This is a genomic window from Agromyces sp. NPDC058126, from assembly GCF_042884595.1.
Classification (GTDB): Bacteria; Actinomycetota; Actinomycetes; order Actinomycetales; family Microbacteriaceae; genus Agromyces.
In genome coordinates, this window is record NZ_JBHVTS010000001.1 from 1,005,468 (window position 1) to 1,061,761 (window position 56,294).

Here is a 56,294-nt window from a genome sequence, read left to right on the forward strand (position 1 = left end):
ACCCTGACGGCGAAGCCGGCGAAGGGCTACGTGTTCGAGGGCGGCAAGTCGGAGGTCGTGTTCGGCCCGTGGACGCTCAACCAGACGCCGTGCGACGAGAAGATCGCCGCTCCGGTCGCCACGTTCACGGATGAATGCGGTGTCGACAACTACGTGCTGAGCTACGACAAGGCGCTCACCGGCGTCGAATGGTCGGAGTCGCTCGTCGACGGCAAGATCACCCTGACCGCGACGCCGGCGGAGGGCTACGCCTTCGAGAACGGCGAGTCCGAGGTCGTGTTCGGCCCGTGGACGCTCAACCAGACGCCGTGCGACGTCCTGATCCCGGTGCCGACCCAGGCCTCCTTCGCCGACGCGTGCGGCGTCGACAACGAGTCGGTCGCCTACGACGAGACGCTCCCGGGCGTCGTGTGGTCGGAGTCGGTCGCCGACGGCAAGCTCACGCTGACCGCGAAGCCTGCGAAGGGCTACGTGTTCGAGGGCGGCAAGTCGGAGGTCGTGTTCGGCCCGTGGACCCTCGATGACGAGCCCTGCATCGCGCCGGTGCTCGACGGCTCGGTCGCGACCGGCGTCTGCGAAGCGGACGCGCCGTGGATCTCGTACAAGGTCACGCTGACGGATCCTGACGACCAGGCGACCAGCCGCGACGTCTCGCTCGTCCTGAGCGATGGGGAGCACACCGAGACGATCGCCCTCGGAACGCTGAACGACGAGGGCGTGCTCGAGGACCGCGTCCTCTGGCCCGGCGCCTCCGTCGACGACGAGGGCAACGCGACCGGATGGCCGGGCTGGAAGCAGCTCGGCGATGGCACGTGGGTCCAGACCGACGACAACTTCGCCTGGACCCGCGACCTCACGAGCGCGACGTTCATCGTGAACCCCGAGCTCTCGATCGCGCTGAGCTACCCGCCGGCCACGCCCGACTGCATCGCGGCGCCGCCCGCGCCCGAGACCCCGGGTGAGCCCGGCGGCGACGGAGCGGCACCCGCCGGCGACGGCCTCGCGGACACCGGCTTCGCCGGCACGACGATCGCGATCGTCGCGGGCGTCGTGGTCCTGGCAGGCATCGCGTTCCTCGTGATCGCTCGCCTGCGCCGCAAGCAGTCCTGACGCAGCACACGAAGGGGGTCCGGTTCGCCGGGCCCCCTTCGTCGTCCGCGCCGTCGGGTCGCCGCGATGACCGGGCGCGCGCGACGAAGGGCGCGCCGCGACGCCGTCCGCCTCGCGTGGGCGGCCCGGGCGCGGGGCATCCGGATCAGACGCGAACGGCCGCGAGCACCCGCTCGGCCGGCAACGAGGCACCGCTCGCCTCGACCTCGTGCACGAGCGCAGTGAGCGCGCGACTGACGGGGGCATCGAGCCCGGCGAGCGCGGCCTCGCGCACGACGGCGCCGTTCAGGAAGTCGATCTCCGTGGGCTGGCCGCGGCGCAGGCTCTGCTGCGTCGAGCCGAGGTTCGGCACCCGGCCCATCCGCACGCCCATGAGCCAGGGGAGTGCCTGACCGAGCGCGAGCGGCAGCCGTGCGAAGAGCCGCAGCCGCCGATCGCCGAGGCCCTGCAGGGCACCGAAACGCACCCCGCGCGCGATGCCGGTGCGCACGGCCTCGCGCATCGACGCGGCCACGACGAGACGCAGCCGGCGGTCCCCGATGACGTCCTGCACGCTCCGGCCGACGATCGCGGGCACGGCGTTCAGCATGTTCACGATGAGCTTCGTCCACTGGGCGCCGCGGAACCCGGCGATCGCGACGACGGGCACGGCCTCGGAGAGGATCGTCGCGAGGCGGATCGACTCGGCGTCGGGGGCGCCGTCGCCGCGGCCGAGATAGCTCGTCGCCGGCGTCGTCACCCGCACGACGCCGGGCTCGGTGTAGTTCGCCGCGATGATCGAGAGCAGTCCGACGGCGGTCGACCCCGGCAGGACGCGCTCGGCCGTCGCGACGCCGTCGAGCCCGTTCTGCACGATGACGAGCGGCACTCCGTCGAGGAGCGAGGCGTTCGCGGTGAGCGCCGCCTCGGCGTCCTGCGCCTTCGTGCAGACGAGCGCGAGCTCGGGGTGGACCGTGAGCAACTCGCTCGCCGCGACCCTGACGTGGGCATCGCCGTAGCCGCCGCTCAGGCGGATCCCGTCCGCCCTGATCGCCTCGAGTCCCGCGCCGCGCGCGGTCACCTCGATCTCGTGCCCCGCGCGCGCCAGCAGCGCCGCGAATGTTCCGCCCAGCGCTCCGGCGCCGATGATGCCGATCCTCACCGCTCCAGCGTAGGGCCGCGTCGGGCCGCACCGGTCCGGGTCCCGGCGACTGTTAGCCTGTACCGCGTGAACAGCGGCATCCTCCTCGTCGACAAGCCGCAGGGGATCACGAGCCACGACGTCGTCGCCCGCATGCGGCGCCTCGCCGGGACGCGCAAGATCGGCCATGCCGGCACGCTCGATCCGATGGCGACGGGGCTGCTCGTGCTCGGCGTCGGCAACGCCACGCGTCTCCTGCATTACCTCGTCGGGCTCGACAAGGAGTACTTCGCGACGATCCGGCTCGGGTGGGGCACCACGACCGACGACGCCGAGGGCGAGGCGCTGCCCGCCACTGCCCAGATGACGGCGGCCGCGCTCGCCCAGGACGAGTCGTCGCTGCGTGAGGCCATGCTCGCCTTCACGGGCGAGATCGATCAGGTGCCGAGCGCGGTGAGCGCGGTGAAGATCGACGGCAAGCGGGCGTACCAGCGGGTGCGCGACGGCGAGGCCGTCGAGATCGCGCCCCGCCGGGTCACCGTCTCGGCCTACGAGCTGCTCGCGGTTCGGCCCGGCGAGGGATGCCTCGACCTCGACGTGCGCGTCGAGTGCTCCTCCGGCACGTACATCCGGGCACTCGCGCGCGATCTCGGCGCCGCGCTCAGCACGGGCGGTCACCTGACGGCACTCCGCCGCAGCCGCATCGGCCGATTCGGCGTCGACGAAGCCGCAGCGCTCGAGGGCTTCGACGTCGCTTCGGCCATGATGAGCCCGACCGCCGCGGCGCGACGGGCGCTGCCGGTCGTCGAGTTCTCCGAGGCGGAGGCGATCGACCTCGGGCACGGCAAGCGCGTGCCGGTCAGCGGCGCCGGCGACGAGGCATCCGCCGATCGCCGCGGCGAGCCCTTCGCGGCCGTCGCGCCCGGCGAACGCCTCATCGCGATCGTCGAGCGCCGCGGAGGGCAGTGGAAGGTCGTCACGGGGTTCCCGCAGGAGGTCGGCGCATGATCGAGTGGTTCGCCTGGGTGCAGCTCGCGGTCGCCGTCGCGGCCGGCCTGCTCTGCCTCGTGCTCGGCTTCGCCGGCCGCGTGCCGAGCGACCTCACGCTCGGGGCGCTCGCCGTCGTCGAGCTCCTCATCCTCGTGCAGATCGTGGTCGCGATCGCCGCGCCCGCGTTCGGCAACTCGCCGACGGGCAGCGCGCTCGAGTTCTGGGTCTACCTCGTCTCGGCGGCGCTGCTGCCGCCGGCCGCCGCGTTCTGGGCGCTGCTCGAACGCAACCGCTGGTCGACCGTCGTGCTCGGCGTCGCCGCGCTCTCGGTCGGCGTGATGGTGTACCGGATGCTGCAGATCTGGACCGTGCAGTCGGTCTGAGCGCCGCACTTCTGAGAGAATCGAAAGACATGGAAAGCCTGCAGAGCGCCCCGGCGGAGACCCGTACGCCGACGAAGATGAGCGGCATCGGGCGCGTACTGGTCGCCGTCTACGGCGTGCTGGCCCTCGCGGCCCTGGGTCGCTCCTTCGTGCAGATCGTCTCGAAGTACGACGAGGCGCCGCTCGCGTACGCGCTGTCGGCGCTCGCCGCCGTCGTCTACGTCGTGGCGACGATCGCGCTCGTGCGGCCCGGAGTGGTCTGGTACCGCGTCGCCTGGGCGACGATCGCGTTCGAGTTCACCGGCGTGCTCGTCGTGGGCACGCTGAGCATCGTCGACCCGGCGCTGTTCCCGCACGACACGGTGTGGTCGTGGTTCGGCCGCGGGTACCTGTTCATCCCGCTCGTGCTGCCCGTGCTCGGCATGTGGTGGCTCGCGAAGCACCGGCCGACGGCGGGCGCCGAGTGAAGACGTACAAGGGGCTCGGCGCCGTCCCCGAGGGCTTCGGCCCCTCGGCGGTCACGATCGGCAAGTTCGACGGCGTGCACCGCGGGCACCGCGAAGTCATCGCCCGCCTCCGCGGGATCGCCGAGGCCGAGCATCTCGCCACGACGGTCGTGACGTTCGACCGCAATCCGCTCGCGCTGCTCGCGCCCGAGAAGTGCCCCGAGTCGCTCGTGAGCGTGCGCCAGAAGCTCGAGCTGCTCGCGACGACCGGGCTGGATGCCACGGTGCTGCTGCCGTTCGATCGTGCACTCGCCTCGGTGCCGGCGACGGAGTTCGTCGAACGGGTGCTCGTCGACACGCTGCAGGCGAAGGCCGTGCTCGTCGGCGGCGACTTCCGCTACGGCGCCCGCGGCGCCGGGGACGTGCCGCTGCTCATCGACCTCGGCGCGCGCTTCGGCTTCACCGTCGAGGTGGTCGACGACGTCGCCCCCGAGGGGGAGCGGCGGGTGTCGTCGACCTGGGTGCGCGAGCTCCTCGCCGACGGCGACGTGCGGCGCGCCACCGAGATGCTCGGCCACACGCCGACCGTGTCGGGCATCGTCGTGCACGGTGCGGCCCGCGGGCGCGAGCTCGGATTCCCGACCGCGAACCTGACGCCCGAGTCCGAGGGGCTGATCCCCGCCGACGGCGTGTACGCGGGCTGGCTCACCGACGCTGGCACGCGATACCCGGCGGCGATCTCGGTCGGCGACAACCCGACCTTCGAGGGCGTGCCGAAGAAGCAGGTCGAGGCCTACGTGCTCGACCGCGAGCTCGATCTCTACGACCACGTCGTCGACGTCGAGTTCGTCGACCGCATCCGGGGCATGGTGGCCTTCACCTCGATCCCCGCGCTCATCGACACGATCCGCGACGACGTCGAGCGAACCCGGGGCATCCTCGACCTGTGAGCGGCGCGTCCCGCGGGCCGACCTAGACTCGTGGGAGTGACCCGACCGCCGTCTCGACCGTTGTGGGCGGGCCGATCGCTCGCGCTCGTCGGCATCGTGCTCGTCGCGTTCAACCTGCGGACCGCGGTCGCCTCCCTCTCGCCGATCCTGGCGCGGCTGCAGGAGGACATCGCGCTCGGGCCGGCGGTCGTCGGCCTGCTCGGCATGCTGCCGCCGCTCTGCTACGCCGTGTTCGGCATCGCGACGCCGCGGCTGGCGAGACGGATCGGGCTCGAGCCGATGCTCGTCGGCGCACTCGTGGTGCTCGGCGTCGGCCTCGCCTGGCGCGGACTCGCGGGCTCGGCGGTCGCCCTCGTGCTGGCGAGTGCGCTCGCTTTCGCCGCGATCGGCGTGGGCAACGTGCTGCTGCCCCCGCTCGTGAAGCGGTACTTCCCCGACCGCATCGGGCTCATGACGACGATCTACGTGACCGCGATGTCGGTGAGCACGTTCATCCCGCCGCTCGTCGCCGTGCCGGTCGCAGAGGCATCGGGGTGGCGCGTCTCGCTCGGCGAGTGGGCGGTCGTGGCGGCGCTGTCGCTCGTGCCGTGGATCGCGCTGCTCGTACGGTCGAAGCGGGGGCGGCAGGCCGCCGCGCCCGCGACCGAGCCCGAGGAGGCGGGTCCGGGCGGGTTCGCGCAGATGGCGCGCTCGCCGCTCGCGTGGGCGCTCACCGTGGTGTTCACGGTCTCGGGCTTCAACGCCTACGCCGCGTTCGCCTGGTTGCCGCAGATGCTGCACGACATCGCCGGGACGACGCCGGCCGAGGCGGGGGCGCTGCTCGCGCTCTATGCGGCGATGGGCTTGCCCGCAGGGCTCGTCGTGCCGATCATCGCCGCGCGGTACGGGCGGATCCGGCTGCTCGTCGGCGTCTCGGTCGCGTCGTTCGTCGTGGGTTACCTCGGGCTGCTGTTCGCGCCGTCGACGGCGACCTGGCTCTGGGTCGTGCTGATCGGCATCGGCCCGATGATCTTCCCCCTCACGCTCGTGCTCATCAACCTGCGCTCGCGCACGCACACCGGGGCGGTCGCGCTGTCGGGATTCGTGCAGTCGGTCGGCTACCTGATCGTCGCCGTCGGCCCGCTCGTCGTCGGCCTCCTGCACCAGGCGAGCGGGGGCTGGACGCTCCCGCTCGTGCTGCTGCTCGTCTCGGCGCTGCCCGCGGCGGTCGCCGGGGTCGTCGTGGCGAGGCCGCGGTTCGTCGAGGACGACCGCCAGGGGCGCTGAACGGGCGTCGCCGCGGCGATGCCGTCGCGCCCCGCGCGGTCAGACGATGAGATCGGGCCGGTGCACGAGCGCCGCGGCGCCGATCAGCGGCCCCTCGTCGGAGAGCGCGGAGGGGACGATCTCGACGCGCGTCGCGAAGGCGAAGCCGGTGCGCTCGGCGACGGCGGCGCGGGCGTGGTCGAGGAGCACGGGGGAGACCCGGGAGAACCCGCCGCCGATCGCGACGAGGTCGAGGTCGAGGAGGTTCGTCGCCGAGGCGATGGCGTGGCCGATCGCGGTGCCCGAGCGTTCGACCGCCGCGAGCGCGACGGGGTCGCCTGCGGCGTGGGCACGGGCGAGGTCTTCGCCCGTCGTGCCGGTGAAACCGCGAGTGCGGGCCCACGCGACGGTGCGCGGACCCGACGCGATCGCCTCGAGGCAGCCGCGGCCGCCGCAGCTGCAGAGGTCGTCGAACCCGCCGACCTCGACGTGGCCGATGTGCCCGCCGTTGCCGGTGGGGCTCGCGACGGCGCGGCCGCCGATCACGAGCCCGCCCCCGACGCCGGTCGAGACGACCATACCGAGGAGGTTCTCGTGGCGAGCGCCGGCACCGGCGCCGACCCAGTGCTCGGCGAGCGCGATGCAGAGGCCGTCGATCCGCAGCACCACGGGCGTCTCGGGCAGGGTCTCGGTGAGCCGGTCGCGAAGGGGGTGGCCGCGCCAGGCGGGGACGTTGAGCGGGGAGACGCGCCCCGTGGCGACCTCGATCGGGCCGGCAGAGCCGACGCCCGCGCCGACGAGCTCGGCGTCGGCCGGGAGTGCGGCCCTGGCGGCCTCGACGACCTCGCGCACGGACCGGTCGAGTTCTTCGGCGGTCGCGGTCGCACCGGTCGGCCGACGGTGACGGGAGCCGGTGAGGAGGGTGCCGTGCTCGTCGACGAGCGCGGCTTCGACCTTGGTGCCGCCGAAGTCGACGGCGAGCGCGAGGGGCGTGGGCATTGCACCAGCATAGGCGCGCAGCATCCGACAGCGACTTGCTCATATGAGCAGGATCGCCTGCGAGTGTTGCCGATGCGCACGCGGCTGCCTACGCTGGAAGTCGAGGCGGACGGAGGCGCATGGACGAGATCGACGAACTCCTCTCCATCAGGGCGGCAGAGCTCTACTACGAGGAGAACAAGACCCAGGACGAGATCGGCCAGGCGCTGAATCTCACCCGGTGGAAGGTGGGGCGCCTGCTCGCGCAGGCGAAGCACCGCGGGTTCATCCGCATCGAGATCCTGCACCCACGCGCCCGTCGGCTGCCGATCGAGCGACGGCTCCGCGAGGAGCGCGGCCTCACCGACGCCATCGTCGTCTCCTCCGCCGGCGTCTCCTCGGCCGAAGAGCTGCAGGCGCGCACGGCGCAGGCCGCCGCCGACTACCTGACGGCCCTCCGCCCCGTGCCGCGCACGCTCGGCGTGAGCTGGGGCCGCACGCTCTTCGAGATCTCCCAGCACCTGCGCAACGGCTGGGCGACCGGCGTCAACGTCGTGCAGATCAACGGCGGCGTGAGCCTCAACCGACGCGCGGGCACCGCCGCGGCGACCGCCGTCGCGATCTCGCAGAAGGGCGGCGGCCAGGCGACCCTCCTGCCGAGCCCTGCCATCCTCGAACGCCTCGAGACGAAGCACGCGATCGAGTCCGACCGCGTGGTCGCCGGCGTCATCGAGCTCGCCCGCTCGGCCGACGCCTACCTGTTCAGCGCCGGCGCCGCCGACCACAGCTCGGTCCACGTCGAGAGCGGCTATCTCGCGCCCGGCGACGTCGACCTCCTCGTGGCCAAGGGTGCCGTCGGCGACGTCGTCGGCCGGTACATCGACTCCGACGGCAACATCGTCGACCCCGCCCTCGACGCCCGCACCGTCGGGCTCACGCTCGACGAGATCCGCAGCTCACCGCTCTCGATCGCCGTCGTCGCGGGCCCCGCCAAGCACGCCGTGGCCGACGCGGTCGTGCGCAGCCGGCTCTGCACGGTGCTCGTCACCGACGAGTCCACCGCCCTCCACCTCCTCGACGGCTGATCCAGCGCCGTCGTCCACCACACGAAAGCCAGGTCCACTCATGTCAGCACCGGTCAACGCCGGCACTGCCCTCGCCACCGCGCGCGAGCGCGCGCTCGCCGTGCTCGGCGGCGAGCCCGACGACCAGACGCTCGGTCGCTACCTCCACGGCATCCCCGGGGTCGACGCCGTCGGCCTCGAGCAGCGCGCCGCCGCCCTCGGCACCCGTTCGATCAAGACGACGTCGAAGGCCTGGGCGCTCGACCGCATCATCGAGCTCATCGACCTCACGACGCTCGAGGGCGCCGACACCCCGGGCAAGGTGCGCTCGCTCGTCGCGAAGGCGCTCACCCCCGACGCATCCGACCCGGCGACGCCGCGCGTCGCCGCCGTGTGCGTCTACGGCGACATGGTGCCGTTCGCCGTCGAGGCGCTGGGCGCCGCGCACGGCGACCCCGACGACGGCCTGATCTCGGTCGCCGCGGTCGCCACCGCGTTCCCGAGCGGCCGCTCCTCGCTCGCGATCAAGCTCGCCGACACGGCCGAGGCGGTCGCCGCGGGCGCCGACGAGATCGACATGGTCATCGACCGCGGAGCCTTCCTCGCCGGACGCTACGGCGAGGTCTTCGACCAGATCGTCGCCGTGAAAGAGGCCTGCCGCCGGCCCGACGGCACGAGCGCGAGCCTCAAGGTGATCCTCGAGACCGGCGAGCTCGTGACCTACGACAACGTGCGCCGTGCCTCGTGGCTCTCGATCCTCGCGGGCGGCGACTTCATCAAGACCTCGACCGGCAAGGTGTCGCCGGCCGCGACCCTGCCCGTGACGTTGCTCATGCTCGAGGTCGTGCGCGACTGGCACCGCCTGACGGGGCACAAGGTCGGCGTGAAGCCGGCGGGCGGCATCCGCTCGTCGAAGGACGCGATCAAGTACCTCGTCACCGTCGCCGAGACCGTCGGCGAGGAGTGGCTCGTGCCCCATCTGTTCCGCTTCGGTGCGTCGAGCCTCCTCAACGACGTGCTGCTGCAGCGGCAGAAGCTGAAGAGCGGCCACTACTCGGGCGCCGACTACGTGACGATCGACTGACTGGACTGGACTGGACATGAGCTTCCTCGACTACGCACCCGCCCCCGAGTCGCGGGCGATCCTCTCGCTCCGCGACAGCTACGGCCTCTTCATCGACGGCGAGTTCGTCGACGGCCGCGGCACCCCCTTCCAGACGATCTCGCCGGCGAGCGAAGAGCGCATCGCGACGATCGCGAACGCGAACGAGGCCGACGTGGCCGACGCGGTCGCCGCGGCCCGGCGCGCCTACGACCGCGTCTGGTCGAAGATGAGCGGCCGGGACCGCGGCAAGTACCTCTTCCGCATCGCGCGCCTCGTGCAGGAGCGCGCCCGCGAGCTCGCGGTCGCCGAGTCGCTCGACAACGGCAAGCCGATCAAGGAGTCGCGCGACGTCGACGTGCCGCTCGTCGCTGCGTGGTTCTTCTACTACGCGGGCTGGGCCGACAAGCTCGACCACGCGGGCCTCGGCGCCGACCCGCGCTCGCTCGGCGTGGCCGCCCAGGTCATCCCGTGGAACTTCCCGCTGCTCATGCTCGCGTGGAAGATCGCGCCCGCGCTGGCCGCCGGCAACACCGTCGTGCTGAAGCCCGCCGAGACGACGCCGCTCACGGCGCTCATCTTCGCCGAGATCCTGCAGCAGGCCGAGCTGCCGCCGGGCGTCGTGAACATCATCACGGGCGCCGGCGACACGGGGGCCGCCCTCGTCTCGCACGAGGGCGTCGACAAGGTCGCCTTCACGGGCTCGACCGCCGTGGGCCGGGCGATCGCGAAGCAGATCGCCGGCACCGACAAGCGGGCCACGCTCGAGCTCGGCGGCAAGGCGGCGAACATCGTGTTCGACGACGCGCCCGTCGACCAGGCGATCGAGGGCATCGTCAACGGCATCTTCTTCAACCAGGGCCACGTGTGCTGCGCGGGCAGCCGCCTGCTCGTGCAGGAGAACATCCACGACGAGGTCGTCGAGCGGCTGAAGACGCGTCTCTCGACGCTGCGCCTCGGCGACCCGCTCGACAAGAACACCGACATCGGCGCCATCAACTCGCGCGAGCAGCTCGACCGCATCCGCGAGCTCAGCGACGCCGGCGTCGCCGAGGGCGCCGAGCGGTGGAGCGCGCCGTGCGAAATCCCCGAGAACGGCTTCTGGTACGCCCCGACGATCTTCACCGGCGTGCAGACCTCGAGCCGCATCGCCCGCGAGGAGATCTTCGGACCGGTGCTCTCGGTGCTGACCTTCCGCACTCCTCAAGAGGCGATCGCCAAGGCGAACAACACGCCCTACGGCCTCTCGGCGGGCATCTGGACCGACAAGGGCAGCCGCATCCTCGCCGTCGCCGACCAGCTGCGCGCCGGCGTGATCTGGGCGAACACCTTCAACCGCTTCGACCCGAGCTCGCCGTTCGGCGGCTACAAGGAGTCGGGCTATGGCCGCGAAGGCGGCCGCCACGGGCTCGCCGCGTACCTCGCGCCGGCGCCCATCGGGCAGGCGGCGGTCGCACGCTCCGCCGCGAAGTCGGCGATCACGGCGGATGCCTCGGCGTCCGAGCCGGCCGCCAAGCGCACGCGTCGAACGCAGAAGGCCACCACGAAGGGATCGAAGCGATGACCCGCCTCGCCGTGCCGAAGACGTACAAGCTCTACATCGGCGGCAAGTTCCCGCGCAGCGAGTCGGGGCGCACCTACGAGGTCTCGGCGCCCGACGGCCGCTTCCTCGCGAACGCCGCCCTGGCCTCCCGCAAGGACGCGCGCGACGCGGTCGTCGCCGCGCGCTCCGCGGTCTCGGGCTGGGCGGGGGCGACCGCGTACAACCGCGGCCAGGTCCTGTACCGCATCGCCGAGCTCCTCGAGGGGCGCCGGGCGCAGTTCATCGCCGAGATCGAGGAGTCCGAGGGCGTCTCGCGCGCCGTCGCGGCCGCACAGGTCGACGAGTCGATCGACCGTTGGGTCTGGTACGCCGGATGGGCCGACAAGTTCGCCCAGGTCGCGGGCAACGCGAACCCGGTGGCGGGCCCGTACTTCAACATCTCGGTGCCCGAGCCGACGGGCGTGGTCGCGATCGTGGCCCCGCAGGACACCTCACTCCTCGGCTTCGTCTCCGCGATCGCGCCGGCGCTCGTCGCCGGCAACTCCGTCGTCGTCGTGGCGAGCGAGCGCTTCCCGCTGTCGGCGATCAGCCTCGCCGAGGTGCTCGCGACGAGCGACGTGCCGGGCGGCGTCGTGAACGTGCTGACGGGTTCGCCGGCCGAGATCGCCCCCTGGCTCGCGAGCCACGCCGACGTGAACGCGATCGACCTGGTCGGCGCGGGCGCGCTCGACTGGATCTCGCTCGAGGTCGACGCGGCCGACACGCTGAAGCGGGTGCTGCGCCCCGAGAACGGTCCGGATGCGGCGGCGCCGGCGCTCGGGCGCATCTCGGCCTTCACCGAGACGAAGACCGTCTGGCACACGAAGAGCCTGCGGTAGGGACGACGGTGGCGGGACGCAACGGCGCATCCGACGAACGCGGGCGGCTCGCCACCGACCCCTTCGACTACCGCATCTCGAAGGACGGTGCGGTGCTCGTGTCGCGCGGCGGCCGGGTCGTCACGACGGTCGGGGGGCGCGATGCGATGCGGCTCGGTGCCGCGTTGCAGCGGGCCGACGAGGAGCAGGCGCAGCATCTGCTCGCACGGGCGACGGGCAACTACCGGCGCGGCAACGAGCGGCGCTGACCACGGGGGCCCACTGACCGGACGGCGGTGGAATTCTTCGAGAATTTCGGTAACGAAACGGTAACGGTGTTGCTAGAGTAGCGTGCACCGCGCGGGCAGAGTCGCCTGTTCGGTGGAAAGGCCCGAACCCGTGAAGCACGCCTTCCGCATGGTCGAACCCGAGACCGTGCGGCGGTGGCCGAGTGCCGCCGCAGCCACGATCCCCGTCCGCCCCCGCCTGTCCCAGGCGTTCGCGAGCCCGCCCCGCCGAGCCGTCCGCGCGACGCTCGCCGCGATCGCGGTCGCGATCCTCGCCGTGGTGCTGTTCATCGCGCAGTCGCCGCCGACCGTCTACGCGATCGACGTGTTCGGTGCGCTCCGCGCTCCCGGTGAACCGGCCTTCACCGTCGGGCACCGCGGCGATCGTGCGACGGCTCCCGAGAACACCATGCCGTCGCTCGAGCTCGCGATGGACGAGCTGGCGTTCGTCGAGACCGACGTGCAGCTCACGCGCGACGGCGTGCCGGTGCTCTTCCACGACGTCACGCTCGAGCGGGTCACCGGCGATCCGCGCTCCGTCGGCGAACTCGACCTCGCCGAGCTCGAGCGGCTCGATGCCGGTGCCTGGTACGCGCCGGAGTTCGCGGGCACGCCGATCCCGACGCTCGAGGCGTTCCTCCTCGCGCTCGCCGAGCGGGACGACGCCCGCGCGCTCGTGGAGCTGAAGGCCGACTGGACTCGCGACGAGGTGCGCCTCGTGACGGACCTCGTGGAACGGCACGGCCTCCGCGGACGGATCGTGCTGCAGAGCTTCAGCCTCGAGACGCTCGACTCGTTGCGGGCCGTCGCGCCGACCCTGCCGCGCATCATGCTCATCCGCGAGCTGCCGGCGGATCCGGTGCCGCTCGCCGAGCGGCTCGGGCTCATCGGATTCGGCACCACGGTCGATTCGGTGACCGCGCAGCCCAGTGCGCTGGTCCTCGCGCACGAGGCCGGCATCGCGGTGCTCTGCTACACGCTCAACACCGACGAGCACTGGGAGGCGGTGAACGCCCTCGGCGTCGACGGCATCATCACCGACGAGCCGAGCGAGCTCGACGCCTGGCTCGCGGTGACCTCACCGGGAACCTGAGCGCCGCGGGTCAGCTGCGGTTGTTCGAGAGCTCGAAGATGCGCACCAGTTCGGCGACCGCCTCGTCGCGCTGCTCGCCGCCCTGCTCGTACATGTGCGAGACGTGCGTGCGCAGGTGGTTCTCGACGAGGAGCTTGTTCAGCGAACCGAGCGACTTCTGCACGGCGAGCGACAAGGTGATGATGTCGACGCAGTAGTCCTCGTTCTCGATCATCTTCTCGATGCCGCGCAGCTGGCCCTCGATGATCTTCGTGCGGTGCAGTGCGCGCTTCTTGATGTCCTCGATCACTCTCACAGGATACCCCGTTTGCGTCGAATACCCCTAGGGGGTACTCTCGAACGCATGACGACGCTCGACACACCACCGGTCCGCACGATCGATCTCGACATCGAGGGCATGACGTGCGCGAGCTGCGTGGGCCGTGTCGAGAAGCGCCTCGGCCGACTCGACGGCGTCGAGGCGGCGGTCAACCTCGCCACCGAGCGGGCGCGGGTCACCTTCCCGCAGTCCACCTCGATCGACGCGCTCGTCGACGCGGTCAGGCAGGCCGGCTACACCGCCACCCCCGTCGCGCAGCCGGATGCCACGGCGCTCGTGCCGTTCGTCGGCGTCGTCGCGGGGCACGCCGTCGCCCCGGGTGCCGAACCCGGCGTGTCGCGCGCGAGTGCCGACGACTCGTCACGAGCCGGCGCCGAGAGTGCGGCCGGCGACGGCCGCGAGGCATCCGACCCGCTCATGACCCGGCTCATCGTGTCGGCGGTGCTCACCCTGCCGGTCGTGGTCATCGCCATGATCCCCGCCTTCCAGTTCACGTACTGGCAGTGGCTCTCCCTCACGCTCGCCGCGCCGGTCGTCGTGTGGGGCGGTTGGCCGTTCCACCGGGCGGCCTGGCAGAACCTGCGCCACGGCGCCCTCACGATGGACACGCTCGTGTCGCTCGGCACCCTCACCGCCTTCGCGTGGTCGCTGTGGTCGCTGTTCTTCGGGCACGCGGGCATGCCGGGCATGACGCACGAGTGGTCGTTCGGCGTGCGCGGAACGCCGGGCGGCGACATCTACCTCGAGGTCGCGGCGGGCGTCATCACGATCCTGCTGCTCGGGCGCGTGCTCGAGGCGAAGTCGAAGCGGCGCGCGGGCCGGTCGCTGCGCACCCTGCTCGAGCTCGCGCCGCGCGAGGTCTCGGTGCTGCGCGGCGCGGACGACTCGGTCGAGGCCGAGGTGCGCGTGCCGATCAGCGCGCTGCGCCCCGGCGACCGCTTCGTGGTGCGACCCGGTGAGCGCATCGCCGCCGACGGCGTGGTCGCCGACGGCGAGGCGAGCGTCGACGAGTCGATGCTGACCGGCGAACCCGCACCCGTCGACGTCGCCGCCGGCGCCGCCGTCACCGCGGCGACCATCGTGCACGGCGGCAGCATCGTCGTCACCGCGACCCGCGTTGGCGCCGACACGAGGCTCGCGCAGATCGCGCGCCTCGTGGAGGACGCCCAGCTCGGCAAGTCGCGGGCGCAGCGGCTCGCCGATCGCATCTCGGCCGTGTTCGTGCCGATCGTCATCGCGATCGCCGTCGGCACCGCGATCGTGTGGATCGCGACCGGCAGCCCCGTCGAGCAGGCCGTCACCGCCGCGGTCGCGGTGCTCGTGATCGCCTGCCCGTGCGCCCTCGGGCTCGCGACCCCGATGGCGATCCTCGTCGGCACGGGCCGCGGCGCCGAGCGCGGGATCCTGATCACGGGGCCCGAGACGCTCGACCGCACCGCGGGGATCGACACGATCCTGCTCGACAAGACCGGCACGCTGACGACGGGCCGCATGCGCCTCGCCGAGGTCACCCCGACCGCCGGCACCGAGGCGGCCGTCGCGCTCGGCGTCGCCGCCGCCCTCGAGCGCCGCTCGGAGCATCCCATCGCACGGGCCGTCGTCGACGGCGCCGCCGAGCGCGGGGTGACCGTGCCCGAGGCGCTGGAGTTCCGCGCCCACGCCGGACTCGGGGTCACCGCGACCGTCGACGGCGTCCACGCCGCGGTAGGCCGCCCCGCCTTCCTCGAGGGGCTCGGCATGACCATGCCCGCGGCGCTCGCCGAACTGGTCGCCGCCTCCGACGCGACCGCGGTCGCCGTCGGCTGGGACGGCGAGGTGCGCGCCCTCCTCGAGGTGGGCGACTCGATCCGCCTGGGTGCGCGCGAGGCGGTCGACCGGCTGCGCGCCCAGGGGCTCGAGCCGATCCTGCTCACCGGCGACGCACGTCGCCCGGCCGAACGCGTCGCCGCCGAGCTCGGCATCGAACGGGTGCAGGCCGAGGTCAGCCCCGAGGGCAAGCTCGCCGCCGTCACCGAGCTGCAGGCGGCCGGACGCAAGACCGCGATGGTCGGCGACGGGGTGAACGACGCCGCGGCGCTCGCGGCGGCCGACCTCGGCATCGCGATGGGCGGCGGCACCGACGCGGCGGCGAGTGCGAGCGACCTCGCACTCACGCGCGACGAGCCCGGTGCGATCCCCGACGCGATCTCGCTCGCCCGTGCGACGCTCGGCACGATCCGCGGCAACCTCTTCTGGGCGTTCGCGTACAACGTCGCCGCGATCCCGCTCGCAGCGGCCGGGTTCCTCAACCCGATGATCGCGGGCGCGGCGATGGCGTTCTCGAGCATCTTCGTCGTGCTGAACAGCCTGCGGCTGCGTCGGGCCTGACCGCGAACCGTCCCACGCGGGGGCGCGGCGGCGGCTAGCGTTGGGGCATGCCCCGTCGCCCCGCCCGCCGCGCCCGCGTCGCGCGACTCGCCGCCGCGTTCTCGGCCGCCTCGTTCGCCCTGCTCCTGGCCGGCGCCGCCGGCGCGTCGTCCGCGGTGGCGGGGGAGCGCGCGGCATCCACGCCGGTCGCGGCGGCCGCACCGCCGGCCGTCGCACTGCTCGCCGACGAGCCCGACACGAACGACTTCGTGTTCGACTCCTTCGACGCGGTCTACGAGCTCTCGCTCGACGACGAGGGCCGCTCGGTGATGGAGGTCACCGAGACGCTCGTCGCCGTGTTCCCCGACATCGACCAGAACCGCGGCATCCGGCGGGCGATCCCGCTGCACTACGACGGGCATCCGGTCGACCTCGTCGTCGAATCGGTGACGGATGCCTCGGGCGCACCCCGCCCGTACGAGACCGAGGCCGACGAGGACGACGAGTTCCTGCTCGTCACGAGTCGCGCCGACGACTTCGTGCACGGCGCGCAGACGTACGTGTTCCACTACCGCATGCACAACGTCACCCACGTGCCCGACGACGCGGAGATCGACGAGATCTACTGGGACGTCAACGGCACCGGATGGGCGCAGCCCTTCGGCGTCGTGCGCAGCGAACTGCGCCTCTCGGCCGAGCTCGCCGAGGCGATGACCGGCGACATGGCGTGCTACCGCGGGTGGTCGGGGTCGACCGAGCCGTGCGACGCGATGACGAGCCAGGCCGTCGACGGCGGGGCGGTCGTCGAGGCCGAGGCCGCGGAGGTCGGGCCCTACGAGAACCTCAGCTTCGCGGTCGCATTCGAACCGGGCACCGTCGTGCCGCGCGACGACGCGTTCTGGTCGTCGCCCGCGGCGATCGGCAGTGCGGTCGCTGCGGTGGTCGCCGCGGTGCTCGCGGCCGTCGCGCTCGCCTTCAGGCTCGGCCGCTGGCGCAACCACCCGGGGCGCGGCACGATCATCGCGCAGTACGAGCCGCCGGCGGGCGTCTCGGCGTTCGTCGCCGCCGAGCTCGTGGGGAGCATGTCGAAGGGGGTCACCGCGACCGTGCTCGAACGCGCCGTCGCCGGCGAGCTCCGCATCGTCGAGACGGGGTCGCGCCGCTACGCCGCCGAGTTCACGGGCGGCGGGTCGGCGGGCGACGAGCATGCCCGTGCCGTCGTCGAGGCGCTGTTCGGCAGCCCGCCGCGGCCGGGCGCCGTCCGCGAGATGAAGTCGAGCGACACGGCGCTCGGCAAGCGACTGCTCGCGATCCGGCAGCGGGTGTCGAGCGGGGTCGTGGCCTCGGGGCTCCGGCGCAGTCCCGACGTCGGACTCCGCATCGGGCTCGCGGTCGGCGCCGGCCTCGCGGCCGTCGCGAGCTTCGTGCTCGGCATCGTCGCGCTGACCTCGGTGATGGGCGGCGCCTGGCCGGCGCTCTGCTTCATCGTGGCGATCCTCGCGGCGCTGCTCGCGATCGGGCTCGTCGCGTCGGTCCGGCCGCTCACCGAGCGCGGGCGCGAGCTGCACGACCACCTCGAGGGGCTGCGGGTCTACATCCGCCTCGCCGAGGCCGATCGCATCCGCGTGCTCCAGAGCCCGGGCGGCGCCCTCCGGGTCGACACGAACGACCTCGGCCAGGTGCTGAAGCTCAACGAGCGGCTGCTGCCGTACGCCGTGCTGTTCGGCTTCGAACGCGACTGGAGCCGCGAGCTCGCCGTGCTGTACGAGCAGCTCGGCCGTCAACCCGACTGGTACTCGGGCAGCAGCGGCTTCAACGCGGCCTACTTCGCCGCGGGCGTCGCGTCGTTCTCGAGTTCGTCGAACAGCTCGTGGTCGGGGTCGAGCGCGAGCTCGTCGTCGAGCGGCTCGGGCGGCGGCGGGTCGTCGGGCGGCGGTGGCGGTGGCGGCGGTGGCGGCGGCGTCTGAGGAGGGCACGTCCGTGACGGCGCCGTCGCGTCGCGCCGTCGCTACTCGGCGTCGCCCGTCGCGGCGGCCCGTTCGTCGCTGAGATCGACCCGACGCTCGGCGTCGAGACCCTCGACCTCCTCGTCGAGCACGTCGTCGAGCGAGCGCTCGTCGTCGTCGTGCGCTTCGTCGGCCTCGTCGAACTCGGTGTCCTGCGAGACCGTGAAATCGTCGTCCTCGGGCGCGAACTCCGCGCCCGCCCCCGCGAGCTCGTCCATGTCTCAAGGGTAGGCGCGTCGACGCCGATCGGGTAGTCCCGGCCCTATGCTCGCAGCATGCCCGACTGGATCCTCGCCGGGGTCGCCGGCCTCCTCGCCGGCGGCGCGCTCCTCCTCGGAGCCGTGATCGCCTGGTACGTGAGGGTGCCGACGCGCGTCGTGGCGTCGATCATGGCGTTCGGATCGGGCGTGCTCGTCTCGGCGCTCGCCTTCGACCTCGTGCTCGAGGCGCAGCAGGAGGGCGGCTTCTGGCCGACGGTCGGCGGGTTCGCCGCGGGGGCGATCGTCTACGTCTTCGCGAACCAGCTGCTCGACCGCTTCGACAAGCGCAACCCGCGCGGCACCGGGCAGGACCCCGGCACCGGCACCGGCATCGCCGTCGGCGCGCTCCTCGACGGAATCCCCGAATCGGCGGTGCTCGGGCTCAGCATGGTCGGCGGCGGGGGAGTGAGCGTCCCGGTCTTCGTCGCCATCCTGATCTCGAACATCCCCGAAGGGCTGTCGTCGACCGCCGCGCTGAAGGAGAGTGGTCGGTCGCGCACCTACGTCTTCGTGCTGTGGGCGGGCATCGCCCTCGCGAGCGCGCTCGCGTCGCTCGCCGGGTACGTGCTGCTCGACGACGCCCCGGGCGAGCTCACGGCCTTCATCACGGCGATCGCGGCGGGGGCCATCCTCGCGATGATCTGCGACACCATGATCCCCGAGGCGTTCCGCACCGCGCACGCGTTCACGGGGCTCCTCGCGACCGCGGGCTTCCTGCTCAGCTACGCCGTGCACGTCGTCGGGTGACGTCGGTTTCCCGTCAGGGGTCTCCCGCCCGCTAGAATGGGATCGCGCCCGACGAATCCGTTCTTCGGCCGACCGTGCGAGCCCCGCTCGCCGCTGCTCGGTTCGGGATTCGGCGTACCGCGCCGCGCGGCATCCGAGCCGCAGCGTGCGGGCTCGACCACCGCGTGGTGCCGAGGGGGCGTGCCGGGCACGGCACGAAGGAAACGGGAGGACCATGGCCCAGACGAGGCAGCGGCAGCGTACGCGTTCGCGCGACGATGAAGCACCCATCATCCCGATCCTCGCCCGCAAGGTGCGAGAGGTCGAGCAGAAGGCGCAGAAGGGCAAGCTCGGCCCGACGAACCGCACCAAGTTCCAGGTCATCGCGCTGCTGATGCGCGAGGAGCGGGCCCGGGTGAAGGCCGACGCCGAGATCGGCGACGCGGCGCGCGGCGAGCTCCTGAAGCGCCTCGACGGCATCGCGCAGATCCTCGCGAAGACCGCGGCCCGCGACACGAGCCTCATCCAGCTGCTCGAACCGGATGCCTCGATCTCGACCGTCGCGCAGCGGTTCCGCCGCGACTGGCTGCTCGAGTCGGGCGCCGAGCTCAGCCCCGACGAGCTCATCATCACCCGAGAGCCCGAGGCGAAGATCGAGGTCTCCGAGAACCAGGTGATCCCCGCGTCGGTGAAGTCGCGCCAGCTTGCGAACCCCTTCCTCGCGCCCGACTTCTCGAAGCCCGCCGCGCCTCTCGTGCCGGTGCGCCGGCTCGCGAACTGGGAGCTGCTCGGCCCCCTCTTCAAGTCGTTCGAGCAGGGCTCGGGCGGCCAGGCCGCCTCGATGGAGCTGCCCGAGGCGCCGAAGGCCGACCGGCTGTCGCCGCGCGGCCTCGAGCTCATGAAGCACCAGGCGCGCTTCATCGAGAGCGCCCGCGAGGGCCACCGGGCGTTCCTGCTCGCCGACGAGCCGGGCCTCGGCAAGACCGCGCAGTCGGTGCTCGCGGCATCCGTCGCGGACGCGTACCCGCTGCTCGCGGTCGTGCCGAACGTCGTGAAGATGAACTGGGCGCGCGAGGTCGAACGGTGGACCCCGCACCGCCGGGCGACCGTGATCCACGGCGACGGCGACACCCTCGACGCCTTCGCCGACGTCGTCATCGTGAACTACGACGTGCTCGACCGGCACATGGCGTGGCTGTCGACGCTCGGTTTCCGCGGCATGGTCGTCGACGAGGCGCACTTCATCAAGAACCTCCAGTCGCAGCGTTCGAGGAACGTGCTCGCCCTCGCCGAGCGCATCCGCAAGTCGACGCCCGGCGGCAACCCGCTGCTGCTCGCGCTCACCGGCACCCCGCTCATCAACGACGTCGACGACTTCCGCGCCATCTGGAAGTTCCTCGGCTGGATCGACGGCGACAAGCCCTCGGCCGAGCTGCTCGCGAAGCTCGAGGAGACGGGGCTCACCCCCGCCGAGCCCGGCTTCTACTCCGAGGCGCGGCGCACGGTCATCGACCTCGGCATCGTGCGTCGTCGCAAGGTGGATGTCGCGGCCGACCTGCCCGCCAAGCGCATAGCCGACCTGCCCGTCGAACTCGACGACGAGCTCGGCCGCTCCGTGCGGGCCGCCGAGCGCGAGCTCGGCAACCGCCTCGCCTCGCGCTTCCGCGCGCTCGTCGAAGCCCGCCACCTCAAGGTCGGCGACCTCGACGAGGACACGCGCGACCAGTTCATCCGGGCCGTCGCGAGCGCCGAGCTCGAAGAGTCGAAGTCGTCGAAGTCGGGCGAGAACGTCTTCACGATGGTGCGCCGCATCGGCCAGGCGAAGGCCGGACTCGCCGCAGACTACGCGGCCCAGCTCGCCCGATCGGTGGGCAAGGTCGTGTTCTTCGCGAAGCACATCGACGTCATGGACCAGGCCGAGGCGGCCTTCGCCGCGCGCGAGCTGCGCACGGTGTCGCTGCGCGGCGACCAGACGGCCCTCGCTCGCCAGGCGGCGATCGACGCGTTCAACAAGGACCCCGAGGTCTCGGTGGCGGTCTGCTCGCTCACCGCGGCCGGCGTCGGCGTGAACCTGCAGGCCGCGTCGAACGTCGTGCTCGCCGAGCTCAGCTGGACGGCCGCCGAGCAGACGCAGGCGATCGACCGCGTGCACCGCATCGGCCAGGAGGAGCCGGTCACCGCGTGGCGCATCATCGCCGCGCACACGATCGACGCCCGCATCGCCGAGCTCATCGACTCGAAGCAGGGCCTCGCCGCCCGCGCCCTCGACGGCCAGGACGTCGAGCCCGGCTCGGCCGACTCGGTGCAGCTCGACGCGCTGCAGCACCTGCTCCGCCAGGCGCTCGACGGGGCGCTGTAGCGGCCGACCGCTTCCGCGGCGCGCGGAGGCATTCCCGCGTCCACGAACAGTCGATCCGTCGATCTTCGCCCTTCCCGCGACCGGGAAGGGCGAAGATCGGCGGAACGATCGGGTCCCGGCCGCCCCCGGCTGGCGCGAAGCTTGCGGCTTCTGGCGAGCTTGATTCGAGGCTGCCTCCGAGCCGCCGCACGAGAGTCGAGGTTCGCTAGACTTCCCGAAGTCGTGCCCCGATGAAGCGGCTCCAGCGACGATTTCTTCCACAGCAAGGAGTCCAACGCGTCATGAAGATCGGAATGCTCACCTCTGGTGGCGACTGCCCCGGGCTCAACGCCGTCATCCGCGGTGCCGTCCTCCGGGGCGTCATCTCGTACGACACCGAGTTCGTCGGGTTCCGCAACGGCTGGCGCGGCGTCGTCGAAGAGGATATCGTTCCGATCGTGCGTCACGACGTGCGCGGCCTCGCGAAGCAGGGCGGCACGATCCTGGGCTCGAGCCGCACCAACCCCTTCGAGGGCGAGGGCGGCGGTCCCGAGAACATCCAGCGCATGCTCGACAAGCACGGCATCGACGCGATCATGGCGATCGGCGGCGAGGGCACGCTCACCGCCGCGCGCCGCCTGCACGATGAGGGCGGCATCAACGTCGTCGGCGTGCCGAAGACGATCGACAACGACCTCGCGGCCACCGACTACTCCTTCGGCTTCGACACCGCCGTCGAGATCGCGACCGAGGCCATCGACCGCCTGCGCACGACCGCCGACTCGCACGGCCGCTGCATGGTGCTCGAGGTCATGGGTCGCCACGTCGGCTGGATCGCCCTGCACTCCGGCATGGCCGGGGGAGCGCACGCGATCCTCATCCCCGAGCAGCCGCAGTCGATCGAGCAGATCTGCGAGTGGGTCGAGTCGGTGCGCGACCGCGGCCGCGCTCCGCTCGTCGTCGTCGCCGAGGGCTTCACGCTCGAGGGCATGGATGAGGCGCACTCGCACAAGGGCCTCGACGCGTTCAACCGCCCTCGCCTCGGCGGCATCGCCGACATCCTCGCCCCGATGATCGAGGAGCGCACGGGTATCGAGTCGCGCGCGACGGTGCTCGGCCACATCCAGCGCGGCGGCGCGCCCTCGGCGTACGACCGCGTGCTCGCCACCCGCCTCGGCATGGCCGCGATCGACGCCGTCTACGACCACGCGTGGGGGTCGATGGTCACGCTCCGCGGCACCGACATCAAGACCGTGTCGATCGCGGAGGCCGTCGGCACGCTCAACAGCGTGCCGCAGTCGCGCTACGACGAGGCGCGCGTCCTCTTCGGCTGACCATGTACCAGGTCTGCGTCTGCTACCTCCTGCGCGAACGCGACGGGGTCACCGAGGTGCTCCTCGGGCGCAAGAAGCACGGCCTGGGCGAGGGCTATTACGTCGGGCTCGGCGGAAAGCTCGAACCGGGCGAAGCAGCGGTGGATGCCGCGGTGCGCGAGGTCTTCGAGGAATCGGGCCTCGCCGTGGCCCCCGGGGATCTCGAGCCGCGCGGCCTCCTGAGCTACCACTTCCCGTTCCGGGAGTCGTGGAGCCAGGAGTCGAGCGTGTTCGTCGGCCGCCGCTTCGAGGGCGACCCCGTGGCATCCGACGAGCTCGACCCCGAGTGGTTCGCGCTCGCCGATGTGCCCTTCGACGAGATGTGGGACGACGCCAAGCGGTGGCTTCCCGGCGTGCTCGCGGGCGGAACGGTGCGCCGTACCTTCGTGTTCGGCGAGGATCTCGCCACGGTGGTGACGGAGCACTCATCGGTCGCGTAGGATCGTCGGGGTTCCTGAAATCCAGGTGAACTCTTCCCTCTCGCAAGAAAGACGCCGGTGGATCTCACCCTCATCGTCGTGCTGGTCATCGCGCTGGCGCTCTTCTTCGACTTCACGAACGGCTTCCACGACACGGCGAATGCGATGGCCACGCCCATCGCCACCGGTGCCCTGAAGCCGAAGACCGCGGTCGGGCTCGCAGCCCTCCTGAACCTCGTCGGCGCCTTCCTCTCGACCGAGGTGGCGAAGACGATCTCGGGCGGCATCATCAAGGAGGGCGACGGCGGCGTGCTGATCACGCCCGAGCTGATCTTCGCCGGCCTCATCGGCGCGATCGTGTGGAACATGATCACGTGGCTGCTCGGCCTGCCCTCCTCGTCGAGCCACGCGCTGTTCGGCGGCCTCATCGGCGCCACACTCGTCGGCTTCGGCGTCAGCGCGATCGACTTCTCCGTCGTCATGTCGAAGGTCATCCTGCCGGCGATCCTCGCGCCGCTCACCGCGGGCCTCATCGCGTACGCCGCGACGAAGCTCGCCTATGCGATCACGCGCCGCTACGACGGCAAGCCCGATGGCCGCGACGGCTTCCGCCACGCGCAGATCTTCTCCTCCTCGCTCGTCGCGCTCGCGCACGGCACGAACGACGCGCAGAAGACGATGGGCGTCATCACGCTCACGCTCGTCGCCGCGGGCCTCCAGCCCGCCGGCAGCGACGTGTACTGGTGGGTCATCGTGACCTGTGCGGTCGCGATCGCGCTCGGCACCTACATGGGCGGCTGGCGCATCATCAAGACGCTCGGCACGGGCCTCACCGACGTCAAGCCGGCCCAGGGCTTCGCCGCCGAGACCGCGACCGCCGCGACGATCCTCGCGTCGAGCCACGTCGGCTTCGCACTGTCGACGACGCAGGTCGCCTCGGGCTCGGTCATCGGCTCGGGCCTCGGCCGCCGCGGATCGAAGGTGCGCTGGCGCACCGCCGGGCGCATCGGCGTCGGCTGGCTGCTCACCCTGCCCGCCGCGGGCGCCGTCGGGGCGCTCGCCGCGCTGGTCGCCCACATGGGCGTCGTCGGCATCATCATCGACACGGTCGTCGGCGTCGGCGTGATCGTCGGCATCTTCCTGTGGTCGCGCCGCAGCGAGGTCTCGCACCACAACGTCGTCAGCGAGGTCGCCCATTCGGGCCGCGCCGTGAAGATCAAGCGAAACCCCAAGCCGAAGAAGAAGGTCTCGTCGTGATCGACTGGCTCGCATTCCTCCTCGTGTTCGTGTCGGCGCTCATCGGCACCGTCACCGTGGTCTCCGCCTACTCGCTCGGCATCCGCCTGCTCACCGTCTCGGGGCGCACCCCGATCGTGACGCCGGCCGAGTTCACCGACGCGATCACCATCGTGACGCCCGCCGAGATCAAGCAGGCCGAGAAGCGCGCGAAGAAGGCCGCCAAGAAGAGCCCGCTCACCGACGGCCAGAAGCGCGCGGCGCTCTTCGGCGCCTGGGCCTGCTTCGGGGTCAGCGGCGTGGCCGTGCTCGTCGGCATCTACCTGATCGTCGGCGACCACCTCATCAAGATCTTCAGCTGACCGCGTCACGCACCCGCACCGCCCCAAACTCCATACACGCCAGACCACCCGTCGTGCGCTCCCGCGCGCGTCCCTCATCGAAGGTTCCCGGATGACCACTGCAACCACCCCGACGACCGACCCGGCCGACCCGACCGAGCAGAAGCAGGCCGGCGCCGTCGACCGCTTCTTCGAGATCACGAAGCGCGGCTCCAACTACGCCACCGAGGTGCGCGGCGGCATCGTCACGTTCGTGACGATGGCCTACATCGTCATCCTCAACCCGATCATCCTGTCGAGCGGGGTCGACGTCGACGGCAACACCCTCGACTTCATGCAGCTCTCGGCGGTCACGGGGCTCACCGCCGGAGTCATGACGATCCTCTTCGGTCTCGTCGCCCGCCTGCCCTTCGGCTTCGCCGCCGGCCTCGGCATCAACTCGTTCCTCGCGGTCTCGGTCGTCGGGCAGGTCACCTGGCCCGAGGCGATGGGCCTCGTCGTCATCAACGGCCTCATCATCGTGCTGCTCGCGGCCACGGGCCTGCGGCGCCTCATCTTCGACGCCGTCCCGATCCAGCTGAAGCTCGCGATCACCGTCGGCATCGGCCTCTTCATCGCCTTCATCGGCTTCGTCGACGCCGGCTTCGTCACCGCCACCGGCGCCAACTCGCCGCCGGTCGGCCTCGGCGTGAACGGCTCGGTCGCGACCGTCCCGACGCTCATCTTCGTCTTCACGCTCCTGCTCACCGGCATCCTCGTCGCCCGCAAGGTCAAGGGCGGCATCCTCATCGGCCTCGTCTCGGGCACGGTCGTCGCGGTGGTCGTCGAGGCCATCTGGAACATCGGCCCGAAGTTCGCGAACGGCGAGCTCGCCAATCCGAACGGCTGGGGCCTCTCGGTCCCCGAGCTCTCGGGTTCGCCCGTCAGCGTCCCCGACCTCTCGCTCCTCGGCCAGGTCTCGTTCGGCAGCTTCGAGCGCATCGGCGCACTGGCCGCCCTCATGCTCGTCTTCACGCTCGTGTTCACGAACTTCTTCGACGCCATGGGCACGATGACCGGTCTCTCGAAGGAGGCGGCCCTCGCCGATGAGAAGGGCAACTTCCCCCGCCTGAAGTCGGCGCTCGTCGTCGAGGGCGTCGGCGCCGTCGCGGGCGGTTTCGCCTCGTCCTCGTCGAACACCGTCTTCATCGAGTCGGGCGCGGGCATCGGCGAGGGGGCCCGCACCGGGTTCGCGAACCTCGTGACGGGTGCCCTGTTCCTCGTCGCGATGTTCTTCACCCCCCTCGTCTCGATCGTGCCGACCGAGGTGGCCGCCGCGGCGCTCGTCATCGTCGGTGCGCTCATGATGTCGCAGATCAAGGGCATCGACTTCACCGAGTTCTCGGTGCTGCTGCCCGTGTTCCTCACGGTCACGGTCATGCCGCTCACGTACTCGATCGCGAACGGCATCGGCGCGGGCTTCATCAGCTGGGTGATCATCCGCTCGCTGAGCGGCAAGGCCAAGGAGATCAGCCCGCTGCTCTGGGTGGTTGCCGCCGGCTTCCTGATCTACTTCGCCCGCGGGCCGGTCGAGGCGCTCTTCGCCGGCTGATCGCGCCGCGCCCCTCGGGCGCGTGAATCGAATGGATGCCCCGGGCTGCAGTGCAGCCCGGGGCATTCGCGTTCGACCGGGCAGGTGGGCGAGACGGCCCTGACCGCCCACCTTCTCAGGGCCCGGCGGGTGTTCGCACCGGAGAGGGGTGCAACGCGCCCTCGTCCTGCGCAGTGCGGCCGGATACGGCTTCGCGATGCCGGGGTGCGCACGGGAGCGGGCGAGGACCCCGACTGCGATCCTGCGAAACGACGGATGCCCCGGGCTGCAGCAGCCCGGGGCATCCGTCGATCTCGTGGAGGCGTCAGTTCGTGCCGCGCGCCTTCGCGATGCCGTTCATGACGTGGTAGATCACGATGGCGGCGATCGTGCCGAGCGCGATGCCGTTGAACGAGACGCCGCCGATCGCGAAGGTGAAGTCCGCGATGCCGATGATGAGCGCGGTCGCGGCGGTGAACTGGTTCACCGGCTTCGAGAAGTCGACCTTGTTGTCGAGCCAGATCTTGACGCCGATGATGCCGATGAGGCCGTAGAGCGCCGTGGTGACGCCGCCGAGCACGCCGGCGGGGATCGTGTTGATGACCTCGCCGAACTTCGGGGAGAGGCCGAGCAGCACGGCGACGATGCCCGCGACCCAGTACGCCGCGGTCGAGTAGACGCGCGTCGCGGCCATGACGCCGATGTTCTCGCCGTAGGTGGTCGTGCCCGAGCCGCCGAAGAGGCCGGCGACGGTCGTGGCGAGGCCGTCGGCGAAGAGCGCGCGGCCGGTCGACTTGTTGACCGAGGGGTCGGTCATCTGGGCGACGCCCTTGATGTGTCCGACGTTCTCGGCGATGAGCACGAGCACGACCGGGAGGAACGCGGGGAGGAAGCCCCAGACGGCCGAGTCCGCGAACGGGTTCGCCGCGAGGTGGAAGGTCGGCAGGCCGATCCACGCGGCGTCCTCGATGCGGGCGAAGTCGATCTCGCCCTGGATCGCGGCCGCGATGTAGCCGATCACGACGCCGACGAGGATCGACATGCGCCCGAGGATGCCGCGGAAGGCGACGCTCGCGATGATCACGGCCGCGAGCGTGATGAGGGCGGTCAGCGGGGCGAGCATGAAGTTGTTCTTCGCGGCGGGGGCGAGGTTGAAGCCGATGAGGGCCACGATCGCACCGGCGACGACGGGCGGCATGAGCGCGTCGATCCATCGAGTGCCGACCCACTGCACGAGGAGGCCCACGAGGGCGAGCAGCACGCCGACGACGACGATGCCGAAGAGCGCGGCGCCCATCGGGTCGGCGATGCCCTTCGCACCCATCGCGGCGCTGATCGGGGCGATGAACGCGAAGGAGGAGCCGAGGTAGCTCGGCACCCGGTTCTTCGTGATCACGAGGAAGAGGATCGTGCCGAGGCCCGAGAAGAACAGCGTCGTCGCGGGCGGGAAGCCCGTGAGGATCGGCACCAGGAAGGTCGCGCCGAACATGGCGACGACGTGCTGTGCGCCGAGGCCGATCGTGCGGGGCCAGCTGAGGCGTTCGCCGGGGGCGACGACCTCGCCCGGGTTGACGTTCTTGCCGTCGCCGTGCAGGGTCCAGGGCAGAGTCATGCTGCTCCGTTCAGGGGAGTCGAGGGTGGGGATCCATCAGATCGTACCGGGGGGATAGCCCCATATCGGAGGCCGCGCCGCGACCATAACGTGGAGTCATACCCACGAACGGGTACTCACGAACAGGAGCACATCTCATGACCACCGTCACCGACACCGCAACCCAGGCGCCGTACGCGGAGCCGCACCCCGCTGCCGCGCCGCTCGCGGAGTCGCGCGGATTCAGCATCGCCAGCCTCGTGCTCGGCCTCGTCTCGATCGTGGCGGGCTACAGCTTCGTCGTACCGATCGCGGGCCTCGTGCTCGGCATCCTGGCGCTCAAGCGCGAACCCGCCGCTCGCACGATGGCGATCTGGGGCATCGTGCTCAACGCGGTCATCCTCGCGGGCGCGGTGCTCGTCGGCATCGGCGCGGCCGTCTTCGGCCTCGTGATGCTGCCGTTCGCCTTCCTCTGAGTCCAGGCCCTGAGTTCAGGCTCTGAGTTCAGGCGAAGAACCCGCGCAGCAGCGCCTCGGTGCCGTCGAGGTGCTCGGCCATCGCACTGGCGGCGTCGTCGGGGCTTCCGCGAAGGATCGCCCCGACGATCGCCCGGTGCTGCTCGTTCGAGTGCGCGATGTTCGGCGCGAGCAGCGGGATGCCGTCGAGGAGCTCGTTGACCCGCATGCGCACATCGGCCACCAGCGGGATCACGCTCGGCGCGCCGAGCACCTCGGCGATGAGCAGGTGCAGGCGGGAGTCCGCCATGCGGTACTGCTCGCCGGTGGCCGTGCGGCACTCCTCGTAGGCCTGCCAGAGCCGTTCGCGGTCGTTGGCCGACAACTCGCTCTCGGCCGCGCGCCGCGTCGCGCCGACCTCGATCACCGCGCGCAGCGCGAGCGTGTCCTCGAGGTGTGCGGCGGCGGCCCGCGGGTCGCCCGTCGCGGCCGGGCTCGCGGGGAGCGCGGCCGGCAGCTCGTCGGACACGAAGGTGCCGCCGTACCGGCCGCGTCGCGACACCACCCATCCCGCATCGGCGAGTGAGCCGATCGCCTCGCGGAGGGTGTCGCGGCTCACCTCGAGCATCGCGGCGAGCTCGCGCTCGGCCGGGAGGCGTTCGCCCGGCCCGATGAGACCCAGCCGGATCGACTGCAGCAGGCGCTGCACCGTCTCCTCGAACGCGTTCGCAGGACGCGCGGGCGTGAACAGGAGGCTCGCCCGCAGCACCTCGGTCGGAACCGCCTCGTCGCCCGCCGCCTGGCCGCCCGCCGTCTCGTCCATGCTTCGAGCCTAGAGCGGAGTGACGTAGGCGGAGCTGATGCCGCCGTCGACGAGGAAGGTCGAGCCGGTGATGAACGAGGCGTCGTCGCTCGCGAGGAAGGCGACCGCCGCCGCCAGCTCTTCCGGCTCGGCGAATCGACCGACGGGGATGTGCACGAGCCGGCGCTGCGCCCGCTCGGGGTCCTTCGCGAAGAGCTCCTGCAGCAGCGGCGTGTTCACGGGGCCGGGGCAGAGGGCGTTCACGCGCACGCCCCGCCTCGCGAACTGCACGCCGAGCTCGCGGCTCATCGCGAGCACGCCGCCCTTCGAGGCCGTGTACGAGATCTGCGAGGTCGCCGAGCCGAGCACGGCGACGAACGAGGCCGTGTTGATGATCGAGCCCCGCCCCTGCGCGACCATGTGCCGGAGCGCTGCACGGGAGCAGAGGTACACCGACTTCAGGTTCACGTCCTGCACCTTCTGCCAGGCGGGGAGCTCGGTCGTCTCGATGGAGTCGTCGTCGGGCGGTGAGATGCCCGCGTTGTTGAACGCGACGTCGACCGACCCGTACACCCGGGCGGCCTCGTCGAAGAGGTGGTTCACCTGCGCCTCGTCGGTGACGTCGACCTGGACGAAGAGGCCGCCCACGAGCTCGGCCGCGGCGGGGCCCGCCGTGGCATCCATGTCGCCGATGACGACCGTCGCGCCCTCGGCCGCGAACCGCTTCGCGGTCGCGAGTCCGATGCCCGAGGCGCCGCCGGTGATGACGGCGACGCGGCCGGCGAGGCGCTGGGTGAGGTCGATGCGGGGGAGTTCTGGCATGGCTGTTCCTGTCGGGTCGGGCCGTCAGTCGACGGCGATGTAGACGTTCTTGGTCTCGGTGAAGGCGAGGGGGGCGTCGGGGCCGAGCTCCCGGCCGAGTCCCGACTGCTTGAAGCCGCCGAAGGGCGTCGAGTACCGCACCGAGGAGTGCGAGTTGACCGAGAGGTTGCCCGACTCGACGGCCCGGGCGACCCGGATGCCCCGGCTGAGGTCCCGGGTCCAGATCGACCCCGAGAGGCCGTACTCGCTCGCGTTCGCGAAGCCGATCGCGTCGGCCTCGTCGTCGAAGGGGAATACCGCGACAACCGGGCCGAAGATCTCCTCCCGGGCCGCACGGGCATCGCGTGCGGGGGTGAGTACCGTCGGCGGGAACCAGAATCCGGCGCCGGCGGGGGCGCTGCCGCGGAAGGCGACGTCGGCGTCGTCGGGCACGAAGGAGCGGACCCGCTCGAGGTGCGCGGCGGCGACGAGGGGTCCCATCTCGGTCGACTCGTCGGCGGGATCGCCGACCCGGACGCCCTGCACCGCCGGCTCGAGGAGCTCCATGAAGCGCTCGTAGACGCTGCGCTCGACGAGGATGCGGCTGCGGGCGCAGCAGTCCTGCCCGGCGTTCTCGAACACGCCGGAGGGTGCCGTCGCAGCCGCCTTCTCGAGGTCGGCGTCGGCGAACACGATGTTCGCGCTCTTGCCGCCGAGCTCGAGGGTCACCCGCTTCACCTGGTCCGCGCAGCCCGCCATGATGCGCTTGCCGACCTCGGTCGAGCCGGTGAACACGACCTTGCGCACGGTCTCGTTCGTGACGAAGCGCTCGCCGACGACCGACCCGCGGCCGGGGATCACCTGGAAGAGCCCTTCGGGGAGCCCCGACTCGAGGCCGAGCTCGGCGAGCCGGAGGCTCGTGAGCGGCGTCCACTCGGCGGGCTTCAGCACGACCGCGTTGCCCGCGGCGAGGGCCGGGGCGAAGCCCCACGCGGCGATCGTCATCGGGAAGTTCCACGGGGTGATCACGCCCACGACGCCGAGCGGCTCCTGGAAGGTCACGTCGAGCCCGCCCGCGACCGGGATCTGCCGGCCGAAGAGCCGCTCGGGCGCCGCCGAGTAGTACTCGAGCACGTCGCGCACGTGACCGGCCTCCCACCGGGCCTGCGAGATCGGATGCCCCGAGTTCTGCACCTCGAGGGCCGCGAGCTCCTCGACGGCCGAGTCGACGGCCGCGGCGAAGCGGCGCAGCGCCCGGGCGCGGTCGGCCGGGGCGAGCGCCGCCCAGCCGCGCTGGGCGCGGGCCGCGCGGGCGATCGCCAGGTCGGTCTCCTCGAGGCTCGAGGCGGTCACGGACGTGACGATCGATCCGTCGGCCGGGTTCACGATGGTGTGCGTCATGCTTCGGTCCTCTTCGTGCGGTGGTCGCGGGCGGCCTCGACGAGGCCGGCGAAAAGGCGGCGATCCGCCGCGTTCTCCTCGGGATGCCACTGCACGCCGATCCCGAACGGCACCGCGTCGAGCTCGACGGCTTCGATGACGCCGTCGCCGGTGCGTGCCGTGACGGTGAGCCCGGGGGCCAGGTCGTCGAGGGCCTGGTGGTGGTAGAGGTGCACCGGCAGCGCATCGGAGGCCTCGCCGAGGGTCGCGGCGAGGCGGCTGCCCGGATCGACGGCGACGGTGGCCTCGCCGAAGACGGCCGGCCCCGGCTGGTACGCCTCGCTGCCGACGACGTCGGGCAGGTGCTGCACGAGGGTGCCGCCGAGGGCGACGTTGAGCATCTGGGCGCCGCGGCAGATGCCGAGGAACGGCAGCTCGGCCTCGATCGCGGCGGTGAGCAGCGCGTCCTCCCAGGCGTCGCGGTCGCGGCGCGGGGCACCCGTGCGGGGGTGCGGAACCTGCCCGTAGCGGGCGGGGTCGACATCGGCGCCGCCCGAGACGATGAGGCCGTCGAGCGTCGACAGCACCCGGTGGGCGATCTCGGGGGAGGCGGGCTGCGGCGGCAGCAGCACGACGATGCCGCCGGCGTCGGTGACCGCATCGAGGTAGACCTTCGGGAGGAACGAGGCGGGCACGTCCCACACGCCGGTCTGCGCCTGCTCGAGGTAGGTGGTGACCCCGATCACCGGTGCGGATGCCGCGATCGGCGTCGCCGCCGCGGCATCCGTACCGCCCCCCATGCGCCCCCCGGTCCCTTCGACTTCGCCCGGCTCAGAGACGTTCGAAGCCACGGACCCGCTCCCAATCGGTGACGGCGGCGTCGTACGCCGCGAGCTCGACCTTCGCGTTGTTGAGGTAGTGCGCGACCACCTCTTCGCCGAACGCCTCGAGCGCGACGGTCGAGCCGGCGAAGAGCTCGGCGGCGTCGCGGAGCGTCGCGGGCACCCGCTCGACGTCGCTCTCGTACGCGTTGCCTGCGAACAGCTCGGCCGGCTCGAGCTCGTTCTCGATGCCGTGCAGCCCGGCCGCGATGAGCGCGGCGACCGCGAGGTACTGGTTGACGTCGCCGCCCGGCACCCGGTTCTCGACGCGCATGCCGTGCCCGTGTCCGACGACGCGAAGCGCGCAGGTGCGGTTGTCGAGTCCCCAGGCGATCGCGGTGGGCGCGAAGCTGCCCGCGACGTAGCGCTTGTACGAGTTGATGTTCGGGGCGGAGAACAGTGTGAGCTCGCGCATGACGGCGAGCTGCCCGGCGAGGAAGTGGCGGAACAGCTTCGACATGCCGTGCGGCTCGTCGGCATCGGCGAACACCGCGTCGCCGCCGTCGCCGCGCAGGCTGATGTGGATGTGGCAGCTGTTGCCCTCGCGCTCGTTGAACTTCGCCATGAAGGTGAGCGACTTGCCGTGCCGGTCGGCGATCTCCTTGGCCGCGTTCTTGTAGATCGAGTGGTTGTCGCAGGTGCCGAGGGCGTCGGTGTAGCGGAACGCGATCTCCTGCTGGCCGAGGTTGCACTCGCCCTTCACGCCCTCGCAGTACATGCCCGCGCCGTCCATGGAGTTGCGGATGTCGCGGAGCAGCGGCTCCATGCGGGTGGAGGCGAGGAGCGCGTAGTCGATGTTGTAGTCGCTCGCCGGGGTCAGGTCGCGGTAGCCCTTCTGCCAGGCGGCGCGGTACCCGTCGTCGAACACGATGAACTCGAGCTCGGTGCCGACGAACGCGGTGAGGCCGCGTTCGGCGAGGCGCTCGAGCTGGCGCTGCAGGATGCGCCGGGGCGACGCCTCGACGGGCGAGCCGTCGAGCCAGCGCAGGTCGGCGGTGACGAGGGCAGTGGCCTCGAGCCAGGGCGCCGCGCGCAGCGTCGCGAAGTCGGGCACGAGCACCATGTCGCCGTAGCCGCGCTCCCAGCTCGACATCGCATAGCCGTCGACGGTGTTCATCTCGACGTCGACCGCGAGGAGGTAGTTGCAGGCCTCGGCCCCGTGCTCGGCGACGTCCTCGAGGAAGAGCCTCGCCGAGACGCGCTTGCCGACGAGCCGGCCCTGCATGTCGGTGAACGCGACGATCACGGTGTCGACCGCGCCCTCCGCGATCGCCCCCCGCAGCTCGTCGAGGCTCAGGTATCCGGTCGGTGTCGTCATCCGTGGCTCCGCATCGAGTCGGTGAATGGTCGCTTGTGCCGACCATTACATCACACCGATACGTCGCTCGTGTTCGTTGCATCCCAGCAATCCCGTGAGCGCCTTCTGAAGATCCGTCGAAAAAGGTCTGTACGAGCGACCATTGGGAGTCGTAGAGTCCTCACCAACGCATCGCATCCCGCGCCCGCCCCCTGCGTGCGCGATGAGAGCAAGGGAGCCCTGTGATGGCGAAAGACACCCTGAAGGTCTCGGGCGTGAAGTACACGACCGCCGAATCGGGATACTTCGAGAAACGCAAGCTCACGCGCACCGCCGGCGTCTGGGGGCTGTGGGGCCTCGCCGTCGCGGCCGTCATCTCGGGCGACTTCTCGGGCTGGAACTTCGGCATCGACTTCGCCGGGTTCGGCGGCATGCTGATCGCCTTCGCGGTGCTCGTCGTCATGTACTACGGCCTGATCTTCTCCATCGGCGAGATGAGCTCGGCGATGCCGCACACCGGAGGCGCCTACTCCTTCTCGCGCGCCGCGATGGGGCCGTGGGGCGGATTCGTGACCGGCCTCGCCGAGACGATCGAGTACGTCGCGACGACCGCGGTCATCGTCTTCTTCTCGGGGTCGTACGCCGATGCCATCACGAGCGAGTTGCTCGGCTTCTCCATGCCGCAGTGGTTGTGGTGGATCATCCTCTACGTGGTCTTCATCGGCATCAATGCCGCAGGCGCGAACATCTCGTTCAAGTTCGCGATCGTCGTCTCGATCATCTCGATCGCCATCCTGCTCGTGTTCAGCGCGATGGCGATCTTCTCCGGCCAGTTCTCGTGGGACAAGCTCTTCGACATCGCCCCCGACCCCGGCCAGACCGCGTTCCTGCCGCACGGCGTGCTGCCCATCCTCTTCGCGCTGCCCTTCGCGATGTGGTTCTTCCTCGGCATCGAGGAGCTGCCGCTCGCGGCCGAGGAGTCGAAGGACCCGGTTCGCGACATCCCGAAGGCCGGACTCATCGCTCGCGCCACGCTCATCGTGACCGGTCTGCTGGTGCTCTTCCTCAACACCGGTGTCGTCGGAGCCGAGGCCACGGGCACGGCGGGGGAGCCGCTGCTCGACGGGTTCCGGGCGATCGTCGGCGACGAACTCGCCGCGGTGCTCGCGCTCTTCGCCCTGATCGGGCTCCTCGCGTCGCTCCAGGGCATCATGTTCGCCTACGGGCGCAACATGTACTCGCTCTCGCGCGCCGGGTACTACCCGAAGTTCCTCTCGCTCACGGGCAAGCGGCAGACGCCGTGGGTCGCACTCGTCGCGGGTGCCGTCATCGGCTTCGCCGCTCTCCTCGTGCTCGACGTGCTCGCGCAGATCGACGAGAAGGGTGCGGGCGCCGTCGCCGGCGCGATCGTGCTGAACATCGCGGTATGGGGCGCGGTGCTCGCCTACCTGCTGCAGATGGTCGCGTTCGTGATCCTCCGCCGCAAGTACCCGAACGCCAAGCGGCCGTATCGCAGCCCGTGGGGTGTGGGGGGCGCCGTCGTGGCCGCGGTGATCGCCGCGCTCATCTTCCTCGGGTTCCTGCTGAACCCGACCTTCGTTCCGGCCATCATCGCGATCTTCGTGGTCTACGCGGTGATGCTCGCCATCTTCGCCCTCTGGGGTCGGCACCGGCTCATCCTGTCGCCGGAGGAGGAGTACGCCGTCTCGGGCGGCCTCCACGGCGACCCGCAGGCCGAGGGGTACGGCGGCAACGTCGAGAGCGAGCTGCTCGCCTCCGACGGGGTCGACGAGGCCGACCGCGTCTGACGCGAGGACAGGACCGGGCGGCGGCGGGCGTGGGGGCGCCCGCCGCCGTTCCGTTCGCCCGACGGGACCAGGCCGCCGACAGGCGCTGCACGCCGCCCCGGGCAGAGCGTCTCGCCGAGTCCGGTGAACCGGACGCCTCGGCCGCGCCGCCGGCATGCCCGGCCGCGCCCCGCGGGATAGGCTCGAGGCGACGACCGCGCGGCGATCCCGCGCGAATGAGGCGATGGGGCCGGTTCCGGTGCGTCCGAACGACGACGCACCGCACGGCTCCCTGGAGGAACGACATGCAGGTGCCCGAGACCACCCCGGCGACCCGGACCGAGACCGATTCACTCGGCTCGGTCGAGGTGCCCGCCGACGCCTACTGGGGCGTGCACACGAAGCGGGCGCTCGAGAACTTCCCGATCTCGAAGCGGCCCATCTCCGTCTATCCCGAGCTCGTGGTCGCCCTCGCCTCCGTGAAGCAGGCCGCCGCGCGGGCGAACCGCGACGTCGGGGTGCTCACCTCGCAGAAGGCGGCGTGGATCGACGAGGCGTGCCAGCGCATCATCGACGGCGAGCTCCACGAGCAGTTCGTGGTCGGCGTGATCCAGGGCGGCGCGGGAACGTCGACGAACATGAACGCGAACGAGGTCATCGCGAACCTCTCGCTCGAGATCGCGGGCTACCCCAAGGGTCGCTACGACGTGATCCACCCGATCGACGACGTCAACCGCAGCCAGTCGACGAACGACACCTACCCGACCGCGGTGAAGGTCGCGATGGCGTTCTCGCTGCGCACCATGCTCGTCGAGCTCGACCAGCTGCGCATCGCATTCAGCCGCAAGGGCCGCGAGTTCCACGAGGTGCTGAAGGTGGGGCGCACGCAGCTGCAGGACGCCGTGCCGATGACCCTCGGCCAGGAGTTCCACGGCTACGCGACGACGCTCGGCGAGGACATCGACCGGTTGCGCGAGACGATCAAGCTGCTCGGCGAGGTCAACCTCGGGGCGACCGCGATCGGCACGGGCATCACGGCCGACCCCGGCTACGCGGCATCCGTCGTCGAGCACCTGAGTGCGATCACCGAGCTGCGCCTCGAGACCGCACCCGACCTCATCGAGGCGACGAGCGACACGGGCGTCTTCATGACCTTCTCGAGCGCGCTGAAGCGCAGCGCGATCAAGCTCTCGAAGATCTGCAACGACCTTCGCCTGCTCTCCTCGGGCCCGCAGGCGGGCTTCGGCGAGATCAACCTGCCGCCGATGCAGGCGGGCTCCTCGATCATGCCGGGCAAGGTGAACCCCGTGATCCCCGAGGCGGTCAGCCAGGTCGCCTACGCGGTCGCCGGCGCCGACGTCACGGTCATGATGGCCGCCGAGAGCGGCCAGCTGCAGCTCAACGCCTTCGAGCCGGTCATCGCGCACTCGCTGTTGCAGTCGATCACCTGGATGCGCCAGGCCTGCTGGACCCTCCGCGTCAACTGCGTCGATGGCATCACCGCGAACACCGAGCGGCTCGAGCAGATGGTCGCGTCGAGCGTCGGCGTGATCACGGCGCTCATCCCGTTCATCGGCTACACCGAGGCCGCGAAGCTCGCGAAGCTGGCGCTCGCGACGGGTCGGCCGGTCGCCGACCTCGTCGTCGAGGCGGGGCTGATGAGCCGCGACGAGGTGATGGCGCAGCTGCAGCCCTCGAAGCTGTCGGGCATCCGGCCGATCACGACGGTGATCCCGGTGCAGGAGCTGCACTCCGAACCGCACGAGTAGGGCGGATGCCTCGGGGTGCCGCCGCTCGCGGCGCCCCGGGCCGGGCTCAGATCACGCGGCAGTGCGTGGTGAGTGAGCCGATGCCCTCGATCGTGACGGTGACGGTGGAGCCGTCGCGGAGGAAGACCTGCGGGTTGCGCGAGTAGCCGGCGCCGCCGGGGCTGCCCGTGGAGATGAGCGTGCCGGCCGGCACGGTCGCAGTGCTCGACAGGTACTCGATGATGTCGGCGACGCTGCGCACCATCTCGTTCGTCGACGCGTCCTGGAGGATGCGGCCGTCGAGGTTCGTGGTGAGCCAGAGGTCTTGCGGGTCGGCGATCTCGTCGGCGGTGACCACGACGGGGCCCGTCGGCGTGAAGCCGTCGAACGACTTGCAGCGCGACCACTGGGCCTCGCTGAACTGGATGTCGCGGGCGGTGATGTCGTTGACGACGGTGTAGCCCCACACGTAGTCGAGTGCGTCGCGCGCGTGGACGCCGCGGGCGGGCTTGCCGATGATGACGCCGAGCTCGGCCTCGTAGTCGACCTGCGTGGCGAGGTCGCCCGCCCAGGTCGTGGTGGCGCCGTGCGCTGCGAGCGAGTTCGGCCAGAGCGAGAAGATCGTCATCGCCGTCTCGGAGCGGAGCTTCAGCTCGGAGGCGTGCGCCGCGTAGTTCGCGCCGATCGCGATGACCTGCGCGGGGCGGAGCACCGCGGAGGAGTGCCGGAGCTCGGAGACCGGAGAGAGTTCGGCGCCGGCGGCGAGCCCCCGATCGACGGCCTCGCGCACCGCGGCGAGACCCTCGGGGCCCTGCTCGATGAGGTCCTGGAGGTCGCGCGGCGCGACGGGCATGATCTCGTCGAGGAACAGTGCAGCCTCGGCGACCACCACTGCGAGTCGAGGGGTCGATTGGCCTTCGGCTCTCAGGTGCGCGAACTTCACCTGTCTAGGCTATCGGGCGCATCCGACCCCGCTCTGTGCGGCATGTACAACGAATGCGTTCGCATACGCCGTGGTGTCGACAATCCGGGGCGGTGGGTCGACGACGCCTGGCGCCGGTCGACGGCGCCCGCCTGCGCGACCGGCGGGATGCGCCTGCCGGCCGCGCGCGGCGGTCACTGCGCCGGGCGCAGCCGCAGCTCCTGCATGCCGCCGTCGACCGCGAGCGAGACGCCCGTCGTCGAGCCGGAGGCCGGGCTCGCGAGGTAGGCGACCGCGCCGGCGACCTCGTCGGGGTCGACGAGGCGGCCGTGCGGCTGGCGCGCCTCGAGTGCGGCGCGCTCGGCGACCGGGTCGTCGGCCGAGTCGAGCAGCCGTCCGACCCAGGGCGTGTCGGCGGTACCCGGGTTCACGGCGTTCACGCGGATGCCCTCGCGCAGGTGGTCGGCCGCCATCGCGCGGGTCAGCGCCGAGATCGCGCCCTTGCTCGCGCTGTAGAGCGCTCGCTGGGGCAGGCCCGCGGTCGCGGCGATCGAGGACGTGTTCACGATCGCGGCGGCGGGGGAGACCCGCAGGTGGGGCAGCGCCGCACGCGCCACGCGCACGGTGCCGAGCACGTTGACGTCGAGCACGCGACGCCACTCCTCGTCGTCGTTGGCCGTGACGTCGCCCTGGGCGCCGATGCCGGCGTTGTTCACGACGATGTCGAGCCGGCCGAACTCGGCGACGACCCGGTCGACGCCGGCGCGCACGCTCGCGTCGTCGGCGATGTCGACCGCCACCGCCAGATCGGCGTGCTGGGCGGCCTCCGGCGCGAGGTCGAAGACGGCGACGCGTGCGCCGCCGCGGCGGAGTCGGGCGGCGATCGCGGCGCCGATGCCCGACGCGCCGCCCGTGACGACGGCGACGAGGCCGTCGAACTCGGCGGTCCCGGTGTGGTCCTGGCTCATGGTGTTCCTCTCGCTCGCGCGTTCAGGCGTCGACGTAGTGCTGGCGCTGGCGGCCGAGCCCGTCGATCTCGATCTCGACGACGTCGCCCGCGCCGAGGTAGGGGAAGCGCCCCGAGAGGGCGACGCCCTCGGGTGTGCCCGTGAGCACGAGGTCGCCGGGGTCGAGCGCGAGGTACTGGCTGAGCTGCCACACGATCGTGTCGATGCCGAAGATGAGGTCGGCGGTCCGCGAGTCCTGGCGGGGCTCGCCGTTGACGAAGCTGCGCAGGCGCACGTCGTCGGCGTCGAGCTCTTCGGGCGTCGCGAGCCAGGGCCCGGTGGGGCAGAAGCCCGGTGCGCTCTTGCCCTTCGACCACTGGCCGCCCGAGACGGCGAGCTGCCAGTCGCGCTCGGAGAGGTCGTTGGCGGTGACGAAGCCGGCGATGTGCGCCCGGGCTTCCGCGGGGGAGTCGAGTGCGCTCGCGCGGCGGCCGATCACGATGCCGAGCTCGACCTCCCAGTCGGTCTTGGTGCTGCCGCGGGGGATCGCCACGTCGTCGTTCGGGCCGATGACCGTGTTCGGCGACTTCATGAACATCACGAGGTGCTCGGGCGGCGCGGAGCCCGACTCCGCGGCGTGCGCGGCGTAGTTCATGCCGATGCAGTAGACGGCGCCCGGGCGTGCGATGGGGGCGCCGATCCGCAGTTCCGCGCTGTCCGGCAGCTCGGGGAGGGTGCCGGCTCCGAGGGCCGCACGAACACGCTCAGGTCCGTCGCCGCCGAGGAACTCCGCGTCGATGTCGCGGGTCACGCCTCGCAGGTCGAGGGCGCGGCCGTCATCGAGGAGTACGGGGATCTCGGAGCCGGGGTCGCCGAGCCGGGCGAATCTCATCGCTGGTCCTTCCGCTCGCGGCACTGCGTGAACATCGGAAGTATCCACTGGGGGCAGGCCGGATTTACGGAGATTCTTGCACATCCGTCGAAGGTTGACAGCCGAGACATCCGATGTTTATGCTCATCACGCCCCACGAAAGGACGTCATGAGCACGATCGTCAGCGTTGATACCCGGGACATCCGATTCCCGACCTCCCTCGAACTCGACGGGTCGGATGCGATGAACCCCGACCCCGACTACTCGGCGGCGTACCTCGTGATCCGCACGGACGCCGCCGACGAGCTCGCCGGGCACGCCTTCGTGTTCACCATCGGCCGGGGCAACGACGTGCAGGTCGCCGCGCTCGACGCACTCCGCGGGCACCTCCTCGGCCGCGACGTCGAGGAGCTCCTCGACGACATGGGGGCGACGTGGCGCCTGCTCGCCCACGACTCGCAGCTGCGCTGGCTCGGCCCCGAGAAGGGCGTCATGCACATGGCGATCGGCGCGGCGCTGAACGCCCTGTGGGACCTCAAGGCCAAGCGCGCCGGGCTGCCCCTCTGGCAGCTGCTGGCAAGCCTCAGCCCCGAAGAGCTCGTCTCGCTCGTCGACTTCCGCTACATCTCCGACGCCGTGACCCCGGCCGAGGCGCTCGAGCTCTTCCGCGCCGCCGAGCCGGGCCGCGCCGAGCGCACCGCGAAGCTGCTCGAGGTCGGCTACCCCGCCTACACGACGACGCCGGGCTGGCTCGGGTACTCCGACGAGAAGCTCGAGCGGCTCTGCCGCGAGGCCGTCGCCGACGGCTACCCGCAGATCAAGCTCAAGGTGGGCGCCTCGCTCGACGACGACGTGCGCCGGCTCGGCATCGCCCGCGCGGCCGTCGGGGCCGGCTTCCCGATCGCGATCGACGCGAACCAGCGCTGGGGCGTCGACGAGGCGATCGAGTGGGTGCGCGCGCTCGCCGGGTTCGACCTCGCCTGGATCGAGGAGCCGACGAGCCCCGACGACATCCTCGGCCACGCGTCCATCGCCCGCGGCGTCGCGCCCGTGCGCGTCGCGACCGGCGAGCACGTGCAGAATCGCATCGTGTTCAAGCAGCTCCTGCAGGCCGGCGGCATGGCGGTCATGCAGATCGACGCCGCGCGCGTCGGCGGCGTCAACGAGAACCTCGCCAACCTGCTGCTCGCGGCCAAGTACGGCGTGCCCGTCTGCCCCCACGCGGGCGGCGTGGGCCTCTGCGAAGCGGTGCAGCATCTCTCGATGTTCGACTTCGTCGCCCTGTCGGGCACGATGGACGGACGCATGATCGAGTTCGTCGACCACCTCCATGAGCACTTCGTCACCCCGGCGGTCGTCGAGCGCGGCCGTTACCTCACGCCGACCGCGCCCGGCGCGGGCACCGAGATGCACGAGGCCTCGATCGAGCGCTACACCTGGCGCGGCGCGCATGTGACCGAGGTGCCCGCGTGAGTGCCGCGGCGTCCGTCCCCGGGGCGGTCGGGCTCGGCCGGCTCGGCTTCGGCGCCGCATCCATCGGCAACCTCTACCGGGAGGTCTCGGATGCCGACGCCGAGGCCGCGCTCGGAGCGGCGTGGGCCGGAGGCATCCGTTACTACGACACGGCGCCCCACTACGGGCTCGGACTCTCCGAGCGACGACTGGGCGAGTTCCTCCGCAGCCGTCCACGCGACGAGTACCTCGTGTCGACCAAGGTCGGCCGGGTCCTCGAGCCGAACCCCGACTACTCGGGCGGCGACGATCTCGCCTTCGAGTACGCCGTGCCGAACCGCCTGGTGCGCCGCTTCGATCCGAGCGAGGCCGGCGTTCGCCGGAGCCTCGAGGAGTCGCTCGAACGGCTCGGGCTCGATCGCGTCGACATCGCCTACCTCCACGACCCCGACGTGTACGACCTCGACCGGGGGATCGCCGAGGGCCTGCCCGCGCTGGCGAAGCTGCGCGACGAGGGCGTCGTCGGCGCCATCGGCATCGGCACGAACAGCGCGGATGCCGCGGCGCGCGCCGTCCGCGAGGGCGACCTCGACCTCGTCATGATCGCGGGCCGGTATACCCTCCTCGAGCAGCCGGCGCTCGCCGAGCTGCTCCCGTTGTGCGAGGAGCGGGGCGTCGGCGTCGTCGCCGTCGGGGTGTTCAACTCGGGCCTGCTCGCGACCGCCTCGCCCGACGCGGGGGCGCGCTACGACTACACGGCGGTCCCGCCGGACGTGCTCGCCCGCGCCCGGCGACTGGCCGAGGCGTGCGAGGCAGAGGGCGTCGAACTGCCGGTCGCCGCGATCCAGTACCCGCTGCGGCACCCGGCCGTCCGCTCGGTCGTCGTGGGCTCGGCACGCGCGACGAGCGTCGAGCAGAATCTCGCCCGCATGGGCGAGCCGCTGCCCGAGGCGTTCTGGACGAGACTCGCCGAACAGGGGCTCCTCCCGTGACCGGCCGGCCCCGCACGATCGACGCGCACCTCCATCTCTGGGACCGGGCGTTGAGCGAGTACCGGTGGATCACTCCCGAGCTCGGGCCGCTCCACGCGGACTTCGGCCCCGCGGAGGCGCGCGCCGAACTCGACGCGGCCGGCATCGACGGGGCGATCCTCGTGCAGGCCGAGGACTCCGCGGCCGACACCCGGTTCATGCTCGACGTCGCCGCGACCAACGACTGGGTGCTCGGCGTCGTCGGCTGGGTGCCGCTCGACGACACGCGTTCGGCGTTCACCGCGCTCGACGCGCTCGCGGGCGAACGCCGCCTCCGCGGCATCCGCCACCTCGTGCACGACGATCCTCGCGACGAGTTCCTCGAACTGCCGGCGGTCCGCGCGTCGCTCGCCGAAGTCGCAGCCCGGGGCCTCGCGTTCGACGTCCCCGATGCCTGGCCGCGTCATCTCGGCGCGGCGCGGCGGCTCGCCGAGGCGCTGCCCGAGCTGACGGTCGTGATCGACCACCTCGCCAAGCCGCCCGTGGGCGGCGGCGACTTCGCGGCGTGGGAGCGCGAGTTCACCGCGGTCGCGGCGCTGCCGAACACGGTCGTGAAGTTCTCGGGGCTCCACCTGCCCGGCGTCGCCTTCGGGACCGCCACGGTGCGACCGCTCTGGGAGCTGGCGATCGAGCGATTCACGCCCGATCGGGTGATGTACGGTGGCGACTGGCCGATGACGGTGCCGCACGGGGGCTATCAGCCCACCTGGCGCGTCATGCGCGAGTGCCTCGACGATCTCGACCCCGCCGAGCGCGACGCGGTACTCGGCGGCACCGCAGAGCGGGTGTATCGCCTTGAATAATCAGATGTATCGGCGTGCATTAGGCCGGAAATGTAACTATCGCGCCTGACAAGGGCTGAAACATCGGATGAGTAGTACACTCATTCACATCTCAAGGAAGAGAGGCACCACGTGCTCACCGGCATCCACCCGATTCTCCACGGCGAGCTGCTCGCCGCGCTCGATCGGCTCGGGCACGGCGACGAACTCGTCGTCGCCGATGCGAACTTCCCGGCGCACCGGCTCGGGGCGACCGTGATCGAACTTCCGGGCCTCGCCGCCGCGAGCATCGTCCAGGCCATCCGCACCGTCGTCCCCGCCGACCTCTACGAAGGCGCCTCGGTGCTGCTCATGACCGCCGAGGGCGGCGAGCGGCCGCCCGTCCAGCACGAGCTCGTCGCCGCCGCGGCGGTGCCGGCCGATCGGGTCGAGGAGCTCGAGCGCTTCGCGTTCTACGACCGTGCGAGCGGCGCCCGGCTGGTCGTGCGGAGCGGGGAGCTGCGCCCCTACGGCAACGTGATCCTCCGCAAGGGCGTCGTGAACGCCTCCGAGCCCCGCGAGGCCGCACAGTGACCGGCACCCCGGCGCTCCTCCAGGTCGAGGGCGTCAGCAAGGGATTCCCGGGCGTCCAGGCGCTCGACGACGTGCAGCTCGAGCTGCGCCACGGCGAGGTGCTCGCGCTCGTCGGCGAGAACGGCGCCGGCAAGTCGACGCTCATGAAGCTGCTGGCCGGCATCTACACGCCCGATGCGGGTACCTTCCGGCTCAACGGGCGCGAGCTGTCGATCGAGGGCCCGCGCCACGCGCAGGAGCTCGGCATCTCGATCATCCACCAGGAGTTCAACCTGATGCCCGACCTCACGGTCGCGCAGAACATCTTCATCGGCCGCGAACACCGCCAGGCCGGCCTGTTCCTCGACGACCGGGCGCTCAACCGTCGGGCGCAGGAGCTCTTCGACCGCCTCGGCCTCGCGCTCGACCCGGCCGAGCGCGTCGAGCAGCTGACGGTCGCCCGCCAGCAGATGGTCGAGATCGCGAAGGCGCTGTCCTTCGACGCCAAGGTGCTGATCATGGACGAGCCGACGGCCGCGCTGAACGACGCCGAGGTCGACGTGCTGTTCGAGCTGATCGAGCGGTTCCGCACCCCCGAGACCGGCGTCATCTACATCTCCCACCGTATGGAGGAGCTCGCCCGCATCTCCGATCGCATCAGCGTGCTGCGCGACGGCCGGTACGTCGGCACCCGGGTCACCGCCGAGACCGCACCGAGCGAGATCATCTCGCTCATGGTCGGCCGCGAGATCTCGGGCGAGCAGCGCCCCGCTCCTCGCACGCCCGCGGGCGAGCCGGTGCTCTCAGTCCGAGGCCTCACGACCCGGCACCTGCTGCGCGACGTGAGCTTCGACGTCCACCCCGGCGAGATCCTCGGCTTCGCCGGTCTCATGGGCGCCGGCCGCACCGAGGTCGCCCGCGCGATCGTCGGCGCCGACCGCCGCGAGTCGGGCGAGGTGCTCGTGCGCGGGCGCGCCGTGTCGATCTCGAGCCCCGCCGAGGCGGCCGCGCTCGGCATCGGTTACCTCTCAGAAGACCGCAAGCAGCTCGGCGTGCTGCTCGAACGCAGCGTGCGCGAGAACATCGTGCTCTCCTCCCTGCGCGACTACGCCTCCCGAGCGGGCTTCGTGCGCGACGGGCGCATCGAGGCGACGGGACGCGAGTACGTCGAGAAGCTCCGCATCAAGACGCCCTCGACGGCGCAGCTCGTGCGCAACCTCTCCGGCGGCAACCAGCAGAAGGTCGTCATCGCGAAGTGGCTCGTGAAGGACTGCGACGTGCTCATCTTCGACGAGCCGACCCGCGGCATCGACGTCGGCGCGAAGGAGGAGATCTACGCGCTCCTCCGTCGGCTCGCCGACGAGGGCAAGGCGATCGTCATGATCTCGTCCGAACTGCCCGAGGTGCTGCGACTCTCCGACCGCATCGCCGTCATGGCCGAGGGGCGGCTCACCGCCGTGCTCGACAACGCCGAGGCCACCCAGGAGAACCTCATGGACTACGCAACCCGATTCTCAAGCGAAGGAACGATCGCACGATGAGCCCGACCACGACGAAGCCGGAATCCGGCAGCCCCGACGCCGCGACGACGCCGTCGACGAGCGCCTACGCCGCGATCGAGGCCGGCAAGCCCCGCTTCGCCTGGCTGCGCGGATCGCTGCAGCAGCTGCTCGCCTTCGCGAGCCTCATCGTCATCGTGGCGGTGTTCTCGTTCGCGAGCCCCCACTTCTTCACCGCGAACAACCTCGTCTCCATCCTGACGGCGGCGACCGTGACCGGCATCCTCGCGCTCGGCACGACCTTCGTCATCATCACCGGCGGCATCGACCTCTCGATCGGCACGGGCATGGTGCTCTGCGGGGTCATGGCGGGCGTCTTCCTCACCTACCTGGGCTGGCCGCTCTGGCTCGGGGTGACGGCGACGATCCTCTTCGGCGCACTCATCGGCCTCATCAACGGGGTGAACGTCTCGGTGCTCGGCATCCCGCCGTTCATCGCCACCCTGGGCATGATGCTGATCGCCGCGGGCCTCTCGCTCGTGATCTCGGGCACGAAGCCGATCTACTTCACCGAGACGCCCGACTTCCAGTCGATCATGAACCTCTCGATCATCCCCGGCATGCGGTTCCCGCTCGGGGTGGCGATCTTCATCGTCATGATCATCGTCGCGGCCGTGCTGCTCTCGAAGACGATCCTCGGCCGCTACACCTTCTCGATCGGCTCGAATGAGGCGGCCACCGCGCTCTCCGGCGTGAACGTCCGTCGCTGGAAGATCACCATCTACACCCTCGCCGGGCTCTTCGTCGGCCTCGCAGGCGTCCTCAGCGCCTCCCGGCTCTCGTCGGCGCAGCCGACGGGCGGCATGGGACTCGAGCTCGAGGCGATCGCCGCGGTCGTCATCGGCGGCACCTCGCTCCAGGGCGGCAAGGGCTCGATCGTCGGCACCGTCATCGGCGCGCTCATCATGGCCGTGCTCACGAACGGCCTGCGCATCATCTCGGTGCCCCAGGAATGGCAGTCGGTCGCGGTCGGCGTCGTCATCCTGGTCGCCGTCTACCTCGACATGCTCCGGCGCCGCCGCGGCTGATCGGGGTCTCGGCGCGACATCCGCACCGTCTCCGCACCCACCCTGCACCACACCGACTCAGCACCACCCCGTCCCCAACCCAGCACCACCGCACCACCAACACCAAGGAGTGAGCATGTTCAAGAAGCGCACGATGGGCGCCGTCGTCGGCGCCGTCGCCGCCGCCCTCATCCTCGCCGGCTGCGCCAGCGACGGCGGAGACCAGGGCTCGGGCGGCGACGCGAGCGGCGACAAGCCGTACGTCGCCCTCGTCTCGAAGGGATTCCAGCACCAGTTCTGGCAGGCCGTGAAGACGGGCGCCGAGCAGGCGGCCGAGGAGTTCGACGTCGAGATCACCTTCGAGGGCCCCGACACCGAGGCCGACGTCGACCAGCAGATCCAGATGCTGCAGACCGCGCTCGACAAGAGCCCGGCCGCGATCGGCTTCGCCGCGCTCGACAGCCAGGCCGCGGGCCCGCTGCTGCAGCAGGCGAAGGACGCGAACATCCCGGTGATCGCCTTCGACTCCGGCGTCGACAGCGACATCCCGCTGACCACCGCAGCGACCGACAACCTCGCCGCGGCCGCCGAGGCCGCGAAGCACATGGCCGACGCCGTCGGCCACGAGGGCAAGGTCGCCCTCGTCGTGCACGACCAGACCTCGGTCACCGGCCAGCAGCGTCGTGACGGCTTCGTCGACTACATGGAGGAGAACGAGCCGAACATCGAGATCGTCGACATCCAGTACGGCGGCGGCGACCAGGCGAAGTCGGCCGACCTCGCCAAGGCGATCATCGCGGCGCACCCCGACCTCAAGGGCATCTACGGCTCGAACGAGGGCTCGGCGATCGGCGTCGTGCAGGCCGTCAAGGAGCTCGGCATCGACGCCTCGACGCTCGCCGTCGTCGGCTTCGACTCGGGCAAGGCCCAGATGGACGCGATCCGCGACGGGCTCATGACCGGCGCGATCACGCAGAACCCGATCGGCATCGGCTACGAGACGGTCAAGGCCGCGGTCGAGGCGATCGACGGCAAGGAGCTGCCGAAGACGATCGACACCGGCTTCTACTGGTACGACGCGACGAACATCGACGACGAGGAGATCCAGGCCGTCCTCTACGAGTGACGGTCGGATGACTCGGGGGCGTCGGCTTCGGCCGGCGCCCCTTCGCCGTGCCCGTCCGGCGGCACCGCGGGCGGGGTGCGATCAGCGGTTCAGAGCGCCGAACGGAGCCACTGCTCGACGCCGCTGACGTGCACGACGGTGAGCGCCGACGCGAGCTCGGCGTCGCCGGCGGCGATCGCGTCGAGGATCGCGTGATGCTCCTGGAGGGTGCGCTCGACCGCACTCTCCTGGGTGATGCCGCGCCAGATGCGCGCACGAACCGTGTGGCTCGAGAGCGAGTCGATGAGGCTCGCGAGGTACCCGTTGCCGGTGGCGTCCGCGATGCCGCGGTGGAACTCGAGGTCGTGGTCGACGAGGCTCTCGACGTCGGCGGCGTGGTCGACGCCCGCGACGGACTCGCGAAGGCGTTCGAGCTCGGCCTCGCCCGCGTGGCGCGCCGCCAGCGACGCGGCGGCCGGCTCGAGGATGCGGCGGACGGCGAAGATCTCGAGGATCGAGTGGTCGTCGTGCAGGTCGACGACGAACGACATGGCCTCGAGCAGCAGTCTCGGCTCGAGACTCGTGACGTAGGTGCCGTCGCCGCGTCGCACGTCGAGCACTCGGATGACCTCGAGCGCCTTCACCGCCTCGCGCAGCGAGGAGCGCGAGAGGCCGAGCCGCTCGCTGAGCTCCTTCTCGGGCGGGAGCCGGTCGCCCGGCGCCAGTTCGCCCGAGAGGATCATCTCTTTGATGCGCAGGATCGCTTCGTCGGTGACGGCCATGCCCGAATCGTATCGCGCCGAGGCGGAGACATCAGATCTCTGCGGCGGCGGCGCGCCACAGGTGCATCGACGCGTAGCTGCGCCACGGCGCCCACCGTGCGCCGAGCTCGTCGAGTGCCGGCGCGGTGGCGGGCAGGCCGAGTCGCCCCGCGCCCGCTCGCAGCGCGAGATCGCTCGTGAGCAGCACGTCGGGGGCGCGGGTGACCCGCATGGCGACGTAGCCGGCCGTCCACGGGCCGATGCCGGGGATGTGGACGAGGTCGCGCACGAGCTCGCCGCGATCGCGGTCTGCCGAGACCACGAGCTCGCCGGTGGCGAGCCGCTCGGCGACGTCGACGATCGTGCGGATGCGGGCGGCCGGGCCGCGGAGCACCTCGCCACCGCGGGCGGCGATCGCGGCGGCCGTCGGGAACAGTCGCACGAGCCGGTCGGGGCGGCGCTCGACGCCGGCCGGGCCGTCGACGACCGCCGCGCCACCGCCGGCGTCGCCGCCAAACGACAGCGGCTCGCCGAGGTCGGCCGCGAGGCGGGTGAGCGCGGTGCGCGCCGCCTTCACCGAGATCTGCTGGCCGATGAGCGCCCGGAACACGAGCTCGTGGGGGTCGAGGGCGCCCGGCACGCGGATGCCGGGGGTCGCCGAGACCGAGGCGGCGAGCGCGGGGTCGGCCGCGAGCATCTCGTCGATCGCGACCGCATCCGCATCGAGGTCGAAGAGCCGCCGTACGCGGGCGACGAGCGGCGGCAGGTCGGCGAGGCTCGCGAGCCGGGCCTCGACCTCGATGGCGGGCGAGCGGTCGTCGGGGCTCGGCGCGAAAGCGACGACGGCAGGGCCTGACGGCAGCCGCAGCGTGCGGGCGTAGTGGTCGGGGCCCGCCGACTCGACGCCGTCGACCGCGCGGGCCGCCAGCCACCCGAAGACGCCCGCGGCGTCGAACGGGGCGCGCGCGGGCAGGCGCAGTCGCACCACCCCGTCGCCCGCACGTTCGCGCCGCTCGCCGAGGCGCGCCGCCGCCCGGAGCTCGAGGGGGCTGCGCTCGTACACCTCGCGGATGGTGTCGTTGAACTGGCGGATGCTGCCGAAGCCCGAGGCGAACGCGACGTCGGCCGCGGGCATCGACGTCGAGGTGAGCAGTGCGCGCGCGGTCTGGGCGCGGTGGGCCCTGGCGAGTGCGAGCGGACCCGCGCCGAGCTCGGCGGTGAGCACGCGGGTGAGGTGCCGGGTCGTGTAGCCGAGGTGGGCCGCGAGACCCGGCACGCCCTCGCGCTCGACGACGCCGTCGGCGATGAGGCGCATCGCACGGGCGGCGAGGTCGTCGCGCAGGTCCCACTCGGGGGAGCCGGGTACTGCATCGGGCAGGCACCGCTTGCAGGCCCGGAGGCCCGCCTCGTGCGCGGCGGCGGCGGTGAGGTAGAAGCTCACGTTCTGGGCCTTCGGTGACACCGCGGGGCAGCTTGGGCGGCAGTAGATGCCGGTCGAGTGCACCCCCGTGATGAACTGTCCGTCGAACCGGGCGTCGCGCGCCCGCATGGCCCGATACCGTTCGGCGAAGACGGGGTCGGCGAGCGGATCGGTGCGGAGGGCTTCGGCGGGCATGACCCCAGCCTCGCACGCCCCGCCGACATCGACTGGCGGAAATCGGACTCGGCCCGCGTGGCTAGGGTGGAGGGATGTCGCACGTCGTCGCCCAGCTGCAAGAAGCCCTCGGGGCCTCCGTCTCACTCGACCCCGACACCCTCGAGGCGACCCGCGAAGACCGCTCGGGGTGGCGCAGCGCGACGCCCCCGCTCGCGGTGGTGCACGCTGCTTCGGTCGACGAGGTGCAGCAGGTCATGCGCATCGCGCACGCGAGCGGCACCCCCGTCGTGCCGCGCGGCGCGGGCACCGGTCTCGCGGGCGGGGCGATCGCGAGCCCGGGCGCGATCGTGCTCGACCTCTCGCGCATGAACCGCATCCTCGAGATCTCCGAAGCCGACGAGCTCGCCGTCGTGGAGCCCGGCGTACTCAACGGCGACCTCAACGACGCGCTCGAGCCCCTCGGACTCTGGTTCGCGCCCGACCCCGCCAGCCGGGCGATCGCCTCGGTCGGCGGCAACATCGCGACGAACGCCGGCGGCCTGCTCTGCGCCAAGTACGGCGTGACCCGCGAGGCCGTGCTCGGCGTCGCGGTCGTGCTCGCCGACGGCCGGCTCCTCCGGCTCGGCCACCGCACGGTCAAGGGGGTGACCGGGTACGACCTCACGGCGCTCTTCACCGGCTCCGAGGGCACGCTCGGCATCATCGTCGAGGCGACGGTGCGCGTGCGCCCGATCACCTCGGGCACCACGGTCACCGTCGCGGCTGCGTTCGCCGACGTGACCGCCGCTGCCGCCGCGTGCGCCGCCGTCACGGCCGACCGCATCCGGCCTGCCATCCTCGAGCTCATGGATGCCGGCGTCGTCGCCCGGGTCGCCGCGTTCCTCGGCGACGAGGCGCTCGCCGGCACGCCGCTCGAGCAGGTGCTGCCCGGCGAGACGTTCCTCATCGCGCAGACCGACGACGCCGGCGCCGCCGCCGAGGCCGCGCGCGTCGCCGAGCTCTTCGCCGAGGCCGGCGGCCGGGTCACCCTCTCGACCGATGCGGCGACCGGCGAGCGCCTCCTCGACCTCCGGCGGGCGATGCACCCCGCACTCGCCGCGAGCGGGCAGGTGCTCATCGAGGACGTCGCGGTGCCGCGCTCGAAGCTGCCCGAGATGTTCCGCGCCATCGACGAGATCGCGGCCCGACACGGCGTCGAGATCCCGACGATCGCCCACGCGGGCGACGGCAACCTGCACCCGAACTTCGTGTTCACGGGCGACGAGGTGCCCGCGCACATCTGGCAGGCCGCCGACGAGATGTTCCGCGCGGCGGTCGCGCTCGGCGGCACGCTCACGGGCGAGCACGGCGTCGGGGTGCTCAAGCGGCGATGGCTCGCCGAGGAGCTCGGCGACGATGTCTTCGAGCTCCAGCGCGGCATCAAGGCGGTCTTCGACCCGACGGGCATCCTGAACCCGGGGGTCATGTTCGAGGCATCCGCACCGACCGCTCGCTAGGCTGCACGCGTGAGCCACCTCGCCCCAGGGCCGTCCCCGTATCCCGTCGCGCCGCAGCCCGTCGCCGCGGCGCCCGCGTGGGCCGAGCCGGTGCGGGGCCGCAGCGGCAGCGGCAGCGTGTTCGCGATCATCGGGATCGTGATCGGCGGGCTCGTCGGCCTCCTCGTGGTCGCGTACCTCGCGCTCGCGCTCGGGGCCTCGGTGCTCGCGATCGGCTCGCTGCTCGCCCTCGTGCCGCTCGCCGGCGTCCTGCTCGCGGTGCGGTGGGTCGACCGCTGGGAGCCCGAGCCCCGCGGCGCACTCTGGTTCGCGTTCCTCTGGGGCGCCGCCGTCTCGGTCGCGATCGCGCTCATCGTCGATCTCGGCGTCGAGCTCGCGGTCGCCTACACACAACCCGGCGGCGCGGCCGACGAGGTCGTGCGTACCGTCGTGCAGGCCCCCATCGTCGAGGAGCTCGCGAAGGGCCTCGGCGTGCTGCTCGTCTTCGCCTTCGCCCGCTGGCAGTTCGACGGCCCGCTCGACGGCCTGGTGTACGCGGCGGTGGTCGCGGCCGGCTTCGCCTTCACCGAGAACATCATCTACTTCGGATCGGCCCTTATCGAGGGCGGCGCCGAGAGCCTCGGGGCGACCTTCGTGGTGCGCGGCATCTTCTCGCCCTTCGCGCACGTGCTGTTCACCGCGTGCACCGGCCTCTGCATCGGCATCGGCGCGCGGCGCGGCGGGGGAGCGGGCGTCATCGGCTGGTTCTTCCTCGGGCTCGCGGGTGCGATCGCACTGCACGCCCTCTGGAACGGCTCGCTCGCCTTCGGCGACGACGCGATCGGGCTCTACATCACCGTGCAGGTGCCGATCTTCGTCGCGGCCGTCCTGCTCACCCTGTACCTCCGCCGCCAGGAGGTGCGGGTCACCCGCCGTCGCCTGGCCGAGTACGCGGGCGTCGGCTGGTTCAGCCACGCCGAGGTCGAGCTCCTCGCGACCCCGGCGGGCCGCAGGCAGGCGAAGGCGTGGGCGCGCTCGCAGCATCCGCCGCGCACCGCGACGATGAAGCGGCTCATCGCAGATGCCACGCACCTCGCCTTCGCCCGGCAGCGCATCGCGACGGGGCAGGGCGGAGCGGTCGCGGCGGCCGACGAGCAGGCGCTGCTGGCCTCGATCGTCGCCGGACGGCAGGCGCTGCTCCGCTGATCGCGGGCTCGACCAAACTGGCCCGCATCCCGCTCGACGACGATCGGAGACGGCATGCCCGGCACCGCGCTCCCGCAGCCCGATCCGGGCGCGCCCGACGGCGTCGGCGTCCGATCGGGCACGCTCCGCGACCGCCTGCTCGACGCGCAGCAGCGCGCGATCGACACGGGCAGTGTGCCGCTGAGCCTCCGACCGCTCGTCCGCGCATCCTGGGAGCGAGCCATTCGCGGCGCCGTCGACCCCGACCGCGCCCTGCCCCGGCTCGAGGCGGACGAGCAGGAGTTCCTCGACTACCGGGCCGGGCATGCGCTCGCGCAGGTGATGCCGGTCGTCCGACGGTTGCTCGTCGACGGCGCGCACGACGCCGGCCTCATCGTCGCCGTCGGCGACGAGCACGGCCGTCTGCTCTGGGTCGAGGGCGATGCGGCCCTCCGCCATCGGGCGGAGGACATGCTGTTCGTCCCGGGCGCCGACTGGTCGGAGCCGGTCGTCGGCACGAGCGCACCGGGCACCGCCCTCGCGCTCGACCGCGCCATCCAGATCCGCGGGGCCGAGCACTTCAACCGCATCGTGCACCCCTGGAGCTGCACCGCAGCACCCGTGCACGACCCGGCGACGGGGCTCGTGCTCGGCGTCATCGACATCACCGGCACCGACCATGCGGTGGCACCGCACACGCTCGGGCTCGTCTCGGCCACGGTCGCCGCGGTCGAGGCGGAGCTCAAGATCGCGAGCCTCGAGTCGGCGGTGCAGGCGACGCTCCGGCGCTCGCGCATGGCGAGCATCGGCGGTTCGCGCACTCCGCGGCGGGCGCGCACCCCGCTGTCGGTGCTCGGTCCGCGTCGCCCGAGGCTCGGAGCGCTCGACCTGAGCCCACGGCATGCTGAGATCCTGACGCTCCTCGCGTGGCATCCCGCTGGACTCGGCACCGAACGCCTCGCCGCCCTCGTCTACGAGTCCGAGGGGTCGCCCGTCACCCTGCGCGCCGAGCTCGTGCGCCTCCGTCGCGTGCTCGAGGCCGCGGGGGAGCCGCCGCTCGAGTCACGACCGTACCGGCTCGGGCGCGAGCTCGAGCTCGACGCCGCCGTCATCGTGCGCCTGCTCGCGCAGGGCTCGTTGCGCCGCGCGGTGGAGAAGTACGTCGGCCAGGTGCTGCCGGCGTCGACGGCGCCCGGCATCGTCGAGCTGCGCGTGGAACTCGCGGGCCGGGTGCGCGAATCGATGCTGGCGGATGCCTCGGCGGAACTCCTTGCCGCGTTCGCCGAGCGCGAGGAGTGCCGCTACGACGTCGAGCTGTGGCGCACGCTCCTCGAACTGCTGCCGCCGCGTTCGCCACGGCGCGCCTCGGTGGTCGCCCATCTCGAGCGCATCGAGGCCGCACTGCGCTGACGCCGCGGTCGCGCCGGGCCGGTGCTCGCCGGTGCAACGTGGTTGCAACCTTCGGGCAACCGCACCGCAACGCGCCCGCGCGTACGGTGACGTCGTCCCGTTCAGGGGCATCCGACAACGACGTCAAGGAGAGACACGATGACCGTGTACGCCGCGCCCGGAACCCCCGGTGCCCTCATCGACTTCAAGCCCCGCTACGAGCACTTCATCGGCGGCGAGTGGGTGAAGCCCGCGGGCGGCGCCTACTTCGAGAACATCTCGCCCGTGAACGGCAGACCCTTCACCGAGGTCGCCCGCGGCACGGCGGCCGACATCGACGCCGCACTTGATGCCGCGCACAAGGCCGCACCAGCGTGGGGCCGCACGAGTGCTGCGCATCGCGCCGGCATCCTGAATGCGATCGCCGACCGCATCGACCGGAATCGCGAGGCGCTCGCGGTCGCCGAGACGTGGGACAACGGCAAGTCGATCCGCGAGCCGCTCAACGCCGACCTGCCGCTCGCGAGCGACCACTTCCGGTACTTCGCGAGCCTGATCCGCGCCCAGGAGGGCAGCTTCACCCAGCTCGACGAGGAGACCGTCGCGTACCACTTCCAGGAGCCCCTCGGCGTGGTCGGCCAGATCATCCCCTGGAACTTCCCGCTGCTCATGGCCGTGTGGAAGCTCGCACCCGCGCTCGCCGCGGGCAACGCCGTCGTGCTGAAGCCCGCCGAGCAGACGCCGACCTCGATCCTCGTGCTCGTCGAGCTCATCGCCGACCTGCTGCCGGCCGGCGTCCTCAACGTCGTCAACGGCTTCGGCGTCGAGGCCGGCAAACCGCTCGCCTCGTCCGACCGCATCCGCAAGATCGCGTTCACGGGGGAGACGACGACCGGCCGCCTCATCCTGCAGTACGCGTCGAACAACATCATCCCGTCGACCGTCGAGCTCGGCGGCAAGAGCCCGAACATCGTGTTCGAGTCGGTTGCCGACCGGCGGGACTCCTTCTACGACAAGGCGCTCGAGGGCTTCAGCCTCTTCGCCTTCAACCAGGGCGAGGTCTGCACGTGCCCGAGCCGGTCGCTCATCCAGAAGTCGATCTACGACACGTTCCTCGACGACGCGATCGAGCGCACGAAGCAGGCGAAGCAGGGCAATCCGCTCGACACCGAGACGCAGGTCGGCGCGCAGGCGTCGAACGACCAGCTCGAGAAGATCCTGAGCTACATCGACATCGGCAAGCAGGAGGGTGCGAAGCTGCTGCTCGGCGGCGAGCGCGCCGACCTCGGCGGGGATCTCAGCGGCGGCTACTACGTTCAGCCCACGATCTTCGAGGGCCAGAACCGCATGCGACTGTTCCAGGAGGAGATCTTCGGTCCCGTCGTCGCCGTCACGAGCTTCACCGACTACGACGATGCGATCTCGATCGCGAACGACACCCTCTACGGCCTCGGCGCGGGAGTCTGGAGCCGCAACGGCAACGAGGCCTACCGGGCGGGTCGCGACATCCAGGCCGGCCGGGTCTGGGTGAACAACTACCACGCGTACCCGGCGGGCGCCGCCTTCGGCGGGTACAAGTCGTCCGGCATCGGCCGCGAGAACAACAAGCTCGCGCTCGACCACTACCAGCAGACGAAGAACCTCCTCGTCAGCTACAACGAGAACCCGCTCGGGTTCTTCTGATCGGAGCAGGAGATGTCCCTCGAGGCGATGGCCGGCCGCGTGGTCGCGTCGATCACGATCGCGGGGGAGGCGTCGCCGCGGGTCGAACTCGCACCCGCGGCGACCGGCCTGCTCCGCCGGCTGTGGGCTCAGCACGGCCCGCTGATGTTCCACCAGTCGGGCGGATGCTGCGACGGCAGTTCTCCGATGTGCTACCCGGCGGGGGAGTTCCTGACGAGCGCGGCGGACGTGCTCCTCGGCGAACTCGACTTGGGCCCGAGCCCCGATCCGCTCGGCCCGCAGGAGCGCATCGTGCCGTTCTGGATGTCGGCCGAGCAGTTCGGCTACTGGCGTCACACGCACCTCACCGTGGACGTAGTGCCGGGGCGCGGGAGCGGGTTCTCCCTCGAGGCCCCCGAGGGTGTGCGCTTCCTCATCAGATCGCGGCTGATGGGGGAATGAGACTCACCACAGGGCGGCGGAGCACGCCTGTTCCGCTTCGGTCGCGGACACCGTGCGGGATGCCGCGACGGGCTGCCGCGACACGAAGAAACTCGCCGCCCTGTGGTGTGGCACTGCCGACATCTCTACGGGGCGACGAGTTCTCGGATTCCAGAGTGCAACGTGTTCGCAGTCAGCGCAAGAGGGGGGTGGACGGTTGTCCGCGATTGCGAGGGCGCCGCGAACCTGTTCAACTTGACGCATGACCGATACGAACAGCAAGCCCGAGATCGACGCCCCCGAGGGCCCGGCTCCCGCAGACCTCATCATCGAGGACATCGTCGTGGGCGACGGCGCCGAGGCGACCGCCGGCTCGACGGTCGACGTGCACTACCTCGGCGTCGAGTACGACAGCGGCGAGGAGTTCGACTCCTCGTGGGGTCGCGGCCAGTCCATCAACTTCCCGCTCGCGGCGCTCATCTCCGGTTGGCAGGAGGGCATCCCCGGCATGAAGGTCGGTGGCCGTCGCAAGCTCACCGTCCCCCCGCACAAGGCCTACGGCCCCGCGGGCGGCGGGCACCAGCTCTCGGGCAAGACCTTGATCTTCGTGATCGACCTGCTCGGCGTCAGCTGACCCACACCGATTCACCGGAGGCCGGTGGGCGCGAGCCCGCCGGCCTTCGTCGTGCGTGGGCTACGATTCGGGGGTGC

General features: G+C 71.5%; 53 protein-coding genes (1 of these 53 only partly in view). 38 read left to right on the forward strand and 15 right to left on the reverse strand.

Annotated features, from left to right (window positions below; translation table 11 throughout):
* A partial coding sequence (locus ACFVTR_RS04435; RefSeq protein WP_387035088.1) for a hypothetical protein occupies positions 1–1,110 on the forward strand: 1,110 nt, incomplete at its 5' end.
* 145 nt (positions 1,111–1,255) lie between these two features.
* On the opposite strand, the gene ACFVTR_RS04440 is transcribed toward ACFVTR_RS04435, so the two are convergent.
* Complete coding sequence (locus ACFVTR_RS04440) at positions 1,256–2,251, reverse strand: ketopantoate reductase family protein (protein WP_387035090.1); 996 nt, start codon at positions 2,249–2,251, stop codon at positions 1,256–1,258.
* 66 nt (positions 2,252–2,317) lie between these two features.
* Between ACFVTR_RS04440 and truB the strand changes: the two genes are divergently transcribed.
* Genes truB through ACFVTR_RS04465 form a run of 5 tightly spaced genes read left to right on the forward strand, consistent with a single transcriptional unit; the run spans position 2,318 to position 6,265 of the window.
* Entirely contained in the window at positions 2,318–3,238 is a 921-nt protein-coding gene (truB, locus tag ACFVTR_RS04445) for a tRNA pseudouridine(55) synthase TruB (RefSeq protein ID WP_387035092.1), read from the forward strand.
* Positions 3,235–3,603, forward strand: a complete 369-nt coding sequence (locus ACFVTR_RS04450) for a hypothetical protein (protein ID WP_387035093.1) — start codon at positions 3,235–3,237, stop codon at positions 3,601–3,603. The genes truB and ACFVTR_RS04450 overlap by 4 nt, the downstream gene beginning before the upstream one ends.
* A gap of 29 nt (positions 3,604–3,632) precedes the next feature.
* Positions 3,633–4,070, forward strand: a complete 438-nt coding sequence (locus ACFVTR_RS04455; RefSeq protein ID WP_387035094.1) for a hypothetical protein — start codon at positions 3,633–3,635, stop codon at positions 4,068–4,070.
* Positions 4,067–4,999: a bifunctional riboflavin kinase/FAD synthetase gene (locus tag ACFVTR_RS04460; RefSeq protein ID WP_387035096.1), complete on the forward strand. Its 933-nt coding sequence runs from the start codon at positions 4,067–4,069 to the stop codon at positions 4,997–4,999. Before ACFVTR_RS04455 ends, ACFVTR_RS04460 begins: the two co-directional genes overlap by 4 nt.
* Before the next feature lie 36 nt (positions 5,000–5,035).
* Positions 5,036–6,265, forward strand: a complete 1,230-nt coding sequence (locus ACFVTR_RS04465) for a CynX/NimT family MFS transporter (protein ID WP_387035098.1) — start codon at positions 5,036–5,038, stop codon at positions 6,263–6,265.
* Between the two features lie 39 nt (positions 6,266–6,304).
* On the opposite strand, the gene ACFVTR_RS04470 is transcribed toward ACFVTR_RS04465, so the two are convergent.
* On the reverse strand, positions 6,305–7,243 hold the full coding sequence (locus ACFVTR_RS04470) for an ROK family protein (protein WP_387035100.1): 939 nt from the start codon (positions 7,241–7,243) through the stop codon (positions 6,305–6,307).
* Positions 7,244–7,362: 119 nt separating this feature from the next.
* On the opposite strand from ACFVTR_RS04470, the gene ACFVTR_RS04475 reads away from it, so the two are divergent.
* The 6 genes from ACFVTR_RS04475 to ACFVTR_RS04500 all read left to right on the forward strand — a co-directional run bounded on the left by ACFVTR_RS04475 (position 7,363) and on the right by ACFVTR_RS04500 (position 13,168).
* Positions 7,363–8,307 carry a sugar-binding transcriptional regulator gene (locus tag ACFVTR_RS04475; RefSeq protein WP_387035102.1) on the forward strand — a complete coding sequence of 315 codons (945 nt, stop codon included), beginning with the start codon at positions 7,363–7,365 and terminating at the stop codon, positions 8,305–8,307.
* Positions 8,308–8,347: 40 nt separating this feature from the next.
* Positions 8,348–9,370, forward strand: coding sequence for a deoxyribose-phosphate aldolase (gene deoC, locus ACFVTR_RS04480; protein WP_387035104.1), 1,023 nt, complete (start codon positions 8,348–8,350; stop codon positions 9,368–9,370).
* A 16-nt stretch (positions 9,371–9,386) separates the two neighbouring features.
* Complete coding sequence (locus ACFVTR_RS04485) at positions 9,387–10,952, forward strand: aldehyde dehydrogenase family protein (RefSeq protein ID WP_387035106.1); 1,566 nt, start codon at positions 9,387–9,389, stop codon at positions 10,950–10,952.
* Positions 10,949–11,809, forward strand: coding sequence for an aldehyde dehydrogenase family protein (locus tag ACFVTR_RS04490; protein ID WP_387035108.1), 861 nt, complete (start codon positions 10,949–10,951; stop codon positions 11,807–11,809). Before ACFVTR_RS04485 ends, ACFVTR_RS04490 begins: the two co-directional genes overlap by 4 nt.
* 8 nt (positions 11,810–11,817) lie before the next feature.
* On the forward strand, positions 11,818–12,057 hold the full coding sequence (locus ACFVTR_RS04495) for a hypothetical protein (protein WP_387035110.1): 240 nt from the start codon (positions 11,818–11,820) through the stop codon (positions 12,055–12,057).
* Between the two features lie 130 nt (positions 12,058–12,187).
* Positions 12,188–13,168, forward strand: a complete 981-nt coding sequence (locus ACFVTR_RS04500) for a glycerophosphodiester phosphodiesterase (RefSeq protein ID WP_387035112.1) — start codon at positions 12,188–12,190, stop codon at positions 13,166–13,168.
* A 10-nt stretch (positions 13,169–13,178) separates the two neighbouring features.
* Here ACFVTR_RS04500 and ACFVTR_RS04505 read toward each other — a convergent pair whose 3' ends face one another.
* Positions 13,179–13,457: a metal-sensitive transcriptional regulator gene (locus ACFVTR_RS04505; RefSeq protein ID WP_157422625.1), complete on the reverse strand. Its 279-nt coding sequence runs from the start codon at positions 13,455–13,457 to the stop codon at positions 13,179–13,181.
* Positions 13,458–13,511: 54 nt separating this feature from the next.
* Here ACFVTR_RS04505 and ACFVTR_RS04510 point away from each other — a divergent pair, with 54 nt between their 5' ends.
* Together ACFVTR_RS04510 and ACFVTR_RS04515 are read left to right on the forward strand one after the other, a co-directional pair.
* Positions 13,512–15,854, forward strand: a complete 2,343-nt coding sequence (locus tag ACFVTR_RS04510; protein WP_387035114.1) for a heavy metal translocating P-type ATPase — start codon at positions 13,512–13,514, stop codon at positions 15,852–15,854.
* Positions 15,855–15,901: 47 nt separating this feature from the next.
* Positions 15,902–17,800, forward strand: coding sequence for a DUF2207 family protein (locus ACFVTR_RS04515; protein WP_387035116.1), 1,899 nt, complete (start codon positions 15,902–15,904; stop codon positions 17,798–17,800).
* A gap of 41 nt (positions 17,801–17,841) precedes the next feature.
* Here ACFVTR_RS04515 and ACFVTR_RS04520 read toward each other — a convergent pair whose 3' ends face one another.
* Positions 17,842–18,057, reverse strand: coding sequence for a hypothetical protein (locus tag ACFVTR_RS04520; protein WP_387035118.1), 216 nt, complete (start codon positions 18,055–18,057; stop codon positions 17,842–17,844).
* Positions 18,058–18,114: 57 nt separating this feature from the next.
* On the opposite strand from ACFVTR_RS04520, the gene ACFVTR_RS04525 reads away from it, so the two are divergent.
* The 7 genes from ACFVTR_RS04525 to ACFVTR_RS04555 all read left to right on the forward strand — a co-directional run bounded on the left by ACFVTR_RS04525 (position 18,115) and on the right by ACFVTR_RS04555 (position 26,123).
* Positions 18,115–18,846: a ZIP family metal transporter gene (locus ACFVTR_RS04525; protein ID WP_387035120.1), complete on the forward strand. Its 732-nt coding sequence runs from the start codon at positions 18,115–18,117 to the stop codon at positions 18,844–18,846.
* Between the two features lie 214 nt (positions 18,847–19,060).
* On the forward strand, positions 19,061–21,184 hold the full coding sequence (locus ACFVTR_RS04530; RefSeq protein ID WP_387035122.1) for a DEAD/DEAH box helicase: 2,124 nt from the start codon (positions 19,061–19,063) through the stop codon (positions 21,182–21,184).
* A gap of 281 nt (positions 21,185–21,465) precedes the next feature.
* Positions 21,466–22,497 (forward strand): 6-phosphofructokinase, encoded by a 1,032-nt coding sequence (locus ACFVTR_RS04535; protein WP_376940878.1) that lies wholly within the window; start codon positions 21,466–21,468, stop codon positions 22,495–22,497.
* A 2-nt stretch (positions 22,498–22,499) separates the two neighbouring features.
* Positions 22,500–22,976, forward strand: coding sequence for an 8-oxo-dGTP diphosphatase (locus ACFVTR_RS04540; RefSeq protein ID WP_387035124.1), 477 nt, complete (start codon positions 22,500–22,502; stop codon positions 22,974–22,976).
* 57 nt (positions 22,977–23,033) lie between these two features.
* Positions 23,034–24,212 carry an anion permease gene (locus tag ACFVTR_RS04545; protein WP_387035125.1) on the forward strand — a complete coding sequence of 393 codons (1,179 nt, stop codon included), beginning with the start codon at positions 23,034–23,036 and terminating at the stop codon, positions 24,210–24,212.
* Entirely contained in the window at positions 24,209–24,553 is a 345-nt protein-coding gene (locus ACFVTR_RS04550; protein WP_387035127.1) for a peptidase, read from the forward strand. Before ACFVTR_RS04545 ends, ACFVTR_RS04550 begins: the two co-directional genes overlap by 4 nt.
* A 91-nt stretch (positions 24,554–24,644) precedes the next feature.
* Positions 24,645–26,123: an NCS2 family permease gene (locus tag ACFVTR_RS04555; protein ID WP_387035129.1), complete on the forward strand. Its 1,479-nt coding sequence runs from the start codon at positions 24,645–24,647 to the stop codon at positions 26,121–26,123.
* Positions 26,124–26,427: 304 nt separating this feature from the next.
* Here the strand turns inward: ACFVTR_RS04555 and ACFVTR_RS04560 are convergent, their stop codons facing one another.
* Positions 26,428–27,714, reverse strand: coding sequence for a uracil-xanthine permease family protein (locus ACFVTR_RS04560; RefSeq protein WP_387035131.1), 1,287 nt, complete (start codon positions 27,712–27,714; stop codon positions 26,428–26,430).
* 137 nt (positions 27,715–27,851) lie between these two features.
* Here ACFVTR_RS04560 and ACFVTR_RS04565 point away from each other — a divergent pair, with 137 nt between their 5' ends.
* Positions 27,852–28,169, forward strand: coding sequence for a hypothetical protein (locus tag ACFVTR_RS04565; RefSeq protein ID WP_387035133.1), 318 nt, complete (start codon positions 27,852–27,854; stop codon positions 28,167–28,169).
* 28 nt (positions 28,170–28,197) lie between these two features.
* Here ACFVTR_RS04565 and ACFVTR_RS04570 read toward each other — a convergent pair whose 3' ends face one another.
* From ACFVTR_RS04570 to ACFVTR_RS04590, 5 genes are read right to left on the reverse strand one after another with little or no spacing between them, the layout of a single operon-like run.
* Positions 28,198–28,971, reverse strand: coding sequence for a FadR/GntR family transcriptional regulator (locus ACFVTR_RS04570; RefSeq protein WP_387035135.1), 774 nt, complete (start codon positions 28,969–28,971; stop codon positions 28,198–28,200).
* Between the two features lie 9 nt (positions 28,972–28,980).
* Complete coding sequence (locus ACFVTR_RS04575) at positions 28,981–29,772, reverse strand: 3-oxoacyl-ACP reductase (RefSeq protein WP_387035137.1); 792 nt, start codon at positions 29,770–29,772, stop codon at positions 28,981–28,983.
* 24 nt (positions 29,773–29,796) lie between these two features.
* Positions 29,797–31,152 (reverse strand): aldehyde dehydrogenase family protein, encoded by a 1,356-nt coding sequence (locus ACFVTR_RS04580; protein WP_387035139.1) that lies wholly within the window; start codon positions 31,150–31,152, stop codon positions 29,797–29,799.
* On the reverse strand, positions 31,149–31,931 hold the full coding sequence (locus ACFVTR_RS04585) for a gamma-glutamyl-gamma-aminobutyrate hydrolase family protein (RefSeq protein ID WP_387035141.1): 783 nt from the start codon (positions 31,929–31,931) through the stop codon (positions 31,149–31,151). Before ACFVTR_RS04585 ends, ACFVTR_RS04580 begins: the two co-directional genes overlap by 4 nt.
* Before the next feature lie 31 nt (positions 31,932–31,962).
* Complete coding sequence (locus ACFVTR_RS04590; RefSeq protein WP_387035143.1) at positions 31,963–33,330, reverse strand: glutamine synthetase family protein; 1,368 nt, start codon at positions 33,328–33,330, stop codon at positions 31,963–31,965.
* 224 nt (positions 33,331–33,554) lie between these two features.
* On the opposite strand from ACFVTR_RS04590, the gene ACFVTR_RS04595 reads away from it, so the two are divergent.
* Both ACFVTR_RS04595 and ACFVTR_RS04600 read left to right on the forward strand, forming a co-directional pair.
* Positions 33,555–35,117: an amino acid permease gene (locus ACFVTR_RS04595; protein WP_387035145.1), complete on the forward strand. Its 1,563-nt coding sequence runs from the start codon at positions 33,555–33,557 to the stop codon at positions 35,115–35,117.
* Positions 35,118–35,401: 284 nt separating this feature from the next.
* Entirely contained in the window at positions 35,402–36,865 is a 1,464-nt protein-coding gene (locus tag ACFVTR_RS04600; protein ID WP_387035147.1) for an aspartate ammonia-lyase, read from the forward strand.
* A gap of 46 nt (positions 36,866–36,911) precedes the next feature.
* Here ACFVTR_RS04600 and ACFVTR_RS04605 read toward each other — a convergent pair whose 3' ends face one another.
* The 3 genes from ACFVTR_RS04605 to ACFVTR_RS04615 form a co-directional block, all read right to left on the reverse strand.
* Positions 36,912–37,787, reverse strand: a complete 876-nt coding sequence (locus ACFVTR_RS04605; RefSeq protein WP_387035149.1) for a fumarylacetoacetate hydrolase family protein — start codon at positions 37,785–37,787, stop codon at positions 36,912–36,914.
* A 173-nt stretch (positions 37,788–37,960) separates the two neighbouring features.
* Positions 37,961–38,734, reverse strand: coding sequence for an SDR family NAD(P)-dependent oxidoreductase (locus ACFVTR_RS04610; RefSeq protein WP_387035151.1), 774 nt, complete (start codon positions 38,732–38,734; stop codon positions 37,961–37,963).
* Between the two features lie 22 nt (positions 38,735–38,756).
* Complete coding sequence (locus ACFVTR_RS04615) at positions 38,757–39,605, reverse strand: fumarylacetoacetate hydrolase family protein (RefSeq protein ID WP_387035153.1); 849 nt, start codon at positions 39,603–39,605, stop codon at positions 38,757–38,759.
* 148 nt (positions 39,606–39,753) lie between these two features.
* On the opposite strand from ACFVTR_RS04615, the gene ACFVTR_RS04620 reads away from it, so the two are divergent.
* From ACFVTR_RS04620 to ACFVTR_RS04650, 7 genes are all read left to right on the forward strand, one after another.
* Positions 39,754–41,058, forward strand: a complete 1,305-nt coding sequence (locus ACFVTR_RS04620) for an L-fuconate dehydratase (RefSeq protein WP_387035155.1) — start codon at positions 39,754–39,756, stop codon at positions 41,056–41,058.
* The gene (locus ACFVTR_RS04625; protein WP_387035157.1) at positions 41,055–42,029 is read left to right on the forward strand and encodes an aldo/keto reductase; all 975 of its coding nucleotides are present in this window, start codon (positions 41,055–41,057) and stop codon (positions 42,027–42,029) included. The genes ACFVTR_RS04620 and ACFVTR_RS04625 overlap by 4 nt, the downstream gene beginning before the upstream one ends.
* A complete protein-coding gene (locus tag ACFVTR_RS04630; RefSeq protein WP_387035159.1) occupies positions 42,026–42,871 on the forward strand; it encodes an amidohydrolase family protein in 846 nt (281 codons plus the stop codon). The genes ACFVTR_RS04625 and ACFVTR_RS04630 overlap by 4 nt, the downstream gene beginning before the upstream one ends.
* 111 nt (positions 42,872–42,982) lie before the next feature.
* Positions 42,983–43,423 (forward strand): RbsD/FucU family protein, encoded by a 441-nt coding sequence (locus tag ACFVTR_RS04635; RefSeq protein WP_387035161.1) that lies wholly within the window; start codon positions 42,983–42,985, stop codon positions 43,421–43,423.
* Entirely contained in the window at positions 43,420–44,943 is a 1,524-nt protein-coding gene (locus ACFVTR_RS04640; RefSeq protein WP_387035163.1) for a sugar ABC transporter ATP-binding protein, read from the forward strand. Before ACFVTR_RS04635 ends, ACFVTR_RS04640 begins: the two co-directional genes overlap by 4 nt.
* The gene (locus ACFVTR_RS04645; RefSeq protein WP_376940854.1) at positions 44,940–45,989 is read left to right on the forward strand and encodes an ABC transporter permease; all 1,050 of its coding nucleotides are present in this window, start codon (positions 44,940–44,942) and stop codon (positions 45,987–45,989) included. The genes ACFVTR_RS04640 and ACFVTR_RS04645 overlap by 4 nt, the downstream gene beginning before the upstream one ends.
* 115 nt (positions 45,990–46,104) lie before the next feature.
* Positions 46,105–47,094, forward strand: a complete 990-nt coding sequence (locus ACFVTR_RS04650; RefSeq protein ID WP_376940853.1) for an ABC transporter substrate-binding protein — start codon at positions 46,105–46,107, stop codon at positions 47,092–47,094.
* Between the two features lie 89 nt (positions 47,095–47,183).
* On the opposite strand, the gene ACFVTR_RS04655 is transcribed toward ACFVTR_RS04650, so the two are convergent.
* The gene (locus tag ACFVTR_RS04655) at positions 47,184–47,855 is read right to left on the reverse strand and encodes a FadR/GntR family transcriptional regulator (protein WP_376940852.1); all 672 of its coding nucleotides are present in this window, start codon (positions 47,853–47,855) and stop codon (positions 47,184–47,186) included.
* Between the two features lie 31 nt (positions 47,856–47,886).
* On the reverse strand, positions 47,887–49,449 hold the full coding sequence (locus ACFVTR_RS04660; RefSeq protein WP_387035166.1) for a DNA-3-methyladenine glycosylase 2 family protein: 1,563 nt from the start codon (positions 49,447–49,449) through the stop codon (positions 47,887–47,889).
* A 74-nt stretch (positions 49,450–49,523) separates the two neighbouring features.
* On the opposite strand from ACFVTR_RS04660, the gene ACFVTR_RS04665 reads away from it, so the two are divergent.
* From ACFVTR_RS04665 to ACFVTR_RS04695, 7 genes are all read left to right on the forward strand, one after another.
* Complete coding sequence (locus ACFVTR_RS04665) at positions 49,524–50,927, forward strand: FAD-binding oxidoreductase (protein ID WP_387035168.1); 1,404 nt, start codon at positions 49,524–49,526, stop codon at positions 50,925–50,927.
* Between the two features lie 9 nt (positions 50,928–50,936).
* Complete coding sequence (locus ACFVTR_RS04670; RefSeq protein WP_387035170.1) at positions 50,937–52,112, forward strand: PrsW family intramembrane metalloprotease; 1,176 nt, start codon at positions 50,937–50,939, stop codon at positions 52,110–52,112.
* Positions 52,113–52,166: 54 nt separating this feature from the next.
* Positions 52,167–53,501, forward strand: a complete 1,335-nt coding sequence (locus ACFVTR_RS04675; protein ID WP_387035172.1) for a GAF domain-containing protein — start codon at positions 52,167–52,169, stop codon at positions 53,499–53,501.
* A 138-nt stretch (positions 53,502–53,639) separates the two neighbouring features.
* The gene (locus ACFVTR_RS04680) at positions 53,640–55,163 is read left to right on the forward strand and encodes an aldehyde dehydrogenase family protein (RefSeq protein WP_387035174.1); all 1,524 of its coding nucleotides are present in this window, start codon (positions 53,640–53,642) and stop codon (positions 55,161–55,163) included.
* A 12-nt stretch (positions 55,164–55,175) separates the two neighbouring features.
* A complete protein-coding gene (locus ACFVTR_RS04685; protein ID WP_387035177.1) occupies positions 55,176–55,604 on the forward strand; it encodes a DUF779 domain-containing protein in 429 nt (142 codons plus the stop codon).
* Between the two features lie 241 nt (positions 55,605–55,845).
* On the forward strand, positions 55,846–56,217 hold the full coding sequence (locus tag ACFVTR_RS04690) for an FKBP-type peptidyl-prolyl cis-trans isomerase (RefSeq protein WP_157422654.1): 372 nt from the start codon (positions 55,846–55,848) through the stop codon (positions 56,215–56,217).
* A 73-nt stretch (positions 56,218–56,290) separates the two neighbouring features.
* Positions 56,291–56,294, forward strand: partial view of a lysoplasmalogenase gene (locus ACFVTR_RS04695; protein ID WP_387035179.1) — the start only. The gene runs 692 nt beyond the window's last position; only the first 4 of its 696 coding nucleotides appear in the window; its start codon is at positions 56,291–56,293; the stop codon falls past the right edge of the window.

Bases quoted from the DNA above. Each gene is read 5' to 3' on its own strand.
- ACFVTR_RS04450 (WP_387035093.1), top strand. From the start codon at position 3,235: ATGATCGAGTGGTTCGCCTGGGTGCAGCTCGCGGTCGCCGTCGCGGCC.
- ACFVTR_RS04455 (WP_387035094.1), top strand. From the start codon at position 3,633: ATGGAAAGCCTGCAGAGCGCCCCGGCGGAGACCCGTACGCCGACGAAG.
- ACFVTR_RS04470 (WP_387035100.1), bottom strand. From the start codon at position 7,243: ATGCCCACGCCCCTCGCGCTCGCCGTCGACTTCGGCGGCACCAAGGTC.
- ACFVTR_RS04475 (WP_387035102.1), top strand. From the start codon at position 7,363: ATGGACGAGATCGACGAACTCCTCTCCATCAGGGCGGCAGAGCTCTAC.
- deoC (WP_387035104.1), top strand. From the start codon at position 8,348: ATGTCAGCACCGGTCAACGCCGGCACTGCCCTCGCCACCGCGCGCGAG.
- ACFVTR_RS04485 (WP_387035106.1), top strand. From the start codon at position 9,387: ATGAGCTTCCTCGACTACGCACCCGCCCCCGAGTCGCGGGCGATCCTC.
- ACFVTR_RS04490 (WP_387035108.1), top strand. From the start codon at position 10,949: ATGACCCGCCTCGCCGTGCCGAAGACGTACAAGCTCTACATCGGCGGC.
- ACFVTR_RS04510 (WP_387035114.1), top strand. From the start codon at position 13,512: ATGACGACGCTCGACACACCACCGGTCCGCACGATCGATCTCGACATC.
- ACFVTR_RS04515 (WP_387035116.1), top strand. From the start codon at position 15,902: ATGCCCCGTCGCCCCGCCCGCCGCGCCCGCGTCGCGCGACTCGCCGCC.
- ACFVTR_RS04520 (WP_387035118.1), bottom strand. From the start codon at position 18,057: ATGGACGAGCTCGCGGGGGCGGGCGCGGAGTTCGCGCCCGAGGACGAC.
- ACFVTR_RS04525 (WP_387035120.1), top strand. From the start codon at position 18,115: ATGCCCGACTGGATCCTCGCCGGGGTCGCCGGCCTCCTCGCCGGCGGC.
- ACFVTR_RS04530 (WP_387035122.1), top strand. From the start codon at position 19,061: ATGGCCCAGACGAGGCAGCGGCAGCGTACGCGTTCGCGCGACGATGAA.
- ACFVTR_RS04535 (WP_376940878.1), top strand. From the start codon at position 21,466: ATGAAGATCGGAATGCTCACCTCTGGTGGCGACTGCCCCGGGCTCAAC.
- ACFVTR_RS04540 (WP_387035124.1), top strand. From the start codon at position 22,500: ATGTACCAGGTCTGCGTCTGCTACCTCCTGCGCGAACGCGACGGGGTC.
- ACFVTR_RS04555 (WP_387035129.1), top strand. From the start codon at position 24,645: ATGACCACTGCAACCACCCCGACGACCGACCCGGCCGACCCGACCGAG.
- ACFVTR_RS04560 (WP_387035131.1), bottom strand. From the start codon at position 27,714: ATGACTCTGCCCTGGACCCTGCACGGCGACGGCAAGAACGTCAACCCG.
- ACFVTR_RS04565 (WP_387035133.1), top strand. From the start codon at position 27,852: ATGACCACCGTCACCGACACCGCAACCCAGGCGCCGTACGCGGAGCCG.
- ACFVTR_RS04570 (WP_387035135.1), bottom strand. From the start codon at position 28,971: ATGGACGAGACGGCGGGCGGCCAGGCGGCGGGCGACGAGGCGGTTCCG.
- ACFVTR_RS04575 (WP_387035137.1), bottom strand. From the start codon at position 29,772: ATGCCAGAACTCCCCCGCATCGACCTCACCCAGCGCCTCGCCGGCCGC.
- ACFVTR_RS04580 (WP_387035139.1), bottom strand. From the start codon at position 31,152: ATGACGCACACCATCGTGAACCCGGCCGACGGATCGATCGTCACGTCC.
- ACFVTR_RS04585 (WP_387035141.1), bottom strand. From the start codon at position 31,931: ATGGGGGGCGGTACGGATGCCGCGGCGGCGACGCCGATCGCGGCATCC.
- ACFVTR_RS04590 (WP_387035143.1), bottom strand. From the start codon at position 33,330: ATGACGACACCGACCGGATACCTGAGCCTCGACGAGCTGCGGGGGGCG.
- ACFVTR_RS04595 (WP_387035145.1), top strand. From the start codon at position 33,555: ATGGCGAAAGACACCCTGAAGGTCTCGGGCGTGAAGTACACGACCGCC.
- ACFVTR_RS04600 (WP_387035147.1), top strand. From the start codon at position 35,402: ATGCAGGTGCCCGAGACCACCCCGGCGACCCGGACCGAGACCGATTCA.
- ACFVTR_RS04610 (WP_387035151.1), bottom strand. From the start codon at position 38,734: ATGAGCCAGGACCACACCGGGACCGCCGAGTTCGACGGCCTCGTCGCC.
- ACFVTR_RS04615 (WP_387035153.1), bottom strand. From the start codon at position 39,605: ATGAGATTCGCCCGGCTCGGCGACCCCGGCTCCGAGATCCCCGTACTC.
- ACFVTR_RS04620 (WP_387035155.1), top strand. From the start codon at position 39,754: ATGAGCACGATCGTCAGCGTTGATACCCGGGACATCCGATTCCCGACC.
- ACFVTR_RS04645 (WP_376940854.1), top strand. From the start codon at position 44,940: ATGAGCCCGACCACGACGAAGCCGGAATCCGGCAGCCCCGACGCCGCG.
- ACFVTR_RS04650 (WP_376940853.1), top strand. From the start codon at position 46,105: ATGTTCAAGAAGCGCACGATGGGCGCCGTCGTCGGCGCCGTCGCCGCC.
- ACFVTR_RS04655 (WP_376940852.1), bottom strand. From the start codon at position 47,855: ATGGCCGTCACCGACGAAGCGATCCTGCGCATCAAAGAGATGATCCTC.
- ACFVTR_RS04660 (WP_387035166.1), bottom strand. From the start codon at position 49,449: ATGCCCGCCGAAGCCCTCCGCACCGATCCGCTCGCCGACCCCGTCTTC.
- ACFVTR_RS04665 (WP_387035168.1), top strand. From the start codon at position 49,524: ATGTCGCACGTCGTCGCCCAGCTGCAAGAAGCCCTCGGGGCCTCCGTC.
- ACFVTR_RS04675 (WP_387035172.1), top strand. From the start codon at position 52,167: ATGCCCGGCACCGCGCTCCCGCAGCCCGATCCGGGCGCGCCCGACGGC.
- ACFVTR_RS04680 (WP_387035174.1), top strand. From the start codon at position 53,640: ATGACCGTGTACGCCGCGCCCGGAACCCCCGGTGCCCTCATCGACTTC.
- ACFVTR_RS04685 (WP_387035177.1), top strand. From the start codon at position 55,176: ATGTCCCTCGAGGCGATGGCCGGCCGCGTGGTCGCGTCGATCACGATC.
- ACFVTR_RS04690 (WP_157422654.1), top strand. From the start codon at position 55,846: ATGACCGATACGAACAGCAAGCCCGAGATCGACGCCCCCGAGGGCCCG.